This is a genomic window from Methylobacterium sp. C33D, from assembly GCF_053345825.1.
Genome location: NZ_JBKFAV010000043.1, coordinates 1 through 52,810 on the forward strand (window position 1 = coordinate 1; position 52,810 = coordinate 52,810).

Annotated in this window: 58 protein-coding genes and 1 pseudogene; 37 read left to right on the forward strand and 22 right to left on the reverse strand. The window is 69.6% G+C overall.

Features of this window, described 5'->3' with window-relative positions:
* A pseudogene (locus ACLBXO_RS26215) lies at positions 1 to 110 on the forward strand (IS630 family transposase); the annotation flags it as partial.
* Between the two features lie 111 nt (positions 111 to 221).
* Here the strand turns inward: ACLBXO_RS26215 and ACLBXO_RS26220 are convergent.
* The 3 genes from ACLBXO_RS26220 to ACLBXO_RS26230 are packed head-to-tail and all read right to left on the reverse strand — an operon-like array spanning position 222 to position 3,353.
* Entirely contained in the window at positions 222 to 1,148 is a 927-nt protein-coding gene (locus tag ACLBXO_RS26220; protein ID WP_447687227.1) for an NAD-dependent epimerase/dehydratase family protein, read from the reverse strand.
* On the reverse strand, positions 1,135 to 2,112 hold the full coding sequence (locus ACLBXO_RS26225; RefSeq protein ID WP_447687228.1) for an NAD-dependent epimerase/dehydratase family protein: 978 nt from the start codon (positions 2,110 to 2,112) through the stop codon (positions 1,135 to 1,137). The genes ACLBXO_RS26220 and ACLBXO_RS26225 overlap by 14 nt, the downstream gene beginning before the upstream one ends.
* A gap of 2 nt (positions 2,113 to 2,114) precedes the next feature.
* The gene (locus tag ACLBXO_RS26230; protein ID WP_447687229.1) at positions 2,115 to 3,353 is read right to left on the reverse strand and encodes a class I SAM-dependent methyltransferase; all 1,239 of its coding nucleotides are present in this window, start codon (positions 3,351 to 3,353) and stop codon (positions 2,115 to 2,117) included.
* A 277-nt stretch (positions 3,354 to 3,630) separates the two neighbouring features.
* On the opposite strand from ACLBXO_RS26230, the gene ACLBXO_RS26235 reads away from it, so the two are divergent.
* Positions 3,631 to 4,131 carry an NUDIX hydrolase gene (locus ACLBXO_RS26235; RefSeq protein WP_447687230.1) on the forward strand — a complete coding sequence of 167 codons (501 nt, stop codon included), beginning with the start codon at positions 3,631 to 3,633 and terminating at the stop codon, positions 4,129 to 4,131.
* A gap of 98 nt (positions 4,132 to 4,229) precedes the next feature.
* Positions 4,230 to 4,379 carry a hypothetical protein gene (locus tag ACLBXO_RS26240; protein WP_447687231.1) on the forward strand — a complete coding sequence of 50 codons (150 nt, stop codon included), beginning with the start codon at positions 4,230 to 4,232 and terminating at the stop codon, positions 4,377 to 4,379.
* A gap of 54 nt (positions 4,380 to 4,433) precedes the next feature.
* On the opposite strand, the gene ACLBXO_RS26245 is transcribed toward ACLBXO_RS26240, so the two are convergent.
* The 5 genes from ACLBXO_RS26245 to ACLBXO_RS26265 form a co-directional block, all read right to left on the reverse strand.
* Positions 4,434 to 5,672, reverse strand: coding sequence for an HAD-IIIA family hydrolase (locus ACLBXO_RS26245; RefSeq protein WP_447687232.1), 1,239 nt, complete (start codon positions 5,670 to 5,672; stop codon positions 4,434 to 4,436).
* A gap of 10 nt (positions 5,673 to 5,682) precedes the next feature.
* Positions 5,683 to 6,270, reverse strand: a complete 588-nt coding sequence (locus ACLBXO_RS26250; RefSeq protein ID WP_331314225.1) for a D-sedoheptulose 7-phosphate isomerase — start codon at positions 6,268 to 6,270, stop codon at positions 5,683 to 5,685.
* A gap of 79 nt (positions 6,271 to 6,349) precedes the next feature.
* The gene (locus tag ACLBXO_RS26255; protein ID WP_331314227.1) at positions 6,350 to 7,282 is read right to left on the reverse strand and encodes an NAD-dependent epimerase/dehydratase family protein; all 933 of its coding nucleotides are present in this window, start codon (positions 7,280 to 7,282) and stop codon (positions 6,350 to 6,352) included.
* A 67-nt stretch (positions 7,283 to 7,349) separates the two neighbouring features.
* A complete protein-coding gene (locus ACLBXO_RS26260; protein WP_447687233.1) occupies positions 7,350 to 8,351 on the reverse strand; it encodes a GHMP family kinase ATP-binding protein in 1,002 nt (333 codons plus the stop codon).
* A 233-nt stretch (positions 8,352 to 8,584) separates the two neighbouring features.
* Entirely contained in the window at positions 8,585 to 9,037 is a 453-nt protein-coding gene (locus ACLBXO_RS26265; protein ID WP_447687234.1) for a DUF4214 domain-containing protein, read from the reverse strand.
* A gap of 213 nt (positions 9,038 to 9,250) precedes the next feature.
* Between ACLBXO_RS26265 and ACLBXO_RS26270 the strand changes: the two genes are divergently transcribed.
* From ACLBXO_RS26270 to ACLBXO_RS26285, 4 genes are all read left to right on the forward strand, one after another.
* Positions 9,251 to 10,666, forward strand: a complete 1,416-nt coding sequence (locus ACLBXO_RS26270) for a phosphomannomutase (RefSeq protein WP_440762701.1) — start codon at positions 9,251 to 9,253, stop codon at positions 10,664 to 10,666.
* Positions 10,667 to 10,804: 138 nt separating this feature from the next.
* The gene (locus tag ACLBXO_RS26275) at positions 10,805 to 11,167 is read left to right on the forward strand and encodes a hypothetical protein (protein ID WP_447687235.1); all 363 of its coding nucleotides are present in this window, start codon (positions 10,805 to 10,807) and stop codon (positions 11,165 to 11,167) included.
* A gap of 18 nt (positions 11,168 to 11,185) precedes the next feature.
* On the forward strand, positions 11,186 to 11,938 hold the full coding sequence (locus tag ACLBXO_RS26280) for an FkbM family methyltransferase (RefSeq protein WP_447687236.1): 753 nt from the start codon (positions 11,186 to 11,188) through the stop codon (positions 11,936 to 11,938).
* 10 nt (positions 11,939 to 11,948) lie between these two features.
* Complete coding sequence (locus tag ACLBXO_RS26285) at positions 11,949 to 12,278, forward strand: hypothetical protein (RefSeq protein ID WP_447687237.1); 330 nt, start codon at positions 11,949 to 11,951, stop codon at positions 12,276 to 12,278.
* 749 nt (positions 12,279 to 13,027) lie between these two features.
* Here the strand turns inward: ACLBXO_RS26285 and ACLBXO_RS26290 are convergent.
* From ACLBXO_RS26290 to ACLBXO_RS26300, 3 genes are all read right to left on the reverse strand, one after another.
* Positions 13,028 to 14,152 (reverse strand): hypothetical protein, encoded by a 1,125-nt coding sequence (locus tag ACLBXO_RS26290; protein WP_447687238.1) that lies wholly within the window; start codon positions 14,150 to 14,152, stop codon positions 13,028 to 13,030.
* 1,081 nt (positions 14,153 to 15,233) lie between these two features.
* Positions 15,234 to 16,958 carry an AAA family ATPase gene (locus ACLBXO_RS26295; protein WP_447687239.1) on the reverse strand — a complete coding sequence of 575 codons (1,725 nt, stop codon included), beginning with the start codon at positions 16,956 to 16,958 and terminating at the stop codon, positions 15,234 to 15,236.
* Positions 16,959 to 17,526: 568 nt separating this feature from the next.
* Complete coding sequence (locus ACLBXO_RS26300; protein ID WP_070998937.1) at positions 17,527 to 18,417, reverse strand: hypothetical protein; 891 nt, start codon at positions 18,415 to 18,417, stop codon at positions 17,527 to 17,529.
* Positions 18,418 to 19,177: 760 nt separating this feature from the next.
* Here ACLBXO_RS26300 and ACLBXO_RS26305 point away from each other — a divergent pair.
* Positions 19,178 to 20,356: a type II toxin-antitoxin system HipA family toxin gene (locus tag ACLBXO_RS26305; protein WP_447687240.1), complete on the forward strand. Its 1,179-nt coding sequence runs from the start codon at positions 19,178 to 19,180 to the stop codon at positions 20,354 to 20,356.
* Positions 20,357 to 20,808: 452 nt separating this feature from the next.
* Here ACLBXO_RS26305 and ACLBXO_RS26310 read toward each other — a convergent pair whose 3' ends face one another.
* Complete coding sequence (locus ACLBXO_RS26310; protein ID WP_029360403.1) at positions 20,809 to 21,099, reverse strand: hypothetical protein; 291 nt, start codon at positions 21,097 to 21,099, stop codon at positions 20,809 to 20,811.
* 207 nt (positions 21,100 to 21,306) lie between these two features.
* Between ACLBXO_RS26310 and ACLBXO_RS26315 the strand changes: the two genes are divergently transcribed.
* Positions 21,307 to 21,582, forward strand: coding sequence for a hypothetical protein (locus ACLBXO_RS26315; protein WP_058607239.1), 276 nt, complete (start codon positions 21,307 to 21,309; stop codon positions 21,580 to 21,582).
* Positions 21,583 to 21,601: 19 nt separating this feature from the next.
* Here ACLBXO_RS26315 and ACLBXO_RS26320 read toward each other — a convergent pair whose 3' ends face one another.
* The 4 genes from ACLBXO_RS26320 to ACLBXO_RS26335 all read right to left on the reverse strand — a co-directional run bounded on the left by ACLBXO_RS26320 (position 21,602) and on the right by ACLBXO_RS26335 (position 26,757).
* Entirely contained in the window at positions 21,602 to 21,829 is a 228-nt protein-coding gene (locus tag ACLBXO_RS26320; protein ID WP_029360406.1) for a hypothetical protein, read from the reverse strand.
* A 116-nt stretch (positions 21,830 to 21,945) separates the two neighbouring features.
* Complete coding sequence (locus ACLBXO_RS26325; RefSeq protein WP_447687241.1) at positions 21,946 to 25,119, reverse strand: efflux RND transporter permease subunit; 3,174 nt, start codon at positions 25,117 to 25,119, stop codon at positions 21,946 to 21,948.
* Positions 25,120 to 25,127: 8 nt separating this feature from the next.
* A complete protein-coding gene (locus ACLBXO_RS26330) occupies positions 25,128 to 26,483 on the reverse strand; it encodes an efflux RND transporter periplasmic adaptor subunit (protein WP_447687242.1) in 1,356 nt (451 codons plus the stop codon).
* Positions 26,484 to 26,559: 76 nt separating this feature from the next.
* Positions 26,560 to 26,757, reverse strand: a complete 198-nt coding sequence (locus ACLBXO_RS26335; RefSeq protein WP_447687243.1) for a polyhydroxyalkanoate synthesis regulator DNA-binding domain-containing protein — start codon at positions 26,755 to 26,757, stop codon at positions 26,560 to 26,562.
* A gap of 289 nt (positions 26,758 to 27,046) precedes the next feature.
* Between ACLBXO_RS26335 and ACLBXO_RS26340 the strand changes: the two genes are divergently transcribed.
* From ACLBXO_RS26340 to ACLBXO_RS26355, 4 genes are all read left to right on the forward strand, one after another.
* Entirely contained in the window at positions 27,047 to 27,724 is a 678-nt protein-coding gene (locus ACLBXO_RS26340; RefSeq protein ID WP_029360411.1) for a response regulator transcription factor, read from the forward strand.
* Entirely contained in the window at positions 27,717 to 29,123 is a 1,407-nt protein-coding gene (locus ACLBXO_RS26345; protein ID WP_447687244.1) for a sensor histidine kinase, read from the forward strand. The genes ACLBXO_RS26340 and ACLBXO_RS26345 overlap by 8 nt, the downstream gene beginning before the upstream one ends.
* 127 nt (positions 29,124 to 29,250) lie before the next feature.
* Positions 29,251 to 30,783 carry a GGDEF domain-containing protein gene (locus ACLBXO_RS26350; RefSeq protein ID WP_331314251.1) on the forward strand — a complete coding sequence of 511 codons (1,533 nt, stop codon included), beginning with the start codon at positions 29,251 to 29,253 and terminating at the stop codon, positions 30,781 to 30,783.
* 206 nt (positions 30,784 to 30,989) lie between these two features.
* Positions 30,990 to 31,238: a PilZ domain-containing protein gene (locus ACLBXO_RS26355; protein ID WP_447687245.1), complete on the forward strand. Its 249-nt coding sequence runs from the start codon at positions 30,990 to 30,992 to the stop codon at positions 31,236 to 31,238.
* Between the two features lie 114 nt (positions 31,239 to 31,352).
* On the opposite strand, the gene ACLBXO_RS26360 is transcribed toward ACLBXO_RS26355, so the two are convergent.
* A complete protein-coding gene (locus ACLBXO_RS26360) occupies positions 31,353 to 32,081 on the reverse strand; it encodes a GntR family transcriptional regulator (protein ID WP_447687246.1) in 729 nt (242 codons plus the stop codon).
* Positions 32,082 to 32,257: 176 nt separating this feature from the next.
* On the opposite strand from ACLBXO_RS26360, the gene ACLBXO_RS26365 reads away from it, so the two are divergent.
* The 9 genes from ACLBXO_RS26365 (at position 32,258) to ACLBXO_RS26405 (ending at position 40,038) form a co-directional block, all read left to right on the forward strand.
* Positions 32,258 to 33,019, forward strand: a complete 762-nt coding sequence (locus ACLBXO_RS26365; RefSeq protein WP_447687247.1) for a maleate cis-trans isomerase family protein — start codon at positions 32,258 to 32,260, stop codon at positions 33,017 to 33,019.
* Entirely contained in the window at positions 33,016 to 34,110 is a 1,095-nt protein-coding gene (locus ACLBXO_RS26370; protein WP_447687248.1) for an ABC transporter ATP-binding protein, read from the forward strand. Before ACLBXO_RS26365 ends, ACLBXO_RS26370 begins: the two co-directional genes overlap by 4 nt.
* 37 nt (positions 34,111 to 34,147) lie before the next feature.
* On the forward strand, positions 34,148 to 35,191 hold the full coding sequence (locus ACLBXO_RS26375) for an ABC transporter substrate-binding protein (RefSeq protein WP_331314261.1): 1,044 nt from the start codon (positions 34,148 to 34,150) through the stop codon (positions 35,189 to 35,191).
* Positions 35,188 to 36,093, forward strand: a complete 906-nt coding sequence (locus ACLBXO_RS26380; RefSeq protein ID WP_419539331.1) for an ABC transporter permease — start codon at positions 35,188 to 35,190, stop codon at positions 36,091 to 36,093. Before ACLBXO_RS26375 ends, ACLBXO_RS26380 begins: the two co-directional genes overlap by 4 nt.
* Positions 36,094 to 36,111: 18 nt before the next feature.
* Entirely contained in the window at positions 36,112 to 36,930 is an 819-nt protein-coding gene (locus tag ACLBXO_RS26385; RefSeq protein WP_447687249.1) for an ABC transporter permease, read from the forward strand.
* 18 nt (positions 36,931 to 36,948) lie between these two features.
* A complete protein-coding gene (locus ACLBXO_RS26390) occupies positions 36,949 to 37,701 on the forward strand; it encodes an aspartate/glutamate racemase family protein (RefSeq protein WP_447687250.1) in 753 nt (250 codons plus the stop codon).
* Entirely contained in the window at positions 37,698 to 39,131 is a 1,434-nt protein-coding gene (locus ACLBXO_RS26395) for an amidase (RefSeq protein WP_447687251.1), read from the forward strand. Before ACLBXO_RS26390 ends, ACLBXO_RS26395 begins: the two co-directional genes overlap by 4 nt.
* Positions 39,128 to 39,460 carry a hydroxyisourate hydrolase gene (locus tag ACLBXO_RS26400; RefSeq protein ID WP_331314265.1) on the forward strand — a complete coding sequence of 111 codons (333 nt, stop codon included), beginning with the start codon at positions 39,128 to 39,130 and terminating at the stop codon, positions 39,458 to 39,460. Before ACLBXO_RS26395 ends, ACLBXO_RS26400 begins: the two co-directional genes overlap by 4 nt.
* A 131-nt stretch (positions 39,461 to 39,591) precedes the next feature.
* A complete protein-coding gene (locus ACLBXO_RS26405) occupies positions 39,592 to 40,038 on the forward strand; it encodes a hypothetical protein (RefSeq protein ID WP_447687252.1) in 447 nt (148 codons plus the stop codon).
* Here ACLBXO_RS26405 and ACLBXO_RS26410 read toward each other — a convergent pair.
* Positions 40,023 to 40,355 (reverse strand): hypothetical protein, encoded by a 333-nt coding sequence (locus ACLBXO_RS26410; protein ID WP_447687253.1) that lies wholly within the window; start codon positions 40,353 to 40,355, stop codon positions 40,023 to 40,025. The genes ACLBXO_RS26405 and ACLBXO_RS26410 overlap by 16 nt on opposite strands.
* Positions 40,356 to 40,418: 63 nt before the next feature.
* Between ACLBXO_RS26410 and ACLBXO_RS26415 the strand changes: the two genes are divergently transcribed.
* The 8 genes from ACLBXO_RS26415 (at position 40,419) to ACLBXO_RS26450 (ending at position 47,081) form a co-directional block, all read left to right on the forward strand.
* Positions 40,419 to 40,760, forward strand: a complete 342-nt coding sequence (locus ACLBXO_RS26415) for a hypothetical protein (RefSeq protein ID WP_447687254.1) — start codon at positions 40,419 to 40,421, stop codon at positions 40,758 to 40,760.
* A gap of 211 nt (positions 40,761 to 40,971) precedes the next feature.
* Positions 40,972 to 41,940 carry a glycosyltransferase family 2 protein gene (locus ACLBXO_RS26420; RefSeq protein WP_447687255.1) on the forward strand — a complete coding sequence of 323 codons (969 nt, stop codon included), beginning with the start codon at positions 40,972 to 40,974 and terminating at the stop codon, positions 41,938 to 41,940.
* A gap of 36 nt (positions 41,941 to 41,976) precedes the next feature.
* A complete protein-coding gene (rfbG, locus tag ACLBXO_RS26425; protein ID WP_447687256.1) occupies positions 41,977 to 43,065 on the forward strand; it encodes a CDP-glucose 4,6-dehydratase in 1,089 nt (362 codons plus the stop codon).
* Positions 43,066 to 43,135: 70 nt separating this feature from the next.
* Positions 43,136 to 43,906 (forward strand): glucose-1-phosphate cytidylyltransferase, encoded by a 771-nt coding sequence (gene rfbF, locus ACLBXO_RS26430; RefSeq protein ID WP_331314275.1) that lies wholly within the window; start codon positions 43,136 to 43,138, stop codon positions 43,904 to 43,906.
* Positions 43,891 to 44,799 (forward strand): NAD-dependent epimerase/dehydratase family protein, encoded by a 909-nt coding sequence (locus ACLBXO_RS26435; RefSeq protein ID WP_447687257.1) that lies wholly within the window; start codon positions 43,891 to 43,893, stop codon positions 44,797 to 44,799. Before rfbF ends, ACLBXO_RS26435 begins: the two co-directional genes overlap by 16 nt.
* Positions 44,799 to 45,338 (forward strand): dTDP-4-dehydrorhamnose 3,5-epimerase family protein, encoded by a 540-nt coding sequence (locus ACLBXO_RS26440; protein WP_447687258.1) that lies wholly within the window; start codon positions 44,799 to 44,801, stop codon positions 45,336 to 45,338. The genes ACLBXO_RS26435 and ACLBXO_RS26440 overlap by 1 nt, the downstream gene beginning before the upstream one ends.
* Before the next feature lie 158 nt (positions 45,339 to 45,496).
* A complete protein-coding gene (gene rfbH, locus ACLBXO_RS26445; RefSeq protein WP_447687259.1) occupies positions 45,497 to 46,816 on the forward strand; it encodes a lipopolysaccharide biosynthesis protein RfbH in 1,320 nt (439 codons plus the stop codon).
* Between the two features lie 88 nt (positions 46,817 to 46,904).
* Positions 46,905 to 47,081, forward strand: coding sequence for a hypothetical protein (locus tag ACLBXO_RS26450; protein ID WP_331314281.1), 177 nt, complete (start codon positions 46,905 to 46,907; stop codon positions 47,079 to 47,081).
* A gap of 24 nt (positions 47,082 to 47,105) precedes the next feature.
* Here ACLBXO_RS26450 and ACLBXO_RS26455 read toward each other — a convergent pair whose 3' ends face one another.
* Together ACLBXO_RS26455 and ACLBXO_RS26460 are read right to left on the reverse strand one after the other, a co-directional pair.
* Positions 47,106 to 47,381 (reverse strand): hypothetical protein, encoded by a 276-nt coding sequence (locus tag ACLBXO_RS26455; protein ID WP_331314282.1) that lies wholly within the window; start codon positions 47,379 to 47,381, stop codon positions 47,106 to 47,108.
* Positions 47,382 to 47,454: 73 nt separating this feature from the next.
* Positions 47,455 to 47,748: a hypothetical protein gene (locus ACLBXO_RS26460; protein ID WP_447687260.1), complete on the reverse strand. Its 294-nt coding sequence runs from the start codon at positions 47,746 to 47,748 to the stop codon at positions 47,455 to 47,457.
* A 495-nt stretch (positions 47,749 to 48,243) separates the two neighbouring features.
* On the opposite strand from ACLBXO_RS26460, the gene ACLBXO_RS26465 reads away from it, so the two are divergent.
* Positions 48,244 to 48,498: a hypothetical protein gene (locus ACLBXO_RS26465; protein WP_331314284.1), complete on the forward strand. Its 255-nt coding sequence runs from the start codon at positions 48,244 to 48,246 to the stop codon at positions 48,496 to 48,498.
* 32 nt (positions 48,499 to 48,530) lie between these two features.
* Complete coding sequence (locus tag ACLBXO_RS26470; protein ID WP_331314285.1) at positions 48,531 to 48,791, forward strand: hypothetical protein; 261 nt, start codon at positions 48,531 to 48,533, stop codon at positions 48,789 to 48,791.
* On the opposite strand, the gene ACLBXO_RS26475 is transcribed toward ACLBXO_RS26470, so the two are convergent.
* Both ACLBXO_RS26475 and ACLBXO_RS26480 read right to left on the reverse strand, forming a co-directional pair.
* Positions 48,788 to 48,964: a hypothetical protein gene (locus ACLBXO_RS26475; protein WP_331314287.1), complete on the reverse strand. Its 177-nt coding sequence runs from the start codon at positions 48,962 to 48,964 to the stop codon at positions 48,788 to 48,790. The two genes, ACLBXO_RS26470 and ACLBXO_RS26475, sit on opposite strands and share 4 nt — an antisense overlap.
* Before the next feature lie 467 nt (positions 48,965 to 49,431).
* On the reverse strand, positions 49,432 to 49,746 hold the full coding sequence (locus tag ACLBXO_RS26480; protein ID WP_447687261.1) for a hypothetical protein: 315 nt from the start codon (positions 49,744 to 49,746) through the stop codon (positions 49,432 to 49,434).
* A gap of 502 nt (positions 49,747 to 50,248) precedes the next feature.
* On the opposite strand from ACLBXO_RS26480, the gene ACLBXO_RS26485 reads away from it, so the two are divergent.
* The 5 genes from ACLBXO_RS26485 to ACLBXO_RS26505 all read left to right on the forward strand — a co-directional run bounded on the left by ACLBXO_RS26485 (position 50,249) and on the right by ACLBXO_RS26505 (position 52,265).
* Entirely contained in the window at positions 50,249 to 50,479 is a 231-nt protein-coding gene (locus ACLBXO_RS26485; protein ID WP_020094727.1) for a hypothetical protein, read from the forward strand.
* Positions 50,480 to 50,569: 90 nt separating this feature from the next.
* Entirely contained in the window at positions 50,570 to 50,881 is a 312-nt protein-coding gene (locus ACLBXO_RS26490) for a hypothetical protein (RefSeq protein ID WP_447687262.1), read from the forward strand.
* A 96-nt stretch (positions 50,882 to 50,977) separates the two neighbouring features.
* Positions 50,978 to 51,298: a polyhydroxyalkanoic acid system family protein gene (locus ACLBXO_RS26495; protein ID WP_331314292.1), complete on the forward strand. Its 321-nt coding sequence runs from the start codon at positions 50,978 to 50,980 to the stop codon at positions 51,296 to 51,298.
* A gap of 129 nt (positions 51,299 to 51,427) precedes the next feature.
* The gene (locus ACLBXO_RS26500) at positions 51,428 to 51,637 is read left to right on the forward strand and encodes a hypothetical protein (protein ID WP_331314293.1); all 210 of its coding nucleotides are present in this window, start codon (positions 51,428 to 51,430) and stop codon (positions 51,635 to 51,637) included.
* Positions 51,638 to 52,070: 433 nt separating this feature from the next.
* Entirely contained in the window at positions 52,071 to 52,265 is a 195-nt protein-coding gene (locus ACLBXO_RS26505) for a hypothetical protein (protein ID WP_447687263.1), read from the forward strand.
* The last annotated feature ends 545 nt before the right edge of the window (positions 52,266 to 52,810 follow it).

Below are 52,810 nucleotides of genomic sequence, written 5' to 3' on the forward strand. Positions count from 1 at the left end.
CGGCGCGAACTATCCCAGACCTCTGGGATGCCATACGGCGCAGCCTAACCCGCTTCGCGCCAGCTGAATGTCGAGCCTACCTTGCCGCTGCAGGATACAACGCAACCTGATCGGATGCCGCTCTAGGCGTGCTGACGACCTTCGTCGCGCTCGGCGCGGCCACTCCAAAGAAGGCCACACGAGCGGGTGTCGCGCGGGACGCCCGGGCCGGACGCGGCTTGCTACCGGTCGGCGTACTCCGCCGCGGCGAGCCTGCGCAGGCCCGCCTCGAGATCGATGCGCGGCCGCCAGCCGGTCCGGTCGAGGAACCGCGACGAGTCGAGCATCTTGTAGGCCGCACCCTGGAACGAGCCCGGCGGGCTCACGAGCGGCACGGACCAGTCGAGGGCCGCCAGGGCCGCCCGCGCCACCGCCTCGACGGTGACGGGCGTGTTGGCGGCGCAGTTGAGGATCTCGTTGTCGAACGCCCGGTCGGCCGCCAGGATCGCGTCGATCTGGTCGTCGACGTACAGCACCTCGCGGACGGTCTGCGGGTTGCCCCAGACCTCGAAGGCCTGCGCGCCCGCCGCCTTCTCCCGCACGGCCCGGTCGAGCAGGGCGCCGACGAAGTGGCTGCGGTCGGAGGCTTTGTTGTCGTGCGGTCCGTACAGGGTCGCCAGCACGCAGTGCAGGAAGGTCAGGCCGTACTGGTGCGCGTAGGCCGCCGAGCCCGTCGCCAGGACCTGCTTGGCGAGCCCGTAGCCGATCACGGACGGGTGCGTCGGTCCCTGGCCGAACCGCGCCTCGGGGAGCGGCTCCGCCGATTCCGGATAGGTGCAGGACGAGCCCGTGGAGACGAGCCTGGCCTGCGGCTGGAACAGGCGCCAGGCCTCGAGGACGTTCAGGTGGACCCGGGCGTTGATCGCCAGGAGCTCGCCCTGGATGTCGTACTGCACCGCGCCGGTGCGCTGGCGGGTCACCACGTGGAAGATCCGGCCGGCCGGCGGCGCCGCGCGCAGCGCCCGCTCGACATTCGCCCAGTCGGAGAGGTCGCCCGCCGCGCGGCCAATCCCGACGACCTCGCGGCCCTCGGCCCGGAGCCGCGGGACGAGGTTGCGCCCGAGGAAGCCGTCCGCCCCGATGACGATGTCGCGCTCAGGCGCCGGCATGGTGAGCCCCGTCGCGATAGGCCTCGCGATACCACGCGATCGTCGGCCGCAGCCCGTCCGCGAGTCCCGTAAAGCTCGACAGCCCGAAGCGCTCGCGCAGCCGCCGGTTGGTCGAGCGGCGGGCGAGCACGCCGTGGGTCGCCGTGTCGGGGGCGTGGACCGGCCGGTCCTCCCCGGCCACCTCCAGGATGGTGCGGGCGAGGTCGAGCAGGGTCGTGGTCTCGCCGCGGCAAAGGTTGAGCGCGTCGCTCGTCTCCCGCATCTCCAGGGAGCGGGCGAACACGTCGACGACGTCGCCGACGTAGATGAAGTCGCGCTCGACCAGCGGGTTGCCCTTGATCTCGAAGCGCTCTCCCGGTGCCAGCGCGCGCATCACGAAGGCCGGCAGGACGTGCGCCTTGCGCGGATCCGTCGAGTCGTGGGGACCGTAGGGGTTGCTCAGGCGGAAGCTGAGCGTGTGGATCCCGTAGCGCTCGGCGTGGAGGTCGGCGATCACCTCGGACCAGCGCTTCGACCACGCGTAGAAGGCCTCGTTCCGGTTGGGCGGGGCGTTGAGGTCGACGGCACGCGCGTCGTCGAGGGGATCGAGGGCCGCCGGGTAGACCGCGACGCTCGAGGCCGCGCGCACCTCGCGGATGCCCTTCGTCAGGCAGAACCGGTAGAGGCGGTTGGCGATCTCGGCGTTGCCGGTCAGCAGGTCGCTCTGCGCCGTCTCGAACTTGTCGGCGTCGTAGCGCTGCGCGGCGACGTTGACGACGATCGCGTCGGCGGGGACCGACAGTGCCTCCAGGGCGTCGAAGCGCGCGGCCTCGGTCGCCCCCGGCACCGACTGGCCGGAGGGGCTGACCGCGATCAGCCGCGGCACGCGGCCGGCGAGATGCGCGACGAGGTTGCGGCCGACGAAGCCGGACGCACCGACGACGACGACGGTGTCGGGCAACGCGGACAAAGGGAGGGCGGCCACGCTCAGACCGCCTTCGGCAGGTCGGCGGCGGTGATCACCTTGAGTTCCGGCACCGGGACGATGAAGGCGCCGCCGTTCTCGAGGTAGCGGCGCTCGCGCGCCAGGAACTCGTCGATGAAGTTCCAGGCGAGCACAAGGTAGGCGTCGGGCGCGGGCACGCTGCCCTCCTCGACGATCGGGATGCGGGCGCCGGGGATCAGGCGGCCGAACTTCAGCGGGTTCTTCTCGGCCGCGTACTGGACCAGCCGCGGGCCGATGCCGAAAGCGTTGAGCAGCGTCGCGCCCTTGGCCGGGGCGCCGTAGGCGTGGACCGTCTTCCCCTCGGCGTGCATGCGCTCCAGCAGATCGAGCAGCGCCGCCTGCAGGCGGCGGACGTTCTCGGCGAAGCCGACATAGGTCTCGAACTTGCCGTAGCCGCGGGCCTCCTCGTCCGCGCGCATGCGCTTGACCGCGTCGCTGACCGGGTGGGCGCCGGGGAAGCCGACATGCGCCTCGAGGGAGCCGCCATGGACCGGCACGACGCTGACGTCGAAGACTTCGAGGCCGTGGCGCGCGAACAGCTGCTCCAGGGAGCGGAGCGTGTAGTAGCACAGGTGCTCGTGGTAGATCTGATCGAAGGCGGTGTTCTCGATCATGCCGCCCAGGTAGATCGCCTGCACGACGAAGACGCCGTCCGGCTTGAGCAGCGTGACGATGCCCTTCACGACGCTGTGCAGTTCCTCCAGGTGGAAGAAGACGCCGGCGGCGGTGATCAGGCTCGCCGGTCCGTCCTGCGCGCGGACGATCTCGGCGGTCTCCGCGTTGAAGAAGCGGTTCAGCGTCGGCACGCCGGCGGCGCGGGCGAGTTCCACGACGTTGGAGGCGGGCTCGACGCCGCAGCGGCGCAGGCCGAAGGGCTCGTACTGCCGCAGCCACGTGCCGTCGTTGCTGCCGATGTCGACCACGAGGTCCTGCGGCCCGAGGCCGTACCGCTCCACGAGACGGGCCGCCGTCTGGCGGAAATGCTCCACCAGCGTCTTCGTCGTGCCCGAGACGTAGGGATAGTCGCTGAACATGCTCTCCTTCGGGATCGTGTGATCGATCTGGACGAGCGTGCAGTCGCGGCAGAAGCCGGCGCGCAGGGGAAAATGCGGCTCGCGGCGGTCCGCGAGTTCCGGCGGGATCAGGCGGTTGCAGTGCGGCTGATCGGTCAGGTCGAGAAACAGCTCGACATCGCGTCCATCGCAGACGCGGCATGCCATGGCGAGTTTCGTTCCCGTCATCCTACGACCTGTGACATCCGCGGCGCGAGGCTCTACGACCCCGAGAGGCTTATCGGCTGGGCGAGGGCAGCGCAACGCGCGGTCGCAGCTCGTTCGAAGTCAGAGCCGAAAGACGAGACAGTTTTGCCATCGCGCATATCCTTCAGCGGCGAAGATCCACAATGACCGCGGCGGATATCCGCAAGCACAAGCACCGGGTCCGCAGAGAGCAATGATCTCGACACCGAGTTGGACAGTCCGCAAATCCCACCACGTCATGAAGGATCGCTGGCTCGGTCTCCGTTCCGACGCGTGCGTGACGCCGTCGGGGCACATCATCGATCCCTATTACGTGCTCGAGACGCCGGACATCGCCCTCGTGCTGGGCATCGACGCGGCCGATCACGTCATCCTCGTACGCCAGTACCGTCACGCCTATGGCGGCCCGAGCCTGGAGCTTCCGGGCGGGGCCATCGACCCCGCCGACCCCGATATCCTCGCGGCTGCCGAGCGCGAGATGCGTGAGGAGACCGGCTACATCTTCGCCGATGCCGAGCGCGTGGTCACCCTGAACGCGGATCCGGCCCGCTACGCCAACCGCATGCATCTCGTCCGCGCGCGCGTGACAGCGGCCGGGCCGGCGCAGCCGGATCCCGGCGAGGACATCGCCGTGGTGCGCGTATCGCGGGCCGAGGCCTTACAGCTCGCCCAGTCGGGCGCCATCGTCGGAGCCGTGCACGCCGCCATGCTCCTGATCGGCCTGTCCGGCACAGGATGATGGCCGTCACCGGATTGTGGATCGAGCGATCGAACCGCTGACAAGACCCGCGCGTTCCGCCAATACGATTAATCATCGGTTAAAGAGCGGATCCAAGCGTGCCCGATTACGACATCCAGATCGTCGCTCCGCGAGATCGGAAAGCCTCGGACGCGGAGCGCGAGACTCCGCCCAAGCGCAAGCTCGACTGGGATCGCGCCATGCGCGAGGCCGCGGAAGCGGAACTCTCGATCCAGTCGCACGACTGAGCGTGCCGGACGGCGAGCGCGCCCGGCGAGGGCCCACACTTCCCGGGGCCCTTCCTACCCCGTCAGCGCGACCTCTCGCAGGAAGGCGAGCAGGTCGTCCGACCTGAAGTGATGCACGGCGAGCCCCGCCGCACGGCCGGCGGCGAGATCCGTTTCCTGATCGCCGACCAGGAAGCTGCGCGCGCGGTCGATGTCCCAATGGGCCATCAGGTCGAGGATCATGCCGGGCTCGGGCTTTCGCCATCCGTGGACCGCCCTGTAGGCCTCGACCGTCCCGTCCGGATGATAGGGGCAGTAGCGGAGATCATCGATATGCGCGCCGGCCTCGCGCAGGTCGTCCCGCATCCAGGCGGTCAGACGGGCGACATCGGCCTCGGTGTAGAAGCCGCGGGCGACCCCCGCCTGGTTCGTGACGACGAACACGAAGTAGCCGGCATCATTCAGCGCGCGGACGGCGTCGCGCGCGCGCGCCATCCACTGGAACCGGTCCACGGAGCCGACATACCCGTGGTCGTGATTGAGAACGCCGTCGCGATCGAGGAAGGCGGCCGGTCTTCTCCGACGGGCCGGAATCTCTTCCTGGGCCCGGGCGTAGCTCTCGGGCACGCCGATATCGAGGAAGTAGCCGTCATGGGCCTCGCCGACCACGCGGCCCTCGGCGACCAGCGCGGGCAGGACGTCCCGTTCCAGTGAGCAGGCCGGCGGCAGGCCGGTGAGTGCATCGCGGCGCACCAGGTAGACGCCGGCGTTGACGAGACCGGGTCCCGGCTCAGGCGGCCGCTCGAGGAAGGCTGTGATCCGGACGCCGTCGAGGAGCGCGACGCCGTAACGCGCGGCGTCCGGCACCCGACGGAGCGACAGGACCATCGCCGCATCGGGGTGACGCGCCGCCATGGCGGGCAGGGACAGCAGGTTCACGTCGAACCACGAGTCGCCGTTCAGCAGGAGAAAGGTCTCGTCGGCCTCGGGAAGGGCGTGCACGACGGCGCCCCCGGTCCCGGCCTGCTCCGGCTCGACCGAGACCCGCAGCGTCATGCCGAAGCGTCGCGCGACCGGGTTGTCGGCGGCGTAGGCGCGGATCTTCTCGCTGTGGAACGAGGCCAGGAGCACGATCTCGGTGAAGCCGTGGCGGCCGAGTTCGAACAGCAGCACGTCCAGGAACGGCTCACCCGATACCGGTAGCAGCGGCTTGGGCATCGCCGAGGTCAGCGCGCCGAGGCGCGTGCCGAAGCCGCCGCACAGGATCATGGCTTGCCGGACGGGGCCTCCACCCTTCCGTTCTGGCTCGGTCACAGGCCGTCCCTCACGCTGCCGTCCCGCGCGGGAACAGGCTTTCCTCGACGAGGCCGCACACGATGTGCGCGGCGGTGATGTGGATCTGCTGGATCAGCGGCGTGGCGTCCGTCGGCGCGTGCAGGCAGACATCCGCCCGCTCGGGCATCGCCCCGCCCGTGGCGCCCGTGAAGGCGACGACCCGCAGACCCAGGCCGCGGGCCGCGTCCATCGCCTTCAGCACGCTCGGCGACCGCCCCGACGTGGAGAGCGCGAGCAGGACATCGCCCGGCCGCCCGAGGGCCAGAACCTGCCGCTCGAACACGTGCTCGTAGCCGTAATCGTTGCCGATCGCGGTGATCACCGAGGTGTCGGTGGTCAGCGCCACGGCCGCGGCCGGCGGCCGGTCGTAGTTGAGCCGCGAGACGAACTCGCCCGCGATGTGCTGCGCGTCGGCGGCGCTGCCGCCGTTGCCGATCGTCAGGAGCTTGCCGCCGCCGCGCAGGGACGCGGTCACGAGATCGGCGGTCTCGGCGAGGGTCGCGTGGAAGCGGGAATCGTCGAGGGCGGCCTGGAAGGTGTCACGGGTCCGCGTGAGAAAATCGACGATCGCGCTCATGATCACCTCGGTCCGTTCCCGCGCCGGCCGCCGTGTCGGGCCGACCGGCGGCGCGTTCGCTGCAGGCCGCCCATCCCGATCAGACGTTGGCGAACCGCGAGTTGCGGATCATCCGGAAGCCCTTGATCAGTTCCTTGATGCCCCGGTCGAGGTCGAAATCGGGGAACCAGCCGGTCGCCTCCAGCTTCTCGTTGGACACGATGTAGTCGCGCTTGTCCGGGTCCTCGCCGATCGGGGCCTCGACGTAGACGAAGTTGGGAACGTGCGCCTTGATGCGCGCGCAGAGCTCCAGCTTCGACAGGTTGGCGCTCGACAGGCCGAGATTGTACGCCTCGCCGCGCATCCGGTCGTAATTGTCCATCGCGTGGATGAACCCTTTGGCGACGTCGCGGATGTGGATGTAGTTGCGCTTGAAGTGTCCCTCGAAGACCAGGAGCGCCCGGTCGGTCACGGCCCGGTGGGTGAAGTCGTTGACGAGGAGGTCGAGCCGCATGCGCGGCGCCATGCCGAACACCGTCGCGAGCCGCAGGCTGACGCCGCGCCCGCTGTCGAGCACGGCCTTCTCGGCCTCCACCTTGGTGGTGCCGTAGAGCGAGATCGGCCGCAGGGGCGAGTCCTCGGTGCAGAACTTGCCGGCCTCGCCGACGCCGTAGCCCGAGTTGGTCGTCGGGTAGACGATCCTCTGGTCGCCGCCCGCGCGCTGCGCCAGCGCCACCACGGCGTCGCGGTTGAGCGTCGTGGCGCCGATCGCGTCCTCCTTGCACAGGGGCGCGCCGACCAGGGCGGCGAGGGGGATCAGCACGTCGTGCTTCGGGATCAGCTCGTCCAGGATGCGCGTGTCGCGCGCGTCACCCTTGATCGGCTCGAACGTGTCGTACTGGCAGGCCGAGAACAGGTCCGGGGCGCCGGACTTGAACGTGTCGAGCACCGTCACGTGATGCCCGCGCTCCAGAAGCATCGGCACCAGGATGGTCCCGATGTAACCCGCGCCGCCGGTGATCAGAATTCGCATCGTTGCCTCTCGTCGCGATGGGTCCGCGGCCCGGCTGCGGCCGGGCTGGGGCCTGTGAGGATGCCGCTCAGCGCGTCTGGCGATAGATCAGGGTGGACCCGTCGACGTCGATGCCGATCGGAACGACGGACAGCGGCGCGACCCGCTCGATCAGGGCCGGAAGCCGATCTGGATCGATCAGAACGAGGAAGAAGCCGCCCCCGCCCGCGCCGCACAACTTCGCCCCGTACGCCCCCGTCGCGATGATCGCTTCGAACAGATCGTCGAGCACCGCGTTCGAGACCTCACGCGACAGGGTTCGCTTGATGCGCCACGAGGCGGAGAGCATCTCGCCGAGCTGCGCGAGCCAGCCGCTCGTCCCCGCTTCGAGCAGAGAGACGCATTCCTCGACGAGGCGGTAGAGTTCGGACAATTCCTTGTCGATTGCGCGCGCGCGCGTCACGGCGATCTGCGCGGCGACCGTCGTCGTCGCGCGCCGCGCGATGCCCGTATGAACCAGCACCATCGACGCGTTGAGTTGCTGAATGGCGGCAGAACTCATCTGAACGGGCGAGATCCGTATGGCAGAGCCGCTGAAATCGAACCGGTTGATCCCGCCGAAGGCGGCGTGGAGCTGGTCCTGCACGCCGACGTTCTCGCGCAGGATCTCGCGCTCGACGTGTATCGCCTTCTTGGCGAGCTCGATCTTCGTAGGTTTCTGATTTTGAATCGCGTATATCGTTCTCAGAAATCCCACGGTGAACGCTGAGGACGAACCAAGACCGCTACCTGCCGCAGGCAAATCGGAGATGATGCTCATATCGAGCCGTCGATTGACGTCGAAATATTTGAGCACCTCTCGCACCACCGGATGCTCGATCTCGTCGATGTGACCGCAATGCTCGACGCGGGAGTAGCTCAATCTATAATTATAATCCTGACACCCTATCAAATCCAGCGCGGCTATGATGATGTACTTGTCAATAGCGGCGCCGACGACCGCTCCAGGCGCCCGCTCAAAATATTCCGGGTAATCTGTGCCGCCGCCGAACAGGCTTATTCGAAGCGGCGTCCGAGTCACGGTCAGCATGAAGGTATTCCGCCGCTCCTATCCGCCCAGGCAGATCTCAGACGCACAGCCCCCACGCGAAAGGCGACAGCGCGCGATCTATCGATCCATATCTCGACTCTATCAACACATTCTTGTGCGCGGGAGACATATTTTAGCGCTCTATCGAATACGGCCTCGCGACGCCTCATATTGTCACAAGTACTTCGATCGCATGTATCGGCTCGCACACAACAAATTTGTGCGAGTCTGAATTAATTCAGTGACGCACGGAATTCCTCTGAACTGATGACGGTCCCTAGAAGTTGCCTCCGGGAGATCTTTCCCGCATTCAGCTGGGCAGACCAATGCCGCAGCGCATCGTCCTCCGCGTCCCGTCCCAGAACGATACGGTACAGATCCATTACGAACGGCATGGTGTGCTTCCCCGACTGCTGCTGATCGAAGGCACCGGATTGGATGTACTCGACAAGCAGCAGCGAACGGCTTCGCCCGCGCGGCGAACTTGTGATCACGTCGCAGATCGCGCGACTCAATTGAGGGGGCCACTCGTCGAGGTTCTGGCGCAGAAAGGAGGCCACGTTCCCGATCGCCTCGATCTCATCGACCGCCACGAGGTGCCCCAGTCGCCGCGTTTCGGCGACACGCTCCGACAAGGCAATCGTCAAACTGACCACGTTCGTGAGATCGAGACCCTGCGAATGCATCCTGACCACAGCCGAAACTTGGAGGTGAGCTCGTAGGACTCAATGCTGGGATCATGGTTAAGAGAGGGTAAACGGTATTGCGCAGAGGCGCGTGCGGCGCTTTCGTGAAGGATCCCGTGCGCGAGCCCGGCTCCCGTCGCGGGACGTTGTGATGGACGGCGTTTCGCGGCATCAGTGATCGATCCCAACTCAATCGACACTGACGGAACCGCCGTGAGCAGCCTGAGATTCGGTACGAGTGGCTTGAGGGGTCTGGTGACGGACCTCGTCGGAGGGCCGGCCTACGCCTATGCTACCGCGTTCTTCCGCTCCATGTCGGGCGAAGCCCCCCGGGCAGTCGTGATCGGGCGGGACCTGCGCGACAGTAGCCCGAGCATCGCCGCGACGGTGGCGGATGCCGCTGCGGCAACGGGCTTCACGGCGATCGAATGCGGCGCCCTCCCGACACCGGCCCTCGCCCTCGAGGCGATGCGGCGCGGCGCCTGGGCAGTCATGATCACGGGCAGCCACATCCCGGAGGATCGCAACGGACTCAAGTTCTACCGGCCCGACGGAGAGATCACGAAGGCGGACGAGGCCGCAATCCTGGCCGCCCTGGACCGCGGCGCGCACGCCGGCGTGTCGGCGGAACGGACCCCCGCCACACCCGAACCCCGCGCCCTGGCCCGCTACCAGCACCGCTACATCGACGCATTCCCGTCCGAGATGCTGGCTGGCCTGCGCATCGCGGTCTACCAGCAGAGTTCCGTCGCCCGAGATCTCCTGGCCGATCTGCTCACCGGCTTCGGCGCACAGGTCACGACGATCGGCCGGTCCGAGACTTTCGTGCCCATCGACACCGAGGCGCATCGGCCCGAGGATATCGCGTTCATCCGTGACGCGATGGCATCGGGCGATTTCGACGCGCTCGTGACCACCGATGGCGACGCCGACCGGCCTCTCGTCGCCGATGAGGCGGGCCGGATCGTGCGTGGCGACGTGCTCGGCCTGATTACGGCACGCTTCCTCGGGGCCGACGCGGTCGTGGTGCCCGTGACGGCCGGTTCGGCACTGGAGCGTTCCGGCGGCTTCAAGCAGGTCCTGCGCACGAGAGTGGGCTCGCCCTACGTCATCGCCGGCATGGAACAGGCGCGGCGCTCCGGTGCGGCCATCGTGGCGGGCTTCGAGGCGAATGGCGGCTTCCTGCTCGGCTCGGACATCGCACGCGACGGCCGGACCCTCCCGGCCCTGCCGACGCGCGATGCCATGCTGCCGATCCTGGCGACACTGGCCGCGACGCGCGCGGCCGGCACCTCGCTGGCCGACCTCGTGACCTCCCTCGATGCGGGGGAGATGGCGAGCGACCGGCTCCCCAACACGCCGTCCGAACGGAGCAGCGCCTTCCTGGGCCGCTTGCGCGAGGAGGCCTTCCGGGTGTCGTTCCTCCGACCAATCGGGGCGCCGGAATCCATCGACGAGCAGGATGGCATCCGGATCGAGCTGGACGGCGGGCGGACGATCCACTTCCGGGCTTCGGGCAACGCTCCGGAACTGCGCTGCTACGCGGAGGCCAAGTCGGCACGGGAGGCCCAGGACCTCGTCCGGTGGGGCCTCGCGGCAGCCGCCACCGCCATGGCCGAAGCGATCTAGAGAACAGGGATTGCCGCGCCATCTCAATAACCGGTCCACCTCGGTGGCTGTGATCACGGAAGGCCGCTTCCCCTTGACGCCGAGGTGTCACCAATTGCGTTCCGAACCCGTCCCCTCCCGGGCCTGTTGAGCTACCGAATGCCGAAGAATCTCGCTCACGACATTGACACGAAGTTCATTCGTCAGATCCAGCAGCAACAGATCGAACTGTCGCTGCTGCGGGCCGAACGCGACAGCGCCGTGCGCGACCGCGATCTGGCCCAGGCGCGGTCCGAAGGCCATACGAAGCTCATCGACGCCTTGTTGGAGAGCCTTCGTCCCTACGGGTTCAGCCGTAAAGAGTTCCTGTCCGCTATTCGTAAGGTGGCCCAGACCATCCCCGATCACGGCGTTGATTCGGTTCAGCACACGGTCCTGTTCGACGGCTCAAATCGGATCCTACAGACGCGGCACGGCGCCTCGATCCGCCCGTTCCAGACCCGCCCCATCGATCCCAAGTAACAGGTTGAGCAGAGAGCCATGGATGTCGAGCTCCTGACGGTGTTCAATGCACTGGTCAATCTCAGGGATAATCTGGAAGCGCCGCCGCATATCGTAAGCTCGGAGCTCGATTTCCTGTCATTCGCGGCGAAGAGAGCGCCCCTTTCCAACGCGCAGCTTCTACAGGATCTTTGGGCGCTGTACGAATTGAATGAGAAGCGGAACGGATATTTCGTCGAATTTGGTGCCTGCGATGGTATAAGCCTGAGCAACACGCTTCTTCTCGAGAAGGCCTATGGCTGGCAGGGCGCTCTCGCCGAGCCTGCCCGCGCTTGGCATGCGGCATTGCATGCTAACCGAAACTGCTACATCACTGACAAGTGCGTTCACAAGACCAATGGCGTCGAAGTCTTGTTCAATGAGGTTGATATCGGCGAGCTGTCCGGGATGGATGAATTTGCAGCACGCGATTTTCATTCCCAATTTCGTCAAGAGGGTCGACAATACTCAGTCCAAACAATCTCGCTGGACCGTTTTCTCTCGGAGGCGCGGGCTCCGAAGCACATCGACTACATGAGCATCGATGTGGAGGGCGGAGAGTTCGACGTCCTGGAGAGCTTCGATTTTACAAGCTACGACATCGCGCTAATAAGCGTCGAACACAACTTCTCCGACAGCCGCGACAAGATATATGGCCTTCTGACGAGGCTCGGCTATCGCCGACGATTCCGGCAACTCTCTCTGTTCGATGATTGGTACGTCCGACCTGATCTGGTCGCAGCATCGACCTAACGGAGCCGGCATGTCAGCACAGACCGCGATCGAGATCCTCGACTCGATGTTCGACCTCTTTAAGCAGATGGGTAGCGGGATCGCACTCGACTTGCACTGGCTCGAGATCGCCCAGCGCCTTCACCGTGTACGCGCCGAAGCGACTTGGTCGGGCGATTTGGATTTTGTCGCCACCAAGCTAAAGGCTCAAGCTGCCTATTATGCGACGGCCTACAGGCAGCCCGACGGGTCCGAGCATATGCGGCGACTCAACGCCGGGAGGCTTGAGGAGGTTGTCAAATGCTACTCGATCCTACGCGCACATCTTGAGCAACAAATTCCGTTAGCTCAGCATGCCTGAAACGTGCGATTTAAATCGAAAATTGAGATCGGTCGTAAGTCGATCAAAACCGGCGAAATTAGGATGACAAAATACGTTTAGCGCGAGCCGGCATAGCAATATAAATGTGCGCCCAATTTAACGAACGTCTATCAATATAAAATAATCTGGCGCAGGTGATTTTGGCAAATCGATCGTTAATTGTAAGTATTCCAAATTTTTTCGGCCTATCAATAAAAATTGCATGGCTATCTTTGGTGCGCGGGCAGAACCAAGTCAATATTAAATGGCCCATAATATTGACATCAGCTCGGTGGCTGGGAACGCTGCCTGCCTAGCGGACTATTCGGCGGAGTAGGCAGGCTTGCGCATGAGCTCGCGGTAGAGCAGTTGAAAACTTAGCCCTCTCCGTCACCAAATGCAGCGCCGCGAGGTTGCAGACCGACGCGGAGCGATCTTTGGTCGATGGTCCGACCTGAACTGTGTACATCACCTGCGCAAATCTCAGCACGCGCGAGGAAAATGCAATCGAACCCGAATAGTGCAGCGTCGCTAATCGACCATAGTGTATCTTCCATCGCCCAGTCCATAGCTCACCCGAGCGAGTTCTTAAGCTTCAGCCTAAACCCGAGGCTGCAAGCTTTGCATTCTCTTACAGCCAGCACGATCTGGCCGAGACCATCCGGGTTCTCTCCCACCGCTACAGCCGCGGATCTGGCGTGGTCAGACTTTTTATCGAAGCGCATTCCACATAGATTCTGAAATCAAACTCAGAAGTGGCTCGGGGAAGGATGCCTAGCGTGGTCGCCATTTCTGGCCTCTCTTGATCGATCCGCCTCAGCTTGGATGTATCCAAGGACCGTAATCAGTCCAGCGGGCAGGCCCGGAGTGATTGCCTCCCACAACGCGGATCTTTCGGCGGCATCAAGGTTCATGTCGGGAATGAGAAGAAGCTCACCGCTCTCCGCACAATGCTCAACGGCGACGATCCTACCATCGGTCAGCGCATCGATCCCGATCGCGATAGCGTTGAGGGCGTCATCAACCTTAGCTCGGGCCTCCGCCATGATCCTTTCTCTTTCGGCTGCCATCCCAGCAACGAACCGAGTGATCTTCTCCTCCGCAATTTCCAGCCGTCGCTCGCGGGCATCCAGAACTGCCCGCTCTTCGGTGAGATCCTGCGCCGCTATGGCCTTGGCCTCGTCGCGAGCCGCATCTACCAGCCGGCCGTAACGCTCTGGATCGAGGTGCCTGGCGGGCTGATCGACCTTGCGCGTGCCGCGACGAAGCGTGCGATCCAGAGTCTTGGCGGCGTGAGCTGCCCATGAAGTTTGAAGCGCGCCGAACGCGGTTGGTTCCTTAGGGTGTAGAGCACGGTGCGCTTCGAGTGCGGCCGTCACCGACACGATGGTGACATCATTTTTGAACCGATTTAGCTTTGCGGTACGGGTTGGCGCGGCCACGATGTCCACGACCCCGCCGCCCTTCTCATCGAGATCCTGCCGCCAGGCCACGATGCAGGGCCTCCCCCCGCCAAGTGCTCGCTGGACCCAATCCACAGCTTGTTGAGCCAACTGAACGTTCCGCGTATTTTGGGGATCGTGCAATTCGCCGACTTCAGTGATCCAGCCGGGGCTGACGCTCACGAGGACGTGGAGGCCGATCGGCGCGCGTCCGTATAGTCGGGCACCGTTTGCTTTAAGGAAGCCTTCGAGCGCCTTTGAGAGATCCAGCGGGTTCTCCGCATAGTCCGATCCCGAGCGGTTGAGCGGCGTTCGAGCCGGGTCCACACGCGCCTTGCTGCTGGGATCAAGCCGCAGGCCGTGCGACGCGATGCGGGCTAGCTCGCTGCGGTTTCTGATACGTTCGACACGGACACACGTGAAATGTGTCATGGTTCGCGCCCCCTGGCCTGTTCGTTTCTCTAGCTTGGCCAGGTGCGACGAAAATCGCGATGGTCCCTGATGAGTCGTAACCTCAAGGGTGGGCGTCGGACCTCGTTCATGAGCACCTCATGCTTGGAGGGGTCGCTCCTGGGCAACATCTCTCGTCCGATGCGAAGCGGAAAAATTTTATCCCAATCCCGAGCGGGTTCAGGGATAGGTTCAGGACCCACTAGGGGACCTAGTGAGCGCCATGGCCGAGGTCACGCCGATCTAAATTTTTCGCTTCCGATTTTCATCGCCGTCAGCGCCTATCCTCCCGGCATACCGCGAGGTCCCAACCATGGCTGCCGGAACCTTCAATTTGAAGCGCTCTTTCGTTGCGAAGGCAGCGGCGTTGCAGGAGGCTTCCCGGATTCTGAGTCCACGCGGAGAGGGCGCCCGAGCTTCGATCACCATCCTTGGCGACACCATTGGATATGCCGCTGATCTCGACGCGCGGGTCCATGAGGCTCGGACTGTGACCACGAATGGCGTCGTCAAGCGATTGCCGGCCCACATGAAGGTCGCAACTGTCGATATCGGCCCGGCGCTCGACGCCAGCACGGGCGGCGAACTATCGCCATCCACGATTCGCGCCTCGATCCTGGCACAACACGGGGAAACCGCCCGTGCGGCGATCCTCCACCGTGATGGGCCAGAACCTATCGTCGTAGTCATGCTCGAACCTGAGGATCAACAGTTCCGTGCACGCCGAGCATTCGATCCCTTGTGGCGTGAGACTTCCGTAAAGGTCGGTGTTTCCGGCAGCGCAGTTTCGCAGGCTGGCGACGTCGGGGAGAACGTGTCTCGAGGGAGGATCCGAGAGGGCTCAAACGAATCTGAAGAAGAAATATCGATATCAGTTACCATCGTTAATGATGAAGAAAATTCACCAGAAACATCTGAGAGTTGCAACTTCGATTATTGCGCAAGTAATTCGCAACCTATTCAGCACGGCAGAATGCACAATCATTGCGGAGTCGCGGCTCATGTGGGTGACAGAATAGCACCGGAGAGCGATATACCCTCTCCGGCAATCGATCATGTTAATCTACTGCCGCACAGCGAGAGTTTCGCGCGCATTGACAACAGCCTCGACCAAGCGAATCAGTCGCCTGACCGAGCCGCCTCGCCAGGATCGTCGAAGCAACGCGATCTCCTCGCCGTCGAGCGGCGCAATGAAGGCGGGAGCGAGCTCGTGATCGGCCGCGATTCCTGCCAGGACCGGTTCGAGCAGAGCATCGAGATCTGCGTGGCTCGGGGCCGGCATTTCCAACACGCGCAGGCGATCAAGCAGAGGGGCGGGCAAGTTGCCGATCTCATTACCAGTGGCCAGCCACGAGACGCGGCTGATATCAGTCTCCGTCTGGAAACAAGGGTCTTGGTAGGTTCGGGCGGTCTCAGGTTCGAGCATCGAAAGCAGGGCATCCCAAAGCCTACCGTGATCCGAACGGGTCGCGGATTTCTCCAATTCATCAATCTGCATCAGCGGGTTGGCACTACCGGTCCGAGCTACCGCCATGATCGGATGCGCCGGTTCCGAGGTCGCCCAACGGCGGTCGAGGCCACCCAGCGATGCGCCGGCGTCGCGCGTCGCATCGACGCGCCACAACCCCAGCCCGAGATGGAAGGCAATCCTGGCGATGAGGCGGGTCTTGCCGGCTCCCGGCGGGCCGATCAGCAGGGTCGGCCGGAACGTGGTGTACTCACGTCCGATCAGGTCGGCCAGAAGCCTGTCGATCGTAACCTGAGCGTAAGGAAATTCGAAGACGAGCCGCGTGCGCACGGCTGCGAGATCCGGCACGGCGACCAGCGGGAGCGCCTTGCCGATGACGTGCTCGTAGCCGCGGGCGATGGAGCGGCCGCGGTCGCTCCCGGTTTCCTGGATTGCCGGAACGACGAGGACGTGGCCTTTGGGCACTTCCGCGGGTGGGGCATCGGCATCCGGCAGCTTTGGCGTGCTGTCGACGGTTGCCGCCTTCTCGCGCCGGCGCGCCTCGCTTTTTTCGACGAGTTGAGCCTCGATCTTCTTCCATCTGCGCCGCTCCCGCGTCGCTGCGCTGTCTGCGACGGGTCGTGTCAAGACCTCCCCAACGGGCACGAGCGCGTGGACGAGTGCCACGTCGCTGGCGAAGGCATCATTGGCGCCACAGGCCAAGGTGGCAGCAGCAGCGATGGCGCTGCTCGTCTTCTCGGAGAACGTCAGAAGCGCGTCCGTGAGCGCGTCGTGCCAAGCTGCCTGCAGGGCGACAGCGAGATCGGTCGCACCGGTGCTGTCCGACTCGGCGCCCTGTTCGGCGACGCGTCCGATACAGAGGCGCGTCTGCGTCTCGGCCAAGGCCGCGAGCCCTTTACGGAGGTCGAGAACAGCTTCGCGTTCCAGCCAGAGGGGCGGGGCCAAGCGCGCCGCAGCTCTACGATCATCGCCGGCGCAAGAAAGCAGCGTCACGACATCGGCCAACGCCCGCGCCACCGGCCGATCGTGCTCCACACCCCACACGTCGAGGAACCGGATCAGAGCGGATCTTCGGGCTATCCAGCGACGGTCGCGCCACAAGTCCCCCTCGGAAGAGGCCGCCGCGATCCAGGCGGAGACCAGCGCCTCGGCATCCGGGGCAAGGGTGGTGATCTCGAAAGCGAGCTCGGAGCAAGCAGAAGCCACGCGCAGATCCTGAGCGAGGCACGGGCGCAGGCGGCGTGGAAGCATCGGCTCGAGCAGGCGACGTGCCGCCTCGGGGTCGATCTGCAGGGCAGGCGGGGTCGAAGAGAACGCCATCAGCTTCTTCCCTTTCAGCGGGCGACGCCGACGCGGTCGGCACCGCGGCGCGGAACGGAGCACCAAGCGTGGGCAAGGCAGAGCACCTCGAGATCAGCCCGGCGTCGAGCTCGCCGCCCGAGCACGTGCACGAGCAGATCGATGCAGGAGCCGTCACCCCGCGCTGCGCACAGACAGATCGCCGACATCGCCGGATCGAGGCGCCCAGGAGAGGCGACGGCCTCAGCGAGGATGCTGAGGGCGACATGGGTCGCAGCCGCCGGATCGCCCCGGCGAGCAGCGGACCAGTGGGGGGACGGTAGGGGCTGCGCGGCATTCAGGGCAGCGGACAGGCGACGCTGCGCCGCCATATCGAGGGCCTCAGGGGCCAGGACGCGCCACCAGGACAGGGGCAGCGAGAGGTTGGCTGCGTCAGTTGTGCCGGAGAGGCTGGGAGCAGGGTCACGGGCGAGTGTCATTGAGGCAGACCTGGAGAGCACGCCGGCGCGCAGGCGCACGGTGCGGGATCGATGGCGAGCGGGATGGACGCATCAGGTCGCGGCCGCGACCCGATGCCAACGTGTTGCGATCAGGGCGCGAGCGGCCCGGGCGAGTGCGGGTATTTGGCGTTCTCAGGAACGGCGAGGCTCGCCAACGCCATCGTCAGCAGGTCGGGTACGGCCGCGCGCAATCGAGCTTGAAGCGCCGCCGTCACAGTGTCGAGCGCTGCCAAGACCGGGGTCGCGAACAGCTGATCTATAGCCGGTCCGCTCACCGTAAGGTCATCGCCGTACCCGGCCCGTCCATAGACATCGATCAGCACTGCGCGGATCTGCGCGACCTCATAGCCGAGTGAGGTCAGAAACGAGCGGCCTTGGACCTGCGCGCACCGCAGCACCCACTCGACTTGGTGTATTTTCCTAGCCTCATTTTTTCCGGAGCCTCTCTTGACCTCGGCGATGATGGCTCGGCTCTCTTTCCGGTCGACGACGATCAGGTCGAGAAATACCGACTGCGCGACGGCGCCCGCGAGTTCGATCGAGGTCTGGTTGAGCTGGGCGACGCTGCTGGCGCGGACGAGTTCCTGGGTCGGAACGGTGATGGGCATAGCGACATTGCGCAGCACGATGTAGCGCCCGCTTCGCTCCAGGACGTCAGTGATGGCCGCCTCGATGAGGCCCCCGTGCCTCTTGACCATGGAGGCCAGCACGGAGCCGAGTTGCGACAAGCCTGGTCCGAGCAGGGGATCGGGCACAAAGGTCGCCCGGAACGCGCCGTCGAGCGCTGCTTCGACCGCGGCCATCAGTTCGGGTGCGCAGATCTGCGGGATCGCGAACTGGACATGGCCGCAGCCGAGGGCCGCGGCGCTCCCGAGCGGCACGGTGATCCGGCTGGGCGTCGCGGACTCAGGCTGCCTACGCGCGGCCAACCGCTGTCGGCCGCCGCGCTTAACGGCGGGGTGGGGGACGACGATGGTCATGGATGGTTTCCGTCCAGGCGACGCCAACCCGCGCGCCCTTAACCGAATGGCAGGGCGACGAACGGATTCGTTTTTCGCAGCCTCAGGCCTGCGGTGACGAGGGCGTCAGGATTGCGGGATAGCGAGGGGATGCTGAGGCACGGCGTATCGCGTGCCAGCGCGCCTTCAGGCGATCAGGCGGGTTGCCGGGACGGGGGCTTGGGGCTGCCCGGAATTCATGCATCGGGCCAGTTTCGTCGGCGCGATAACGCCGGTAGGGAAGGTCTCAGCCATGGTCGGTATCCTTGTCTGATACGGATTGTGGTCAGGCCGGCGCTCGGTGCTGCTAACACCGGTGCCGGCCGCTCCCTGCTAAAGAGCGGCGCGGCGTGTGCGGGTGGTCTGCCAGGGACAAACTTGACGTGGATCGGCGCCTTTGAGAAGGCCGCAGATGCGGCAATATGGTCTTGAGGAAGTCCTTCCTGTCGCGATCGTTAACGGAAGCCTGGCGGCCTTTTCCTTGTTGCGGGTGAGCGCTTCACATCGCATGATCGCCTGACGGCCGGGTGGCCGGTTGTGGCTAGCAGATGCTTGCACACTGCGCTGATCTTACCGATCCGCACAGATCAACGTGGCGACATTTGCCTGTGTGATCACATCAGAGACACAGCGGATGCCATGCTGGATCGCCGCGGGATAATCGTGAGCGGGTATGTGGCGAACCTCTAAGTACAACCGCCTTGAGGAAATGCACGTATTCCGGTCAAGGCCAAGCGGCTATGTGCCCATCGGCCTCTTGGTCTTCGAAGGTGGTTCCTCACGGCGGCTCGGTCGTTTTGCCTATAGCTCCGACTATCTAACTTCAGAAGGACGCAAGCCGATTGACCCCATTGGCCTGCCGCTAAGAAATAAGTGGCTGCCTGCGACCGTGGGAGAGGTCCATCTCGCCTTTCACGATGCAGGCCCTGACGGTTGGGGCAAGGGAATCCTGACCCACGCATATCCGGAACTGGAACTCGGCATGCCGGAGTTTCTGGCTTTGGGCGGCCCGTCGCGTACGGGCGATCTGGCCTTCGGCTCAACGCCGGAGGCTCCTGAAAGGTGGACACCCAGAACGGACGCGGCGCCTGGGTTAGCTCAAAGCGAGGGCGTTCTCGAAGAAATGCTCATCGCAGCAGAAAAATATGAGGGAGGCGAAGCGTCAGCGGATCAACTCGCTAAGCTACTCATGCATAGCTCAGACATTGGAGGAGCTCGACCGAAGGCCCGCATTCGGATTTCAGACAAGGAATGGATCGCAAAATTCTCCACATGGGACGATAGGTTCGACAATCCCAGGGCTGAAGCGGTTTGTCTGGATTTTGCTGAGGCCGCAGGACTTCGAGTCCCAGAGCGCGAACTGCATGTCGTCAACGGTCGGTCGGTTCTCTTGATATCGCGGTTCGACCGGTCCTCGGATGGGGCTCGGTTGTCTTACCTCAGCGCCGGCACTCTGCTGAGTGAACCCGCCTATGGATATACTACAAGCAAAACCTACCTGGACATCGCATCTGCCGCGCGCCGGATCGGTGTTCAGGATCCGGAACGTGAGATGTTCCGCAGGCTCCTGGTTAACGCCTATCTGCGGAACACCGATGATCATTTACGCAACCACGCCTTAATCAACGATGGGACCGGTTGGCGACTCTCACCGGTATTCGATGTTGTACCGCATCCTTCGGGCACCAAACATGTCTGCGCCCCAGCTCCCGGTATGAGTCGAGAGTGCAACCCGAGCATCGCATTCGCGAGCTATCCCAAATTTGGCCTCTCCGCTGCCGAAGCCACATCGATTCTCGTTGAAATTCATGAAGCAACCTCACGCATCCCGGATTTTTTAGACGCCAGAGGGGTATCTCGACGGGACCAGGAAATGATCTCGGCATGCTTCGGCTTGCTGCCCAGCCCCATCACGTCCTAGCGAATCTCCGCATCAGCGAATCAGCGCCACCTCTTTAAAACTGATCCCATTCGACAGAACGCCATCAACCTAGAGGGGAAAAATATTCTGGCCAAATGAATGGGCCGCAAATTTTAGATGCCAATCTACATATCTATCAAAAATTAAAAATCCCAACAATCAGATCGATTTTGATTACGGCCGAATCTGCCTGGCTAGAGAAATATCGTATTTTCGAGCCACAACTCCATAATTAGGCTTTCCCGCGATTATAAATTTCAGCTGATTTGACCTAGAAATGACAAATTTGACAGAACCTCAAGCAAACATGCAAATTTTCTAAATCAAATCTTTGACTTATGGCATACCATTATTTGATTACTGTGCGATCCTTGATCTCAGTTAGACCGCGAATAATAGACTACGCACGGCGTTAAATCTGCCGGTAGCGCCGGCGTCCGCAATCTTTCAAATCAGGCGGCCCGCGTGCCGGCCACGTCCCGCCCGTGCGCCTGATCCATGATCTCGCCGATCCGCTCGCCCACGGCGACGGCGATCTCCACCGAGGCCGCCCCTTCCGAACCCTGCCGGCAGATCCGGGTCAGGACGTCGGTCACGCGCTGCTCCATGACGCCGAGGATCGCCGCGGCCGCCTGGGGCTGGGCGCCGCGCAGGACCGCCGCGAGGTCGCAATAGGCGTCGTGAAGGAGCTGGAGCGTCAGCCGCTCGACAGCCTGCTCATCCTCCGCCGACAAGGCCCGCATCACGCCCCTCTCCAACGTCCAACGCTCGACGCCAGAGCCAGCCTTGCCCCGATGCGTTAACAAGGCGTGAAGAACGCCGGCAGCCCGCAGGGATCGACTAACTCATCCGCGGGTCGCGAAGATGCCCCCTCGCTCGCGAGCGGAATGGAACTTGGCGGGGACCCAGTGGGTCAACGCGGCAGGATCCCTCAGCGCGAGAGCTTTTCCATGCGCCGCCTCATCGCCACGCTCACCGCCGCGAGCCTCGGTCTCGCCGCGACCGCCGCGACGCCCGCCCTGGCCCAGGTGCAGCAGAACAACCCCAACGCCGCCAACCGATCCATGGAGACGGGCGGCCAGATGCGCGCCCTGCGCCAGGAGCAGACGAGCCAGAGCAACACGCTGCGGATGGACATCCAGCGGAACCAGGCGGCGACGCCCGCCCCGAATACCGGGCCGAACACCGTCGGCCCGACCGGGGGCACCGGCGTCATCGGCCGCTGAGCGGGCAGGCCGCGCCGGCCTACACGTCCGGCAGGGGCCGCCCCTTCACGACCACCCGCGGCCAGCGCTCCAGGCCGATCGGCATAAGCACGGCGATCTGCGGCGGCACCGCGGTGCCGCCGAGCAGGCTCTCGAGGGAGATCCGGCAGGCCTCCTCGAGCTCGCCGCGCGTGCGCGCGCCGGAGGTCTTGATGTCGGCGATCAGGAGCGCCGCGATCTCGTGGGCAAAGGCGTCGCCGTCCAACATGCCGGACTCCCGCTCCGTGTCGGACCAGCATAGGCCCCCGCGGATCGTCCGGGCATCAGCACAGAATTGCGTATCCACATACCGATTGCGGATACGTTGTCGCGCTCCGATCGCGGTCACGGGTCGGCCACCGCGCGTCGGCGCGCCCCGGAGCCGCCGGGCCGTCGCCCGGCGGGGGGCGTGGGCCGGGCGAAGGGCAGGCGCAGGCCGGCGACCGCGGGGTAGATTGCCGGCAGCACCACCAGGGTGAGCAGGGTCGCCGAGATCAGGCCGCCGATCACCACGGTGGCGAGCGGCCGCTGCACCTCCGCGCCCGCGCTGGTCGAGAGCGCCATCGGCAGGAAGCCCAGGGCCGCCACCAGCGCCGTCATCATCACCGGGCGCAGCCGCATCTCGGCCGCCCGCGTCGCCGCCTCCCGGGGTCCGAGGCCGGACGCCTCCAGGTCCCGGATGTAGCTCGTCAGCACGACGCCGTTCAGGATCGCGATGCCGAAGGTCGCGATGAAGCCGATCGCCGCCGAGATCGAGAACGGCATGTCGCGGAGCGTCAGGGCCAGGATGCCGCCGGTGGCCGCCACCGGCACGTTGAGGAAGATCAGCCCGGCGAGGCGGATGTCGCCGAACATCACCACCAGCAGCACGAGGATCGCCGCGAGCGCGGCGGGCACCACCACGGTCAGCCGGGCGGTCGCCTCCTGGAGGTTCTGGAACTGCCCGCTCCAGACCAGCGAGTAGCGCGGCGGCAGCTTGACCTGCTGGTCGACGGCGGCCCTGGCCGCGTCGACGAAGCTCTGGACGTCGCGGCCGCGGACATTCGCCTGCACGGAGATCCGCCGCTGCAGACGCTCGCGGCTGATCTGCGCCGGGCCGGAGGCCACGTCCACGCTGGCGACCATCGACAGCGGCACCATCATGCGGCTGCCCGATTCCCGGCCCGGATCGCCGGTGCCGGACCGGCCGACCGGCAGGGCGCGGATCCGCTCGATGTCGCTGCGGTCGGCCGGGTCGAGCCGCACCACGATCTCGGTGATCGAGTTGTCGTCGCCGTAGACGACGCCGCTGGTCCGCCCGCCGATGCTCTCGACCATGTCGAGCACGTCCGAGACGTTGATGCCGTAGCGGGCCGCCTTGGCGCGGTCGACCTGGATCGTGAGCGCCGGCATGCCGGCCTGCGCCTCGGCCTTCACGTCCGCCGCCCCGTCGACCCCGGAGACCGTGCGCACGATGGCGTCGGCCGTGTCCTTGAGGGTCTTCAGGTCGTCGCCGTAGAGGCTGATCGCCACGTCGCCGCGCACGCCCTCCAGCAGGTCGTCCATGCGCATCTGGATCGGCTGGGAGAAGCTGTAGGCCACTCCCGGCACCTCCTCCTTGAGGCGCTTGTCGAAGGCCGCCACGAGGCCCTCCTGCGTTTCGGCGGTCTTCCAGGTGGCCGGATCGGTGAGGGTGATGAAGCTGTCGGTCGATTCGACGCCCATCGGGTCGGTCGGGATCTCGGCGCTGCCGGTGAGGGAGACGACGCGCTTCACCTCCGGGAACGACTTCAGCACCCGCTCGATGCGGGTCACCGTGGCGAGGGAGGCGGAGAGATCGATGCCGGGCAGCTTCTCGGAGGTGATCACGATCGAGCCCTCCGAGAGCTTCGGCAGGAACTCGCCGCCGAGCCGGGTCGCCAGCACGCAGGAGCCCGCGAACAGGGCGAGCGTCGCCAGCACCGTCACGAGGGCGTGCCGCTCGGCGGCCATGAGCATCGGCGTGTAGGCGGCCCGCATCCAGTGGACGAGGCGCGTCTCGCGCTCGCCGACGCCGCGGCCGGCGAGGAAGATCGCGGCGAGCGCCGGCATCAGCGTCATGGTGACGATGAGCGAGCCGGAGAGCGCGAGGATCACGGTCAGCGCCATCGGCACGAACATCTTGCCGGCCACGCCCTCCAGCGCGAGGATCGGCACGTAGACCAGGATGATGATCGCCACCGCGAACATCACGGGCTTGGCCACCTCGGCGGCCGCGTCGCGGATCAGATCCTGGGGCGGCCGGTCCGGATGCTCGCCGCGGGCGCGCAGGACGTTCTCGACCATCACCACCGCGCCGTCGACGATCAGGCCGAAATCGATGGCGCCCAGGCTCATCAGGTTGCCCGAGAGGCCGAGCAGCCGCATCCCCGCGAAGGCCATCAGCATCGCGAGCGGGATCGCGGCGGCCACGATCAGCCCGGCGCGGAGGTTGCCCAGCAGCAGCAGCAGGACGACGATGACGAGCACCGCGCCTTCGAGGAGGTTGTGCTCCACGGTGTGGATCGTGCGGTCCACGAGCGCGCTGCGGTCGTAGTAGGGCACGATCTCCATGCCCGGCGGCAATTGCGGGCGCAGGTCGTCGATCGTCTTCTTGACCTGCCCGACCACCGCGCTGGCATTCTCCCCGAGCTGCATCATCGCGATGCCCACGACCGTCTCGCCCTGCGCGTCGTGCGTCACGGCCCCGAGCCGGACCTTCGGCGCCTCGACCACTTGGCCCAGCGTCCCGAGCGTCACCGGCACGCCGCCGGGTCCCGTGGCGACCACGATGTTGGCGATGTCCTCCGGCCCCTTGGCGAGGCCGAGGCCGCGGATCGTCTCCTGCTGGTCGTTGTGCTCGATATAGGCGCCCCCGCGGGCGGCGTTGTTGTCGGTCAGCGCCGTGAAGACCTGGGCGAGGCCGACGCCGTAGCGGCGCAGCGCGTCGGCCGAGACCCGGACCTCGTAGGTCGGCATCTGGCCGCCGTAGATGTTCACGTCGGCGATGCCGGGGGTCAGCTTCAGCTTCGGCGCGATCGTCCATTGCAGGGTGCGGCGGAGCTGCATCGGCGTGTAGGCGGGCCCGCGCAGCTCGAACTGGTAGATCTCGCCGAGGCCGGTCGCCATCGGGCCCATCTGCGGGTCGCCGACGCCCGCCGGCATCATGCCCTTGGCCGTCGGCAGGCGCTGGAAGACCTGACTGCGCGCCTCGGTGATCGACATCCCGTCCGCGAAGGTGACGTAGACCGCCGAGACCCCGGCCCGCGACGTCGAGCGGATCCCGGTCAGGCTCGGCGCCCCCGCCATGGCGTTCTCCACCGGGAAGGTGACGAGCCGCTCGACCTCCAGAGCGCCGAGCCCCGGCGACAGGGTCAGGATCATCACCTGCTTGGGCGAGATGTCCGGCACCGCGTCGATCGACAGGCCCTCGAGGTTGGCCACGCCCCCCGCCGCCGCGGCGAGCGCGATCATCAGCACGAGGAACCGGCGGCGGACCAGGAGGGCGAACCACGACCGCATCGGGGGCCTCAATCCGTCGAGCCGAGCAGGCTGCGCAGCAGGATCGCCTTGAGCCCGAAGCTGCCCTGCGTCGCCACGCTCTCCCCGGCCGCGACGCCGCTCTGCACCTCGACCCAGTCGGAGCGCTGGATCCCGAGTTTCAGGGCGCGCCGCTCGAACCGGTCCTCGGCCGCGCGCACGAAGGCGATCGGCCCCTGCTCGGTCTGCTGGATGGCGGCGGCCGGGACCGTGACCCCGTCGCGGCCGAGATCTGCCGCGATCGTCACGGACACGAACATGTTGGCGCGCAGCAGATCGCCCGGGTTGTCGAGCTCGATCCGGGCGGGCGCCGTGTTGGTGGCCGGATCCAGGGCGGCGTTCACCGAGCGGACCCGGCCCTCGAAGGGAGCGCGACCCGGAACCGGGCTCTCCACGGAGGCGGTGTCGCCGGCCTTCACCCGCCCGAGATCGGGCCCGTAGAGATTGGCCAGGACGAGGATGCGGGTCGGGTCGGCGACCGTGAAGGCGTCGCGGGTGGTGTCGACGACCTCGCCCAGGGTCACGCCGACGCTGGTCACGACGCCCTGTATCGGGGTCACGACGGCGCTGGTACCCGGGGCCGCCCCCTCGGTCGGGGCGAGGCGCTGGTACTGCGCCCGGTACATCTCGGCGTTGGCCTGGGCCGATTTCACCGCCGCCTGCGCCTTGGCGAGATCGACCTGCCGCCGCTCCACCTCGGCCTGCGCGACGCCGCCGAACTTGAGCTGCTCCAGCCCGCGCTTGAGCTGCAGCGCGGCCACCGCCTCGGAGGCCTGCGCCTCGCCCAGCGAGGCCTGCGCGGCGAGATAGCCGTTGCGCGCGTCCAGGATGCCGGCGGCGTCGAGGGTCGCGAGGGTCTCGCCCGCCTGGACCCGGTCGCCGGGCTGGACCGCGAGGCTCAGAACCCGCCCCTGCGTGCGCGGCTTCAGATGGGTCACCCGCCGCTCGTCGAAGGCGACGGTGCCGGGGACGCGCACCGGCAGCACGATCCGGCGGGTCTCGGCCGTCCCGAAGGCGAGGCCGATCCGCTTCTGCCCCGCCGCGTCCAGGGTGACACGGTCGGGGTCCGGCGGCGCGGTGTCGGCCGCGCCGGTCACGGGCTGCGCCGCGGGCGCCAGCCCGAGCCGCTCGCGGAGCGCGTCCCGGTAGACCCAGCCCGCCGCCGCGAGGAGGACGAGGACGAGGGCCAGCCAGACCCGCGCGCCGCCGCGGCGGCCGGCGTCGCGGGCCGCCGCGGTGCCGGCCGCGTCCGGCTCCCGCACGGAGAACGCGCCCGCGTCGGCGCGCCCGGCGTCGCGGCGGCCGACGTCACGGTCGCCGGCATCCGTCTCGGTGGTCAGCGCCATGGGTACGCCCACCGGGACTGCCGGCCACAGGCGGCTCCCCCGGCCCGCCGCGCGCGCGCGCTCATACCGCGCGCGCTCACGCGTCGAGGTCCGGCCGAAGCACGTCCTCGGTCACGAAGCGGCCGGTCTCGACCTCGCGGACCACGACCTCGTAGCCCGCGCCGCGCATCTCCTTGAGCCGGTCGAGGGTGACGTAGGTCCCGGTCTCGACATCGTAGAGGCGGCTTTCGGCGTAGCGGTTGATCAGGCGCCGGGGGCGCCGCTTCCTAGGCATGCGCCGCCATCCGCGCGAGGGACGTGCGGCCGCGAGGCGGGCAGGGGCGGCGGGACCGGGTCGGCATCGGGGGTATCCGGCAGGCGCGCCGTCCGGCGGCCGAGCGGGGCGCCGGTACGGGATAGAGTCATTCCAATAAAGGGGGCCAAGCCGATGCGGTGCCATTAAATTCGGGTTCATGGTGGCCCGCCCGGGGCGATTTGCGCGGCGAAGTCCGGCACAAAGGAAGGGCGTCGGTGACCCGCGTCGGGGGATCGGGGCGAAGCATGCACCGAAGCGGGGGCCGCGCGTGGCGAAGCTGCTGCTGATCGAGGACGATTCGGAGACGGCCGGGGACGTGCGCGACGACCTGCGCGGGCGCGGCCACGACGTCGTCTGGGCCGCGACCGGACCGGACGGGGCCCGGGCGGCCCGGGACGGCGGCTGGGGCGCGATCATCCTCGACCGGATGCTGCCCGGGCAGGACGGCCTGAGCGTGCTCCAGGATCTGCGCCGGGACGGGGACCGGACCCCGGCCCTGGTCCTGAGCGCGCTGGGCGACGTCGACGAGCGGATCCGCGGCCTGCGGGCCGGCGGCGACGACTACCTCGCCAAGCCCTTCGCGCTCGGCGAGCTCGCGGCGCGCATCGAGGCGCTGCTGCGGCGCCCGGTCGACAGCCGCGAGACGGTCCTGCACGTGGGCAGCCTCGCGATCGACCTGATCGCCGGCACGGGCCGGCGCGGCGCCCGCGACCTGGAGCTGCTGCCGCGCGAACTCAAGCTCCTCGAATATCTGATGCGCCGCCCCGGCCAGATCGTGACCCGGGCGATGCTGTTCGAGGAGGTCTGGAACTACCGGTTCACGCCCAAGTCCAACCTGATCGACGTCCATGTCGGGCGCCTGCGCCGGAAGCTGGAGGCGGCCGGCGAGCCGCCCCTGATCCACAGCGTGCGCGGCACCGGGTTCACCCTCTCGCCCGATGCTTGACCTGCCCCGCCCGGCCGACCTGCTGCGCTCCACCGCGCTCCGCTGGGCGCTCGGCATCGCCCTGTGGTCGGCCCTGCTCGCCCTGGCGATGTTCGCCTTCGTCTACTGGCAGACGGCCGACTACCTGCGCGAGGAGCTCGCCGAGACGCTCCGGCTGGAGGTGCGGGCGGCCGCGGCCGACCCCGCCGCCGCGGGGAACCGGGTCGACACGTGGATCGCCATGGACGTCCACGCCACCCATTACGGCGGCCTGTTCGCCCCGGACGGGGCGCGCCGGGCCGGCAATCTCGGGGCGATCCCGGACCGCTTGGCGCGCGACGGCGACGCGTACCGGGTGAGCGCGACGGTCGACCTCGCCGGGCGGCGGCTCCAGGACGAGATCTGGGCGGCCGCGCTCGGGCTCCCGGACGGCAGCACCGTGGTGATCGCGCACGACACCGACGAGATCGACCGGGTGCGGGCCACGACCCTGCGCGCCCTGGGCCTCGGGCTCGTGCCGACGCTGGCGCTCTCGATGCTGGGCGGCCTGCTGCTCACGAGCCGCGCCCGCCGCCGCCTCGCCGCCACGGAGTCCGCCGTGGCCGAGGTGATGCGCGGCGATCTCGGCAAGCGCCTGCCGGTCGGGCCGCGCGACGACGAGTTCGACCGGCTGACCCGGACCGTGAACCGGATGCTGGACGAGATCGAGCACCTCATGGGCGAGGTCCGCAGCGTCGGCGACGCGGTCGCTCACGACCTGCGCACGCCGCTCACCCGCCTGCGCGCCCGGCTCGAGCGCACCCGGTCCCAGGCCCGAACCGTCGCGGAGTTCCACGAGGCCATCGACCAGGGGCTCGTGTGGATCGACCAGACCCTCGCCATGGTCACCGCCGTCCTGCGGATCGGCGAGATGGAGGATGGCCGGCGGCGGGGGGCGTTCACCCGGTTCGATATCGGCGAGGTGGCGACCGTCGCGGTCGAGTTCCACGCGCCGCTCGCCGAGGAGAAGGATATCGACCTCGCGCTCGCGGTGCCCCCCGAGCCGCACCGGATCCACGGCGACCGCGACCTGTGCTTCGAGGCGTTCTCGAACCTCCTCGACAACGCCCTGAAGTTCACGCCGCCCGGGGGCCGCGTCGCCGTCGCGGTGCGGCGCGCCGCGGCGGCCGTCGTCGTGACCGTCGCCGATACCGGACCGGGGCTGCCGCCAGGGGAGCGCAGCCAGGTGTTCCGCCGCTTCTACCGCGCGGAGGCGGCGCGCGGGACCGCCGGCCACGGCCTGGGCCTGAGCCTCGTGGCGGCGATCGCCGACCTCCACGGCGCCCCCGTGACCATCGCGGAGGCGGCGGGCGGAGGCTGCCTCGTGACGCTGCGCTTCCCGCCGGCCGGCGCCGACCCGGAGGACCGCGCGGCGCGGTGAGCGCGGCGCGAATCGCCTCGATCCACCGCGATTCACGACCGCGCGCGCCGGCCGGAACGCCGCGAAAGCCGCGGTTAAGGCTCGGCGTGCCAGAGCGCGGCAACGAAGCGCCGTCCGCGGGGGGCCGATGAACGTCTGGCGACGCGTCGCCCCGTGGCTGCGCTCGGCCCGCACCTGGATCGGCCTCGGCATCCTGGCCCCGCTGGGCATGGTCGTGACGTCCGGCCTGATGCTGGCGGACCTGCGCCGCGACGCCTGGGCCAGCGCGGAGCAGACCTCCTGGAACCTCCTGCAGGTTCTCGAACGCGACATCGCGCGCAACATCGAGATGTACGACCTCTCGATCCGCGCGGCCGTCGACAATCTGAAGGTGCCGGGCCTGACGGAGGCAGACCCGCGCCTGCGCCAGCTCGTCCTGTTCGACCGCGCCGCGACCGCCCGCGACATGGGCGTGATGCTGATCCTCGACGCGCGGGGCGACGTCGTCGGCGACATCGCGGCCGTGCCGCCGCGCCCGGGCAATTACGCGGATCGCGAGTACTTCCAGGCCCACCGGGCGAGCACCGGGCTCGGCCTCCATGTCGGGCGCCCGATCGTGTCGCGGCTCACCGGCGAACGGATGCTGCCGTTCAGCCGCCGCATCGACGGACCCGACGGCAGCTTCGGCGGCGCGGTCCTGGGCACCGTGAAGCTGTCCTACTTCGCGCACCTGTTCAGCGAGATCGACCTCGGGCCGGGCGGGGCCATCAACCTGTACCTGACCGACGGCACCCGCATCATGCGCTACCCCTACGTGGAGGCCGATCTCGGGGCGAATATCGGGCAGACCGCGATCTTCAAGCGGTTCCTGCGCGAGGGGCGGGGCAGCTTCGTCAGCACCTCCGTGCGCGACGGCGTGGAGCGGAACTACACGTTCACGCGGATCGGGACCCTGCCGCTGATCCTGAACGTCGCCCTGTCCACCCGGGACGTGGAGGCGGAGTGGGCCGCGAAGGCGACGATCATCGGTGGCATCGTGCTGGCGCTGTGCGGCCTCACGATCGCCCTGTCGCTCCTGTTCGGGCGGGAGTTGCGCCGCCGCGAGGCGCTGCGGGCCGAGATGGCGGCGCTGTCGCGCACCGACACCCTGACAGGCCTGCCGAACCGCCGCTGCTTCGAGGATGCCCTCCGGCGGAACCTGGACGCCGCCCGGCGCGACGGCCATGCCCTGTCGCTGCTCATCGTCGACGCGGACCACTTCAAGCGCTTCAACGACCGCTACGGGCACCCGGTGGGCGACGCGATCCTGCAGGGCCTCGCCCGCTGCCTCGCGGCGAGCGTGCACCGCCCCCAGGATCTCGTCAGCCGCATCGGCGGCGAGGAGTTCACCCTGCTCCTCCCCGAGACGGACGAGGCCGGCGCCCTGCGCGTCGCCGACACGGTCCATGCCGAGGTGGCGAAGCTGACCGTCCCGTCGGCCGGGATCGGGGCCGGCGCCGTGACGGTGAGCATCGGGCTGGCGGCCGTCCGGCCGGGTGCCGACCGGAGCGCGCCGCTGCCGGACCCGTACCGCTTGGCGGACGGCGCCCTGTACGAGGCCAAGAACGGCGGTCGCAACCAGACCCGCAGCGTCGCGCCGCCGCCCCCGCGGGGCGCCCTGCAGCTGGTGCGGATCTCCTGACCGGCGCACCGCCGCGCTTTCGCGGCGCGCTTTGACGGAATCGACACGAACTCCGTGGTCTCCTGGCCGCGACGGCGGGCGGCCCGGAGCGGGGCCGGCGGCGTCGCGTCGGGACGAGGCGGGCGGGGATCGACCATCCGTGCCCCGGGCCGGCGGAGCGCGCGCGGATCCGGAGGGATCCGGCCCGCAACCATAGGGTAACGAGGATGGACGACAGACGCGCCGCGCCCCGCAGACGGACCCTGCTCGAGGGCCATATCGAACTCGCCGGAGGCGGCGTGATCGACTGCACGATCCGCAACATGTCGGACGGGGGCGCCCGCCTGAGGGTCGTGAGCGTGATCGGCGTTCCCGACGCCTTCGTGCTGGCCTACGGGGTCGGCGGCCGGCGGCGGCCGGCACGGGTCACGTGGCGCCAGGAGACGGAGCTCGGGGTCGCGTTCGGCGACGCCTGACGGGCGGCGGCCGAGGCTTCCACGCCCACCCGTGTTGAGGGGCGGATCGGATGGGCGTGGAAGGCCAGCGTCCGGCTGGTGACCGACCGATGCGACGACAGGGTTAACGCTTCGTTACCGCGCCACGGGGTCCGCGCGCCGGGCCTGGAGCGTCTCGGCGATCACGACGCCGGTCCGCAGCACGTGGCGGTGGGCGACGGCCCCGGCCGCGGCGGCGTCCCGCGCGGCGAGGGCCTCGAACAGGTCCCGGTGCTCCCGGGCCGATTCCTCCCAGCGGCTGCCGCTGGAGAGCGCGCGTAGGCGCGCCCACTGGGCCCGGGCCTGGAGCGCCGCGTGGGCCTCCGCCAGTGGGCGGTTCCGGGCGGCCTCGACGATCGTCCGGTGGATCTCCTGGTTCAGGGCGAAATAGGCGTCGAGCACTTGGTCCCGGTGCATCCGGTCGAGCCGCGCCTGCATGGCGCGCAGCGCGTCCATCAGGGCTTCGGAGATCCGCGGCGCCGCGAGTTCCGCGGTCAGCCGCTCGATCCCGGCCAGGGCCTCGAACAGTTCGAGGATCTCCTCCGGCGTCCAGTCCGGGACGCGGGCGCTGCGGTTCTGGTGCAGCTCGACCAGCCCCTCCGCCGCCAGGAGCTTGAGGGCCTCGCGCAGCGGGGTCCGGGAGATCCCGAGCGCCACGGAGAGGTCCGTCTCCACGAGGGACGCGCCCGCCGGCAGCACGCCGCGCACGATCATGTCCTTGAGCCGGGCCGCCGCTTGCTCGTGCAGCCCGGTCCGCGGCACCTGCGCGGCCGGGACGACCGGGGCCTTGCGAGGCCGGCCCCGGCGGCGTGCGACGACGTCCATTGATCCTCCCGCTCCATCGCGCCAGCCTAGCGCGTCCGGCCGCCCGATCGGTGATCCTTTTTCCGGCCTCTTGCGATGTCTTATCATGCATTTGCGCAAATTGCATGCAGCATGCAGAAAATGGCTTGTCGGCCGTCCAGGCCTGTCGGATGCTCGGTGCATCGGGGGTGGATGCGATGGAACGACCGAACCGCACGACGCGTCTGGGCATGCTGACGCCCTCGTCGAACAGCGTCCTCGAGCCGGCCACCGCCCATCTGCTGGGCGGGCTCGCGGGCGTGAGCGCCCATTTCGCCCGCTTCCGCGTGACGGAGATCGGCCTGTCGGCGGCGGCCCTGGACCAGTTCGACCCCGAGCCGATCCTGGCGGCGGCCGAGCTGCTCGCCGACGCCCGCGTCGCCGCGATCCTGTGGAACGGCACCTCCGGCGCTTGGCTCGGCTTCGAGGCCGACGAGCGCCTGAGCGCCGCGATCACCGACCGGACCGGATGCCCGGCCTCCACCGCCGCGCTCGCCTTCCGCGACCTGTTCCGGGCCCGGGGTTTCCGGCGGATCGGCCTCGTCACCCCCTATACCGGCGACGTGCAGCGCCGGATCCAGGCCAACTGGGGCGCGGCCGGTCTCGACTGCGGCGCCGAGCGGCATCTCGGCCTGTCGGAGAACTTCGCCTTCGCCGAGGCCGGCCCGGAGGCCATCGCCGGCATGGCCCGGGCGGTGGCGGCCGAGGGCGTCGACGCGGTGGCGATCGTGTGCACGAACCTCGCGGGCGCCGCGCTGGTCCCGGCCCTGGAGGCCGAACTCGGCGTGCCGGTGGTCGATTCGGTGGCCGTCACCCTGTGGAAGGGCCTGGACCTCGCGGGCTGCCCGGCCGCCCGCAGCGCCGCGCACCTCGCCGCGCACGGCCGCGCCTTCGCGGCGGCCGGGGAGAGCCGCCCGTGAGCGCCGGGACCACCCTGATCCTCCACGGGATCACCCAGCGCTACGGGTCGGCCCTCGCCGTCGACACGGTGACGCTCGACATCAAGGGCGGGGAACTCGTCGCGCTGCTCGGGCCCTCGGGCTGCGGCAAGACCACCCTGCTGCGGGCGGTCGCGGGCTTCCTGAAGCCCACGGAGGGGCGCGTCATCATCGGCGGCCAAGCGGTCGACCACCTGCCGCCGAACCGGCGCACCGTCGGCATCGTGTTCCAGAACTACGCCCTGTTCCCCCACATGAGCGTCGCCGACAACGTCGCCTACGGCCTCGCGGCCCGGGGCGTCGGGCGGGCCGAGCAGAGGGCACGGGTGGCCGAGATGCTGGCGCTCGTGCGACTGGAGCACCTCGCCGGGCGCTACCCGCGGGAGATGTCGGGCGGCCAGCAGCAGCGGGTGGCGCTCGCCCGGGCGCTGGCCGTGCGCCCCTCGATCCTGCTCCTCGACGAGCCCTTCGCGGCCCTCGACAAGAACCTGCGCCTCGACATGCAGATCGAGATCAAGCGCATCCAGCGCAGCGCCGGCACCACCACGCTGATCGTCACGCACGATCAGGAGGAGGCCCTGTCGATGGCCGACCGGGTCGCCGTGCTCAATGCCGGCCGCCTGGAGCAGTTCGCCCCCCCGACCGACGTCTACGACCGCCCCGAGACGCTGTTCGTCAACACCTTCGTGGGCACGGCCAACGTCCTGAACGGGCGGCTCGCGACGGAGCCGGGCGGCGCCCGCGCGGTGGCCCTGGAGGCGGGCGGCCTGCTCCCCGCCGCCACGTCTCTGCCGGACGGGACCCGGGTCGCCGCCTGCCTGCGGCCCGAGCACGTCGCCTTCGCGGAGGACGGGGCGGAAGGCAGGGCAGGGGACGGGCTCGACGGCGTGGTCGAGGTCGGCCTGCCGCTCGGCGCCACCCTGGTCCACGAGATCCGCCTCGACGGCGGCGCCCGCCTGAAGACCGCCGAGCCGCGCGCGGCGGGCGCCCGGCCGCGGCCGCCCGGCACCCGCGTGCGCCTGCGCCCGACTGCACCCGAGCGGGTCGGCGTCTTCCCCGACCCCCGACACTGAGGCCGAGCCGCCCGAAACCGAGCCTGGAGAACCGACCATGCAACTGCACCGCCGCAGCCTCCTCGCCGGCGCCCTGACCCTCGGCGCCGCGCAGGCCTTCCCGGGCCTGTCCCGCGCGCAGGCGCGCAAGCTCGTCTTCGCGACCTTCACGGGCAGCTGGGAGGAGGCGCACCGGGCCGTGCTGGTGCCGGCCTTCCGCAAGAGCTCGGGCGGCGACGTCATCCTCGACCCGATGCTGTCGGTCGACCAGATCGCCAAGGTCCAGGCGGCCCGCGCCAACCCGCCGATCGACGTGATGCTGCACGATCCGGGGCCGGCCCTCACGGCCATCGCCCAGGACCTCGTCGAGCCCTACCCGGTGGCCCAGTCGGCCCATTACGGCGACCTGATCGCGGACGCGCAGGAGCCGATGGGCCCGGCGCCGTTCTTCCAGATCGTCGGCCTGACCTACAACCCCGAGAAGGTGAAGACGCCGCCGACCTCCTGGGCCGACCTGTGGAAGCCCGAGTACCGGGGCCGGGTCGGCATCACCAACCTGAATTCCACGCTCGGCACCGGCTTCCTCGTCGAGATCGCCCGGATGCACGGCGGCTCGGAGACCGACGTCGAGCCGGGGTTCAAGGCGCTGGAGGCGCTCAAGCCGAACCTCGCCGCCGTCGCCGCCAACCCGGGCGCCCTGGCGGCCCTTTACCAGCAGGAGCAGGTCGACATCGGGCCGGGCAACTTCAATGCGATCCAGATCCTGAAGGCCCGGGGGGTGCCGGTGGAGTTCGCCGCACCGAAGGAAGGCATCATCGCCTTCAAGACGACGATCCACATCGTCAAGAACACGCCGGTGAAGGAGCTGGCCTTCAAGCTGATCGAGGCCGCGCTGTCGCCGGAGGTGCAGGCCAAGCTGATGCAGAGCCCCTACCTGATCGTGCCGACCAACCGGAAGGTCGCGATCGAGGGCGAGGTCGCCAAGGTCCTGGCGAGGGACGCGGACGAGCTGAAGCGCAAGTCGGTGTTCCAGGACTGGACCGCGATCAACCGCGGCCGGCCGGCCTGGATCGAGCGCTTCAACCGCGAGATCCGGGTGTGAGCGCCGGCCCGGCCATTGCGGCGGGCCCGGTCGCGGCGCCCCTGCGCCCGGGCCGCGCCTGGACGGCGGCCTACGACATCCGCCTCGCGCTGCCGCTCGGGGCGTTCTTCCTCGTCTTCTTCCTGGCGCCGCTGGCGCTGCTGCTGCTCGTGAGCTTCTACGCCGATCCGGCCATGACCCGGTTCGGCCTCGACCAGTACGCCCGGTTCCTGCTCGACCCGTTCTCGCTGCGGGTGCTCGGCGCGACCCTGTGGCTCGGCCTCGAGGTCACGGCGCTGACCCTCCTGCTCGGCCTGCCGCTGGCGCTGCTCCTGACCTGGGCGCCCGGCCGGCTGCGCGGCCTGCTGACCCTGATCGTGCTGCTGCCGCTGCTCACGAGCGTGGTGGTGCGGACCTTCGCGTGGATCGTGATCCTGGGGCGCCAGGGCATCGTCAACGCCGCGCTCCTCGGCCTCGGCCTCACCGACACGCCCCTGAAGCTTCTCTACACCGAGGGCGGCCTCGTCCTGGCGCTGGCGCAGGTGCAGCTGCCGCTGATGGTCCTGCCGCTGGTCACCGCCCTGTCGCGGATCGACCCGAACCTCGCCGACGCCTCGGCGGCGCTCGGGGCGGGGGCGTGGCGCACCTTCCTCCGGGTGACCCTGCCGCTCTGCCTGCCCGGCATCGTGGCGGGCTGCCTGCTGACCTTCGCGGCGGCGATCACCGCCTTCATCACCCAGTCGCTGATCGGCGGCGGGCAGATGCTGTTCATGCCCATGTACCTGTACCAGCAGGCCTCCTCGCTCAACAATTGGCCGTTCGCGGCGGCGATCGCGATCGTCTTCCTCGTGGCGGTCCTCGCCTGCGTCGCGCTCCTCAACCTCGCGGGCCGCCTGTCGGGCGGCCGCGCGCGCGCTGCCTGAGGCCACCGGGAGGTCACCATGCGGACGAGCCTGCGGCGCGATCTCGACTGGTTCAGCTTCCACGGCGCGGTGCTGCTGCTGGCCGGGCTCTGCCTCGTCCTGCTGGCGGCGCCGACCGTGATCGTCGTGGCGGTGTCGTTCACCAGCGGCTTCTCCCTGCGCTTCCCGCCGCCGGGCTACTCCCTGCGCTGGTACGCGGCGCTCGCGGAGGCCGAGCAGCTCCGGGCCGCCGCCTGGAACAGCCTCGTGGTGGCGGGCTGGACGACCCTGCTGTCGGTGGGGCTGGGCACCGCGGCGGCGCTCGCCATCGCGCGGTCGCGGCGGCTCTCCGCGCGCCTCCTCGACAGCCTGTTCCTGTCGCCCCTCGTCCTGCCGGCCCTGGCCTTCGGGCTCGCCGCCCTCATGCTGTTCAGCCTCGCCGGCATCCCGGTCTCGCCGCTGACCCTCGTGCTGGGCCACACCGTGGTCTGCGTGCCCTACGTGGTCCGGACCACCGTGGCGGCCCTGTCGCAGATGGACCCGGTGCTCCTCGAGAGCTCGACCTCGCTCGGCGCCTCGCGGCTCTACACGTTCCGCCGGGTGACCCTGCCGCTGATCCGGCCCGGGATCCTGGCCGGGGGCTTCATCGCCTTCATGGCGAGCTTCGACAACGTCCCGGTCTCGCTGTTCCTGCGCGACGCCGCCACCGACATGCTGCCGATCCGCATGTGGCAGGACCTGGAGGGCCGCCTCGACGTCACGGTGGCGGCGGCCTCCAGCCTGCTGATCCTCGTGACCGTGGTGCTCGCCGCCGTGATGGAGCGGGCCGCCGGCCTGTCCCGCCGGCTGGCGAGCTGACGCGCCCGGAGCCCTCGCATGCGCATCCTGCTCCTCAACCCCAACACCTCGGCGGCGATGACCGCGCGCATGGCGCGGGCCGCCGAGGCGGCGCTCGCCCCCGACGCGCGCATCACCGCGCTCACCGCCGCGACGGGCCTGCCCTACATCGCCGGCCGGGCCGAGGCGCAGCTCGCCGGGGCGGCCGTGCTGGAGACGCTCGCCGCCCACCATGCCGGCCACGACGCCGCGGTGATCGCCGCCTACGGCGATCCCGGTCTGGTCGCCGCGCGGGAGCTGTTCGACCTGCCGTTGGTCGGCATGGCCGAGGCCGCGATGCTGACCGCCTGCCAGCTCGGGGCGCGGTTCGCGGTCGTCACCTTCGCGCCCGCCCTTCTGCCCTGGTACGAGGACGCGGTGGCCCTGGCCGGGCTGTCGGCGCGCTGCGCCGGGCTTCACGCGGTGCGCAGGCCGTTCCAGGCCGTGACGGACGTGCAGGACGAGTTGCGGCCCGAGATCCTGGCCCTGGCCGAGCGGGCGGTCGGGGAGGGGGCCGACGTCGTGATCCTGGCCGGCGCGCCGCTCGCCGGCCTCGCCACGACCCTGCGGGACGCGGTGCCGGTGCCGCTCGTCGACCCGCTGGCGGCCGCCCTGGGCCAGGCGCAGGCCCTGGTGCGGCTCGGGACGCGCCCGCCCCGGGCCGGCCGTTTCGCCCGCCCGCCCGCGAAGCCGGCCACCGGCCTCGCCGGGCCGCTCGCCCGCTGGATCGCCCATCGCGAGGAGGAGCCATGACCCGGATCGACGCGGACGGACCGCTCTGGACCCTCTCGGCCGCCGCCCTGGGCCGCCGCTACGCCGCCGGGACGGCGAGCCCGGTCACGGCCGCCCGCGCCTGCCTGGAGCGGGCCGAGGCCGTGAACCCCACGCTCAACGCCCTCGTCGCCGTCGATCCCGAGGGCGCGGAGCGCGCCGCCGCGGCGAGCGCGGCGCGCTGGCGGGCGGGGCGACCGGTCGGGCCCCTCGACGGCGTGCCGCTGACCGTCAAGGACAGCCTGAACGTCGCCGGGTTCGCGACCGGCTGGGGCAGCCGGCTCTACGCGGGGGAGGGGGCGGGGCTGGCCGTCGACCGCGACGAGACGCCGGTGGCGCGCCTGCGCGCGGCCGGGGCGGTGATCCTGGGCAAGACCAACGTCCCGGAGCTGACCGTCCAGGGCTACACCGGCAACCCGGTCCACGGGGTCACCCGGAACCCGTGGGATCCGGCGCTGACGCCGGGGGGCTCCAGCGGCGGCGCCGTCGCGGCGGTGGCGTCCGGGATCGGGCCCCTGGCGGTCGGGACCGACGCGGGCGGCTCGATCCGCCGGCCCGCCTCGCATACCGGCCTCGTCGGCCTGAAGCCGACGGCCGGCCGGGTTCCGCGGACAGGCGGGCTGCCGCCGATCATGCTCGACCTCGAGGTGGTCGGGCCGATGGCGCGCACCGTCGAGGACCTCGCGGCGGCGATGCGGGTCCTCGGGGCGGCCGACCCCGGTTCCGTCGCGCCGCACGGCTTCGGCCCGTTCGGGAGCGCCGTCATGCCGGAGCGCCCGCTGCGGATCCTGCACGTCCCGGCCTTCGGGACGGCCCCGGTCGATCCGGAGATCGCCGACAGCGTCGCCGAGGCGGCCGGGCGCCTCGCCGGCCTCGGCCACCGGGTCGAGACCGGCCGCTTCGACGCGGCGACGGCCATCACGGAGGCGTGGCCGGTCCTCGGCCAGGCGGGCATCGCGTGGCTGATGCGCGCGCATCCCGGCCGGCTCGGCGATCTGGGCCCCGACATCCGCGCCCTGGCGGAGGCCGGGGCGACCCTCTCGGCGGCCGACCTGTTCGACGTGCAGCGGATGGCCCTGGCGCTGCGCCGGGACCTCGCCGCCCTGTTCGCCGACCACGACCTGCTGATGACTCCCGCGGCGGCCGCGCTGCCCTGGCCGGCCGAGGACACCCATCCGCCGCGCATCGCCGGGGTGCCGGTGGGCTCCCGCGGCTCGGCGACCTTCACGGGCTTCGTCAACGCCGCGGGCTGCCCGGGAATCTCGATCCCCTGCCGCCCCTCGGGCGCCGGGCTTCCCATCGGGTTCCAGCTCGTGGCGCCCTGGGGCCGCGACGAGACCCTGGTGGCGATGGCGGCGGCCTACGAGGCGGCCCATCCCTGGCGGATGGTCTGGGAGGGCCGGGCCCCGTGACCGGCCTGTCGCTCCACGCCGTCGACGCCGCCACGGGCCGACCGGCCGAGGGGATGCGCGTGCGCATCCTGCGGGCCGGGGCGAAACGGCGGGTGATCGCCGAAGGTCGCCTCAGGGCGGACGGGACCCTCGACCATCCGGTCGTGCGGACGCGGCTCGCCGCCGGCCTCTACGAGGTCGTGTTCGACATCGGCGACTACGTCGGGGCCGCGGGGGAGGGGTTCCTGGAAGAGGCCGCGATCCGGTTCCGGCTCGACGACCCAGACCGCCACTGCCACCTGCCGCTGAAATTCACCGCCTTCGGCGTCGCGCTGTTCCGCGGCGTCTGAGCCGCCGGCCGCGTCGCTCCCGGACCCGGCCCGCGACAGCGCGGCCCGGCCGCCGCCCTCCCCGGCGAGGTGACCGGGGCCTCCGGAGAGCCTAGACTCGCCCCGATCGCGGCGCGCGCAGGAGGAAGCCGATGCGGGTTCAGGCGATGACGATCCCGGCCACGGCCGGGCGGGCGACGCGCGGCGCCCCTCCGGCGCGCCTGCTGCTCGCCGCGCTGACGATCCTCGCGCTCCCGCTGGCCTTCGTGGCGGCCGCGCGGGTCCCCGCGGCGCCCGTCGATCCCGACCTCGTGCGGGTGATCCGGTTCATGGCGCTGCTGAAGGGTGGCTTCGCCCTGGCGGCGCTGGCCGGCTGCTTCTGGCGCCTCGGCCGGCCCGCCGGATGGCGCAGCGTCGTCTACGTGGCCGGACCGCCGCTCATGGCGCTCGGCGCGGCCGGCCTGTGGTCCCTGCGCGATCCCGGCTTGGCGGCGCTCGGTCTCCATCTCGGCCTGTTCGCGGTCCTCGCGGCGGCGCTGACCGACCGCGAGGCCCTGCCCGACCGGCTCCGCGCCGGGCGCCGTCAGATCGTCTCGTAGGCGAACAGGACCGAGATCAGCGTCAGGCCGATCAGCCCGATGACGAAGCAGATGTCGGCGCAGCGCTCCAGGCTGACCGAGAGGTCGCCGGCGTCGCCCAGGCGGATCGACAGGTAGGACGCGATCGCGCTGACCAGGAACAGGATCGCCGTCAGGGCGGCGGCCTCGTCGACGTGGCTCGGCCCGATCCAGCCCTCGGCGATCTTCACGAGGCCGATCAGCGTGGTGCAGACGCCCACCATCGTGCCGGCATTGGGGAGGATGTGGCGCGACAGGCTATCCTCGCCGGACCCGGTGGCCTTCCGCCTTTCGGCCATGCGCTCCTCGTACAGCTCCGCGCCGGCCGATGGTCCCCTATACCGCGCCCGTGGAGGTTCGTCATGAAGCGCCCGCTCACCACCAACTTCTCCGCGCCGCCGCCGGAGCAAGCTCACCCGCCCGAGCCGGCGCCCGCGGCGGCGTCGTGGCGCGACGTCGCCCCGTTGGCGGCCGCACTGATCGCCACCCTGGAGGCGATCGAGGCCGGGCCGAAGGCCGGTCCGGCGATGCGGGCGCACCGCTCCGCCATGCGCCGCCAGGGCGAGGCGGCCGCGGCGCTCGGCGGGTCCGAGGCGCTCGAGGCCGTCCTCCATCAGGTCGCGGACGCCGACGCGGCCCGGGCCGAGCAGCGCCTCGCGCTCGTCCGTGAGGCCTGGGCAGGGCTGCCTGGGGGAGGGGCGTGAGGGTTCGTTCCCCGAGAGAGCGCGGCGCCGGCCGATCGGGGATCGCGCGCCGGGTCAGCGGATTCCGTGCGCCCTGATCGACACAGGTCTTCGATTCTGGCAGGTCTGACCCGCGTCACGCCGTTCCCGGTCTGGTCCGCTCAAACCGTGCGGCGCGCAGCCGGGCCGTCCGGCCCCGGCGCCTGCGTCGATCCAGTCAGAGAGCCGTTCGATGTCGCTGCCGCTGGTTTCCCTGATCGTGCCGACCCTGAACCGTGTCGAGCTGCTGGCGCAGACCCTGAGCTCCGTCTCGACGCAGGATTACGGCAACCTCGAGCTGATCATCAGCGACAACGCCAGCACCGATGCCACGGGAAGCTTCCTGGGCCAGCTCCGGAACGATCGGCTCACGGTCCTCACCCGGTCGTTCACGCTGCCCATGGAAGCGAACGTGACCGACGCGGTCCAGCACGCGCGCGGCAAGTACATGCTGCTGCTGAGCGACGACGATCTCATCTCGAACACGTACGTTTCGACGATGGTGGCGGCGTTCGAGGCCGACGACGCGGTTCAGGTCGGGCTGGGGCGCAGGGTCCTGATCGACGGCGCGAGCCAGATCCTGCACCAGGCCGAGCCGCTCGCGGCGAAGGCCCAGGTCGAGGACGCGGAGTCGTGGCTGACGCGGTACTTCGCCAGTCCGACGGCCCACAACCAGATCAACACCGTGTTCTCGACCTTCTACCGGCGCTCCGCGTGGCTGGACGCCGGCGGTCAGCCGACGCTGTCGGGCTCCTACTTCTCCGACACGATCCCGTTCGTCGGCGTTCTCAACCGCGCGTCGAAGGTGTTCTACGCGCCCGAGGCCGTCTTCCTGTATCGGTTGCACCAGAATCAGGAGAGTCATCAGGCGACTTCGGCGGCGAAGCAGGCCTATGCGGGCATGTTCCAGTTCTTCGAGCAGGTGAAGCCGAAGCTCGGCGATCTTGCCCATTCGGACCCGCTCAAGTCCGCACTCATCCGGTATGTCCTGATGATGTTCTTCAACGCGTGCGGCCCGTTCGCCAAGGAGCAGAAGATCAGCGCGCCCGATCTGTACGGGTTCTTCTGGGACGCGCTGAGCCGCCCCTCTCCCTCGGAGGCCGGCGCGGCGGGGACGGGGGATCGGGTCCAGATGCGGCCGGCGGATCCCGCCGTCGCGTGAGCCCCGATCGATGCCCAGCCAGTCCGGACCGTTGAGATGAGCCTCGAGCGCTATCGCGGCACCCGTGTCCTCGTCACGGGTCATACCGGCTTCAAGGGCGCGTGGCTCGTCGCCTGGCTGCTCGACCAGGGCGCCGACGTGATGGGCCTCGCCCTGCCGCCCCCGGCCGACAGGCCGAGCCTGTTCGGCGATCTCGCGCTCGCCGACCGGATGCAATCCGCCTTCGTAGACATCCGCGAGGCCGAGGCCGTGCGCGGAGCCGTCGCGGCGTTCCGTCCGGAGATCGTCTTCCACCTCGCGGCCCAGGCGCTGGTTCGGCGCTCCTACGCCGACCCGCTCGAGACCTTCGCGGTCAACGTCATGGGCACCGCCCACGTGCTGGAGGCGGCGCGCCACACCGACTCGGTCCGCGCGGTCGTCTGCGTGACCTCGGACAAGTGTTACGAGAACCGCGAGTGGGTCTGGGGCTACCGCGAGTCCGACCCGCTGGGCGGCAAGGACCCGTACAGCGCCAGCAAGGCCGCCGCGGAGATCGTGGCCGGCAGCTACCGGCAGGCCCTGATGCCGGGATCGCGCCTGCGCCTCGCCACCGCCCGGGGCGGCAACGTGATCGGAGGCGGCGACTGGTCCGAGGATCGGCTCGTGCCCGATCTCGTCCGCGCCATCCGGAGCCGCGCGCCGCTCGTGCTGCGGAACCCGGACGCGGTCAGGCCCTGGCAGCACGTGCTCGAACTTCTGCACGGCTACATGCTGCTCGGCGCGCGGCTCCTGGCCGCCGACGACGCGGCGGTCGGCGCCTGGAATTTCGGCCCGGCCCGCGCCAGCGAGGTCGCGGTGCGGCGGCTGATCGAGGAGGCGCTGGCCGCCTGGGGCGGCGACCCCATCCCGGTCCGCATCGAGCCCTCGGCCCTGCGCGAGGCCGGGATCCTCAAGCTCGACGCGGCCAAGGCGGAGGCGGCGCTGGGCTGGCGCCCCCGGCTCGGCTTCGCCCGCACGGTGCGCCTGACGATGGAGTGGTATCGCGACTACAGCGCGCGTCCCGCCGACGCCCGGGCGCTCGTCGAGGCCCAGATCGCGGAGTATGGCCGGCTCGCCGCCGGCCGAGCAGACGAGGACAGCGCCTGACCATGCACGCACGTCGCCCCACCCTCCGCTCACGCCCCGCGGGCCGGGGAGATGGCCGGGGAAACGGCCGGTGAAGGCCGTGATCCTGGCGGGCGGCCTCGGCACGCGCCTGTCCGAGGAGACCGCCACGCGGCCCAAGCCGATGGTCGAGATCGGCGGCCGGCCGATCCTGTGGCACATCATGAAGGGCTACAGCCGCCACGGCATCAACGACTTCGTGATCTGCCTCGGATACAAGGGGTACATCATCAAGGAATACTTCGCGAACTACTTCCTCCACATGAGCGATGTGACGATGCACATCGCCGAGAACCGGATGGAGATTCACCGGAAGACCGCCGAGCCCTGGACCGTGACGCTGGTCGATACGGGCGACCAGAGCATGACGGGGGGCCGCCTGAGGCGCGTCCGGCATCACCTGGAGGGTGAGGAGATGTTCGCGCTCACCTACGGCGACGGCGTCAGCGACGTCGATATCACCGCGCAGATCGCCTTCCACCGCGCTCACGGCAAGCGCGCCACCGTCACGGCGGTGCGGCCCGACAAGCGCTTCGGCTATCTCGCCCTCGACGGCGATCGGGTCACGGCCTTCGAGGAGAAGCCCGACAACGAGGGCGGCTGGATCAACGGCGGCTTCTTCCTCCTCGCGCCGTCGGTGATCGACACGGTCGCGGGCGACGAGACGGTCTGGGAGCGCGAGCCCCTGGAGCGCCTGGCCCGGGAGGGCGACCTGCAGGCCTTCATCCACGACGGCTTCTGGCAGGCGATGGACACGCTCCGGGACAAGACGAACCTCGAGACACTCTGGGCGTCGGGACGGGCCCCGTGGAAGACGTGGTAGTGCCGCCGCCCTTCGGCCGCCTGCTCATCACCGGCGCGACCGGCTTCGTCGGCGGACGGCTGACCCGGGGCTTCGCCGAGGCCGGCATCGCCGTCGGCGCCCTGGTGCGGGCGGACTCCGACACCGCGGCCCTCGACCCGCGCGCGACGATCCTGCGCCACGACGGCGCGACGGACACGCTGCACGCCGCGATGCGCGCCTTCGCGCCTGAGGCGGTGATCCACGCCGCCACCCACTTCGTCGGCGTGCACGGGCCGGACCATGTGGCGCCGCTGATCCAGGCCAACCTTCTGTTCGGCACGCAGCTCCTCGACGCGATGGCGCGATGCGGGGTCCGGCACATGGTCAATTTCGGCACGATCTGGCAGCATTTCGCGGGTGATCGCTACGATCCGGCGACCCTGTACGCGGCGACCAAGCAGGCCTTCGAGGATATCGCGGCCTACTACGCCGAGGCGGAAGGCTTCACGATCCTGACCTTGAAGCTGCCAGACACCTACGGACCGGCGGATCGCCGCGGCAAGCTCGTCTCGGCCCTGCTCCAGGCCCAGCGGGAGGGGCGACGGCTCGACCTGTCCCCGGGCGAGCAGACTCTCAACCTGCTCCACGTCGACGACGTGCTGTCGGGGAGCCGCGCCGCGCTGGACAGGATCCGCGCGGCGCCCGGGCGCACGCGGGAATCCTTCGCGCTGCGCGGGCCCGAGACGCTGTCGCTGCGCGCGCTCGTGGCGCGGATCGAGCGACTCGGCGCGCGGCCCGTTCCGGTGGCCTGGGGGGCGCGGCCCTACCGGGCCCGGGAGGTGATGCGGCCCTGGATGGGGCCGCTCCTGCCCGGCTGGTCCGCCGCCGTCGGCCTGGATCGCGGCCTCACCGAACTCATGGCGGCGCAGTGATGTTCGAGATTCGGACCAGCGACCTTCCGGGGGTGCTCCTCCTCCGCGCGCCCGGCAGCCGCGATGCCCGCGGCAGCTTCCACAAGCTGATGCACGCGCCGAGCCTCGCCGCGGCGGGGCTCCGGACCGATTTCGCCGAGGTCTACTGCTCCACCTCGGCGGGGGGCGTGATCCGCGGCATGCATTTCCAGGTGCCGCCCCACCAGCACGCGAAGCTCGTCTGGTGCCTGTCCGGCACGGTGACGGACGTCGTCCTCGACCTGCGCCGGGCCTCGCCCGGCTACGGCCGCGCCGTCGCCCTCGACCTCGACGGGGCGGCGCCCGCCGGCGTCTACATACCGGAAGGCTGCGCCCACGGCTTCGCCGTGCGCTCCAGCGCGGCGACGCTGCTCTACCTGGTCACGTCGGTCCACGCCCCCGCCGCCGATGCCGGCATCCGCTGGGACAGCTTCGGGTTCGACTGGGGCATCGCGCACCCGACCCTGTCGGATCGGGATCGCCTGCATCCCGACCTCGACGCGTTCGCCACGCCGTTCTGAGCCGTGCGGCCGGTCAACGACAGGGGCACCGACAGGCGCTCCGGGAGGACCGCAGACGCGATTGCAGCAGGTCCCGGCGCCGATCGCAGTCTCACGCCCGGCCGATCCCGCGCTATAGCTGCCCGAGACCCGCGACCGGACAACAGTGTTTCGCCCCCATGACCGACGCCCTGCGCACCGAGATCCTGAACCTCGCCCGGGCGCATTTCGAGGCCCGGGGGAAGCCGGCCTTCGTGCCGGGCGAGACCTACATCCCGCCCTCCGGCAAGGTCATGGACGCGGAGGATTGCGCCCACCTCATCGACGCCTCCCTCGACATGTGGCTGACGGCGGGGCGCTACGCCGACCGGTTCGAGCGGGAACTCGCGGCGGCGTTCGGACGGAAGCAGTCGCGGCTGACCGTCTCGGGCTCGGCCGCCAACCTCCTGGCCTTCGCGGCGCTGACCTCGCCGAAGCACGGCGCGCGCCGCCTGCGGCCGGGCGACGAGGTGATCACCGTCGCGGCGGGCTTCCCGACCACCGTCGCGCCGATCGTGCAGCACGGCTGCGTGCCGGTCTTCGTCGACGTCGACGTCGAGACGCACAACGTCGATGTCGACCTGCTCGCGGCGGCGGTGACGCCGAAGACCCGCGCGGTGATGATCGCGCACTCGCTCGGCAACCCCTTCGACGTGGTCCGGGTGGCCGAGATCTGCCGCCGCCACGGCCTCTGGCTGGTGGAGGATTGCTGCGACGCGTTCGGCGCGACCATCGGCGGGCAGGGGGTCGGGACCTTCGGCGACGTCGCGACCCTGAGCTTCTATCCGGCCCACCACATCACCACCGGCGAGGGCGGCGCGGTGCTGATGGACAAGGGCCCGCTCGCCAAGATCGTCGAGTCGTTCCGGGACTGGGGGCGGGACTGCTACTGCAAGCCCGGCACCGACAACACCTGCGGCAACCGCTTCGGCTGGAAACTCGGTGACCTGCCCCGCGGCTACGATCACAAGTACACGTACTCCCACATCGGCTATAACCTGAAGGTCAGCGACATGCAGGCCGCCCTGGGGGTGAGCCAGCTGACCAAGCTCGAGCATTTCGTGGAACGCCGTCGCGCGAACTTCGCCGGTCTGGAGCGGCGCCTGCGGGAGCGCGGGCTCGACCGGCTCTTCCACCTGCCGCGGGCGACCCCGGGTTCGGAGCCGAGCTGGTTCGGCTACCTCCTGACGGTGCGGGACGGGGCCGCCATCGATCGGAACGCCCTCGTCGCGCGGCTGGAAGAGAGGCGCGTGGGGACCCGGCTGCTGTTCGCCGGCAACCTGACCCGGCAGCCCGCCTTCCGGGACGTGACCTACCGGGTGCACGCCGCGCTGACCCACACCGACAAGATCATGCGCGACAGCTTCTGGATCGGCGTCTGGCCCGGCCTGACGGACCCGATGCTCGACTACATGGCCGACACGCTCGCGGCGGTGACGCGGGAGCTCGGCGCCGGCTGACGGCCTCCTCCGGCCCCTGCGCCGCCGCAGGCTTGAGCGGACCGCGCGCGCGCACCACATCCACGGGTGCGACAGCGCGGGGCCGAGCATGTACGACCTCATCCACACCCTCCGCCTCTGGCTCTGGCGCCGCCAGGAGCGGGCCCTGGCGCGGGCGTGCCGGGTGTCCGGGACCAGCGACGGCGACTGGATCGCCGCCACCGTCGCGGCCTCCGCGACGAGCGCGGGCGCGCCGGTCTCGTATTCGAGCGGCGCCGGCCTGTAGCGGATCCCGTTCCGCCGGGGGCGGTCAGACCTCCGGGGAGGGTTCGGCGGCGGCGGCACCCGGCTCGGGCGCCGGGCCGGTGTCGAGGGTGCCGCTGTGGACCAGGGCGCCGGCCCAGGCTCCCGCGATGATCCGGACCTGCTCGATGGCCTCGGCGCGGGTGAAGGGCCTGTCGCCGCCCCCGGGCCGGCCCTCGTCCCAGTAGACGTAGCCGGTGCGCCGGCCGCCCGCATCCTCGACGCAGGCAGCGTTGTCGAGGACGCAGATCCGGAGCGGGAGCTTGAGGCCGAGTGTGGGCATAGGGCCCATATAGGGCGCCGTTCCAGCGGGAAATCGGCCCGCCGGCCGCGCGGCGGTCCGCCTCAGGCCGGTCTCAGGTGGATCTGGCCGCGTCGAGCGCCTGCTGCAGCTGCGTCACGACCTCGTCGCCCTTGGGCGGCGGCTCGGCCTCCTCGACCCGCCGGGCGACCTCCATGACGAGGTAGGTCACCGACGGCGGCCACGGCACGCCGTTATCCAGGAGCATCCGGGCAGCGCTCACCAGCATCCGGAACTGGTCCGGCGGGATCGTGGTCCCCGCCTCGTGCTGCGCGAGGATGTGGTCGGCGATCGCGGCCGCCAGTCCGGCGACTTCGGCCATCTTGTTGGGCGGATCACCAGCCGTCATGTCGGGTCACGCTCCGTCTGCGAAAGCACGGTGCGGAGCATCCGTCGCCTCTTCGGGGTCTCAGGCCGACACGGTTCCACAAGCAACCCTGGCGAGCAAGCCGTGCGGCCGCGGCACGCCTGCGTCGCCGTGGACGCCGCGGGATTCGGGGCCCTGCGAACGCGGCGCGCACGTCACGGCGGCCGCGAGGTACGCGTCGACCGCGGCGGCGGGAAGCCCGGGGCTGCGCCAGTTCATTCGCTGGAGGCGAGCGGCGTGGGGGCTTCGCCACCGGCCGCACGTCACTCCGAGCTGGGTGCACCTGCGGCTTCGCCGTGCTAGAACGGAAACAGAACAGACCACACGGACGAGCCGGGCACGCTCTGCGAGCGAGGCTTCCCCGCGAGGCCTGTGGACGCCTGTGGATGCGGCGCGAGAACCGACCTCCGCGGCGCTGCCTCGGGTAACCTGTGGGGTCTGTGGAGAACCTGTGACGAACCGGGGTGCGGGACGACGATGACGATGAGGACGGCGTTCGTGGTGCAGCCCTTCGAGGTGCACCGGAAGCGGCTGCGGCCGGCCCGGCAGGAGCCGGCGCAGACCGAGAGCGGGGCGGTGAAGAAGGCCGAGAACATGGCCAGGCGGATGCCGGGCGCGGCGGCGCTGAAGGTGGTGGCCGACGACGAGACCGGCGAGCTGGAGGGCGTCACGATCCTCGGCCAGTGGGGCGAGATCCCCGACGACTTCGCCGAGAGCCTGCAGGGCGCCTAGGCCACAGATCACCAGCGGGGCGGGAGTGCGCCATGTCGGCGGTTCGGCGGGTCGGGAACTTCCTTCAGGTGCAGGACGGCGACGGCTGCCGCCACCTGCTGCGCGTGACCAGTGTCCAGGCGCTGAGCGACACGGACCTGATGCGCAACGAGACCTTCATCACCGCGGCGGGCCGGACCATCCGGGTGACGCAGCCGCTCGACGAGATCGTGGACTTGGTGGCGCCGGGCGAACGGGCAGCGCAGGGGTCGGGGTCGGCTTCGGGGGCGCAGGATGAGCCGTGGCCGTTCTAGCCGCGGGAGATCATCCCGCGCGCCATCTCCAGCAGCAAGCGGCGGTCCGACAGGGTGAGCGCGCACCAGACGCGCAGTAATTCCCCCGTCATCTCGATCGTGGCGAACGCCTCGGATTCATCGAGAAAGGCGTCTTGCGGTGCTCCGAGTGCGTGCGCGATCTGCCGGAGCATCGATCTCTTGTCGTTCGGCCTGTTGTTTCCGCTCTCGAAGCCAGGATCCGCCAACGCAATCTCCGCCAGACGCACGGCAGCGTCGCGCCAAATCTAGATGATCTCTATAGCGCAATAATTCGATTTCTGCATCAACGAGTTCGAATTATATTTTACCGGTATAAAGCTACCAGCGATTCGAAATCGCGCAATGATCTCAGATTGACTGCCGAACCTGACAGAGAAGTGCCGATCAAAATTGGATGGTCCGCAACAGACTTGCCCGGCATCTGAGCTGAGCGCGGCGCTAGACCATCGCTCCAAGGCCACGAGCGATCCAGCGCCTTTGGTTCAACGCCGCGGTATTCACGGATCCGCACGGGCCGTCGCCCGCCGCGCCGCATCCGGCTGCCGGCGGAGGGACGGCCCACCGGTCCCGCCGCGATCGCGCACGGACCGGGGCAGATCTTCGGGACGGGGGCCGGCGGTCAGCTGCCGCCGCCGGCCTCGCCCCCCTTGCCGACCTGGGGAACGCCGCGCTCCGGCTGGCCGGCATTCCCGCCCGCCGCCGAATCCGTCGTGAGGGTCGCTGCCCCCGTCCCGGCGGGTGCGACGACGGCGGTGCTGCCCGGACCGCTGTTCTGGCTGCCGCCGGGAACGACGACGGTTCCGGGCGGCGTGCCCGGCGTCACCGCCTGGGGCGGCCCGGGCTGCCGGATCGGCGCGGGACCGGTGCCGGTCTGCGCCGATCCGGGCGACGCCGCGACCAGCGCGAAGATGGCGAAGAGGGCATGACGCATCATGTGCTCCTTGGCATCCCGGGGCCCTGACTGCGCCTCGCGCACGGGCCCCCGTGCCCGAACGCGGGAGGGCGGGCCGGGTTTCCGACGCCGTTCGCCGGCGTGCCCGGCTCCGCGTCCGGCTTCGTCCGGCGCGCAGGGCCTCGCGCGCGGCCGGAGCGCCGATGTCCGGACCGGCGCACGAAAAGGCCCCGCGCGGCGCTGCCGGCGGGGCTGAAGGCGGGTCTGCCTCGGGAGGATGCAGGGGCGTACGCTTAGCCGGCGTTGCGCCGCGGCTGCACTGGCGACACGACATGCCGGCCCCGCGGAAACGGCCGGTCGCGGCGGCGTTACGCTTGCATGTCGGGACAGTATCGCCCCGTGCGGCGGCCGGCCCGGACCGCGGCGCCGCGCTAACCCTCTGGCCATCCTTGGATAACCATAGCGACCGCCGGCTTGTGGACGCCGCCGCCGCGTCATCGACAGCGTCGCGCCGCTGTGGTGCTGATCGGCGGCGAGGAATCCCATGAAACACATCATCGTTCTGGCGATTGCGGCCACGGCCCTGACGGCCTGCAACGCGGCGAACCGGCCCGGCCGCGGCGAGCTCTTCATGAGCGAGGCCGACGTCGCGGCGAAGGACGACGCGATCTGCCGGGGCTACGGCGCCGAGCCGGGAACGCCGGAATACGTGCAGTGTCGGGGAACCCAGGACCAGCGGCGCGACGCGGCCCAGGCACCGCGCCGCAGCGGCTGAGCGCGTAGGCGGCCGCGCGACGACGGTACCTCGGGGACCAACGCCCCGCTCGCGCGTTGTCCGCGCGGACCGCCCATCCTGGAGCGCGTGATGCTCGCCCGATCCGCCCTGATGCTCATCCTCCTGACGTCGGGAGCGCAGGCCGCCGCCTTCGACGATCTGAAGGGCTACCTGGCATCCTGCCTGCGGTTCGAGATGGGCGGCGCCCAGGCCGAACGCGGCGGCCCGCTGTCGGCGAAGGTCCGCCGCGCCCTGGACCGGTGCTCCGACGACGTCGCGCGCCTCGAGCGGGCGGACGGGCGCCGGCTGCGCGGCGATGGCGGGATCAGCCCGTCGACCAAGGAGGTCGTCCGGAGCGTCGTGGGCGGTGGGGCCGGCGGCGTCCGTACCGTCCGCTACTGAGCGCGCACGGTCTGCGCGGCGGGGCGATCGGGCGGCGATCACCGACCGTTAACCTTCCGGCCGCACCTCACGGGTCCCGCCCGCGAGGAGATTCCAGTGCCGAAGCGCCTGACGATCACCGTCCCGCACGATCTCGGGACCGCCGAGGTGCGCCGCCGCATCGACCTGCACATGGACTGGGCGCTCCGCCGCCTGGAGGCGGAGAAGATCCGCGTCGAGGCCGAGGACTGGCTCGGCGATCGCCGCGCCTTCTCGGGCAGCGGTTACGGGCAGACGGCGCGCGTCGCGATCCAGGTGGCGGACGGCACGCTGGAGGTCGAGGCGCTGGTGCCCTGGATGGCCAGACTGTTCGCGCCCGTCATCGAGTCGGTCGGGCGCCACTACGTCGGGCGCCTCCTGTCCGACGAGGCCGCTTGACGCACGGCGCGGCCCACGGCCGCCCGCGCGGGATCCGGACGGCGACCGGTCCGTGGGCGTCCGGGGGCGGTTGTGGCCGGGTCGCGCCGGGGCTAAACGCGCCGGCTCGGTGGCGGCGCAGAGGCCCGTATGAGCGATGACGTGGCGGCCCTGCTCCTCGCGCTCGCGACCGAGAACGCCGAGCTCCGCCAGCAGCTCGCCACCGCGCAGGACATGCTGATGGAGACCGCCATCGATGCCGGCCACCTCCACGCCCGCATCGAGGCGATCCAGGCCGAGCGCGACGCGTGGCAGGCCGAGGCCGAGCGGCTGGCGCGACGCCCTCCGCGCACCGTGTGATCGGTCGCGCCACATTGTGCGCGGGCGCGTCGTGCGGGCGGCCGAACCCGAGATCGCGGCGTGGCCGGGGAGGGCGCGCTCAACCCCCGGTCGCGCATCGGAGCGCGCCTCGACGAGCCCCCCCGCCGGGCGGGCTCACGGCTTCCCGGGCTGCGGGCGGGGCTCGCGCACGCCGGCCGTCTGGCCGCTGAGGGGATTGAGGATCAGCATGGCGGCCGTCTGCGGCGGGTTTACCGCTGGAACGCCGGCCGCGGGCGTCGGGATCACGCCGCGGCGTGCCGTGGCGCGCGGGCAGCGACGGGGCCGCCGGACCGGAGCGTGCCGGAAACCCCGCCCCGGCGCGGCTCGCCGCGGTCGACACGGTCGACATGTCGCCTACCTCAAGGCGTGGCGCCCTGGCGGCCGCCAGGGGCAGAACACCTGGAGGATCGATATGGCCATCGATAGATCCGGTGAGCGTGCCGCGCTCGATGCCGAGGTTGAGGACACCCAGGGCACCATCGCGAAGCTTCGCGAGGCGGCCGACGGAACGCCGCCCGGACACAGCGCACGCGTGGCGCTGAGGAAGGCCGAGGAGAAGCTGGCCGAGCTGGTCAAGCACATCACCCGGCGCGACCACACGGGGTAGCGCGGCCCCGGGCGCGGGGACCGTCGAGCAGGTCCCCGCGCGTCGGCGCCGGCCGGTCCCCGATCCGGCGGGACCGCCGCGGCGGCACCGAACCCTTCACCGTGCGGGTGGCTGGCGACGAGGCGCGCGAGGCTGTCGGCGCGCTGCCCCCTGGCCGCCCTGCCCGGCGCCACCGGGAGCCGAGCGGCCACCCGGAGGTCCGGACATCCCAGAGCACACCGGCAGAACTTCATCAGTATTTAACCAGTCAGATCGAAGTTAATCGCCCGTTTACTATGTTTTTTGGGACGCAGCGAGGCTGTGTGTCCGTAAAACTACAGCTATTCCGCTCAGGGCTTGGTAGTCTTATCACCAGATCGAAACCCGGATCGCCCTGATGACCAAGCTTCTCGCCTCCCTGACCGCCTTCACTGCGCTCACCGCCGCGGCGTCCGCCGCGGACCTGCCGCGCCGCGCCGCGCCGCCGCCGGTGTTCACGCCGGTGCCGGTGTTCACCTGGACCGGCTTCTACATCGGTGTGAACGCCGGCTACGGCTTCGACGCCA

Excerpts from the sequence above, each read along its gene's own strand:
- ACLBXO_RS26265 (WP_447687234.1), bottom strand. The coding sequence starts at position 9,037 with ATGCATTCGCAGGGTCTCGATCTCACGAACGTGGTCAGTTTGACGATT.
- ACLBXO_RS26460 (WP_447687260.1), bottom strand. The coding sequence starts at position 47,748 with ATGACGGCTGGTGATCCGCCCAACAAGATGGCCGAAGTCGCCGGACTG.
- ACLBXO_RS26420 (WP_447687255.1), top strand. The coding sequence starts at position 40,972 with ATGTCGCTGCCGCTGGTTTCCCTGATCGTGCCGACCCTGAACCGTGTC.
- ACLBXO_RS26485 (WP_020094727.1), top strand. The coding sequence starts at position 50,249 with ATGAAACACATCATCGTTCTGGCGATTGCGGCCACGGCCCTGACGGCC.
- ACLBXO_RS26410 (WP_447687253.1), bottom strand. The coding sequence starts at position 40,355 with ATGGCCGAAAGGCGGAAGGCCACCGGGTCCGGCGAGGATAGCCTGTCG.
- ACLBXO_RS26385 (WP_447687249.1), top strand. The coding sequence starts at position 36,112 with ATGCGGACGAGCCTGCGGCGCGATCTCGACTGGTTCAGCTTCCACGGC.
- ACLBXO_RS26275 (WP_447687235.1), top strand. The coding sequence starts at position 10,805 with ATGCCGAAGAATCTCGCTCACGACATTGACACGAAGTTCATTCGTCAG.
- ACLBXO_RS26330 (WP_447687242.1), bottom strand. The coding sequence starts at position 26,483 with ATGGCGCTGACCACCGAGACGGATGCCGGCGACCGTGACGTCGGCCGC.
- ACLBXO_RS26280 (WP_447687236.1), top strand. The coding sequence starts at position 11,186 with ATGGATGTCGAGCTCCTGACGGTGTTCAATGCACTGGTCAATCTCAGG.
- ACLBXO_RS26375 (WP_331314261.1), top strand. The coding sequence starts at position 34,148 with ATGCAACTGCACCGCCGCAGCCTCCTCGCCGGCGCCCTGACCCTCGGC.
- ACLBXO_RS26405 (WP_447687252.1), top strand. The coding sequence starts at position 39,592 with ATGCGGGTTCAGGCGATGACGATCCCGGCCACGGCCGGGCGGGCGACG.
- ACLBXO_RS26315 (WP_058607239.1), top strand. The coding sequence starts at position 21,307 with ATGCGCCGCCTCATCGCCACGCTCACCGCCGCGAGCCTCGGTCTCGCC.
- ACLBXO_RS26490 (WP_447687262.1), top strand. The coding sequence starts at position 50,570 with ATGCTCGCCCGATCCGCCCTGATGCTCATCCTCCTGACGTCGGGAGCG.
- ACLBXO_RS26470 (WP_331314285.1), top strand. The coding sequence starts at position 48,531 with ATGTCGGCGGTTCGGCGGGTCGGGAACTTCCTTCAGGTGCAGGACGGC.
- ACLBXO_RS26465 (WP_331314284.1), top strand. The coding sequence starts at position 48,244 with ATGACGATGAGGACGGCGTTCGTGGTGCAGCCCTTCGAGGTGCACCGG.
- ACLBXO_RS26440 (WP_447687258.1), top strand. The coding sequence starts at position 44,799 with ATGTTCGAGATTCGGACCAGCGACCTTCCGGGGGTGCTCCTCCTCCGC.
- ACLBXO_RS26260 (WP_447687233.1), bottom strand. The coding sequence starts at position 8,351 with ATGCTGACCGTGACTCGGACGCCGCTTCGAATAAGCCTGTTCGGCGGC.
- ACLBXO_RS26335 (WP_447687243.1), bottom strand. The coding sequence starts at position 26,757 with ATGCCTAGGAAGCGGCGCCCCCGGCGCCTGATCAACCGCTACGCCGAA.
- ACLBXO_RS26350 (WP_331314251.1), top strand. The coding sequence starts at position 29,251 with ATGAACGTCTGGCGACGCGTCGCCCCGTGGCTGCGCTCGGCCCGCACC.
- ACLBXO_RS26505 (WP_447687263.1), top strand. The coding sequence starts at position 52,071 with ATGGCCATCGATAGATCCGGTGAGCGTGCCGCGCTCGATGCCGAGGTT.
- ACLBXO_RS26415 (WP_447687254.1), top strand. The coding sequence starts at position 40,419 with ATGAAGCGCCCGCTCACCACCAACTTCTCCGCGCCGCCGCCGGAGCAA.
- ACLBXO_RS26450 (WP_331314281.1), top strand. The coding sequence starts at position 46,905 with ATGTACGACCTCATCCACACCCTCCGCCTCTGGCTCTGGCGCCGCCAG.
- ACLBXO_RS26390 (WP_447687250.1), top strand. The coding sequence starts at position 36,949 with ATGCGCATCCTGCTCCTCAACCCCAACACCTCGGCGGCGATGACCGCG.
- ACLBXO_RS26475 (WP_331314287.1), bottom strand. The coding sequence starts at position 48,964 with ATGCTCCGGCAGATCGCGCACGCACTCGGAGCACCGCAAGACGCCTTT.
- ACLBXO_RS26325 (WP_447687241.1), bottom strand. The coding sequence starts at position 25,119 with ATGCGGTCGTGGTTCGCCCTCCTGGTCCGCCGCCGGTTCCTCGTGCTG.
- ACLBXO_RS26480 (WP_447687261.1), bottom strand. The coding sequence starts at position 49,746 with ATGATGCGTCATGCCCTCTTCGCCATCTTCGCGCTGGTCGCGGCGTCG.
- ACLBXO_RS26285 (WP_447687237.1), top strand. The coding sequence starts at position 11,949 with ATGTCAGCACAGACCGCGATCGAGATCCTCGACTCGATGTTCGACCTC.
- ACLBXO_RS26250 (WP_331314225.1), bottom strand. The coding sequence starts at position 6,270 with ATGAGCGCGATCGTCGATTTTCTCACGCGGACCCGTGACACCTTCCAG.
- ACLBXO_RS26365 (WP_447687247.1), top strand. The coding sequence starts at position 32,258 with ATGGAACGACCGAACCGCACGACGCGTCTGGGCATGCTGACGCCCTCG.
- ACLBXO_RS26220 (WP_447687227.1), bottom strand. The coding sequence starts at position 1,148 with ATGCCGGCGCCTGAGCGCGACATCGTCATCGGGGCGGACGGCTTCCTC.
- ACLBXO_RS26345 (WP_447687244.1), top strand. The coding sequence starts at position 27,717 with ATGCTTGACCTGCCCCGCCCGGCCGACCTGCTGCGCTCCACCGCGCTC.
- ACLBXO_RS26310 (WP_029360403.1), bottom strand. The coding sequence starts at position 21,099 with ATGCGGGCCTTGTCGGCGGAGGATGAGCAGGCTGTCGAGCGGCTGACG.
- ACLBXO_RS26455 (WP_331314282.1), bottom strand. The coding sequence starts at position 47,381 with ATGCCCACACTCGGCCTCAAGCTCCCGCTCCGGATCTGCGTCCTCGAC.
- ACLBXO_RS26300 (WP_070998937.1), bottom strand. The coding sequence starts at position 18,417 with ATGACCATCGTCGTCCCCCACCCCGCCGTTAAGCGCGGCGGCCGACAG.
- ACLBXO_RS26500 (WP_331314293.1), top strand. The coding sequence starts at position 51,428 with ATGAGCGATGACGTGGCGGCCCTGCTCCTCGCGCTCGCGACCGAGAAC.
- rfbG (WP_447687256.1), top strand. The coding sequence starts at position 41,977 with ATGAGCCTCGAGCGCTATCGCGGCACCCGTGTCCTCGTCACGGGTCAT.
- ACLBXO_RS26320 (WP_029360406.1), bottom strand. The coding sequence starts at position 21,829 with ATGTTGGACGGCGACGCCTTTGCCCACGAGATCGCGGCGCTCCTGATC.
- ACLBXO_RS26290 (WP_447687238.1), bottom strand. The coding sequence starts at position 14,152 with ATGACACATTTCACGTGTGTCCGTGTCGAACGTATCAGAAACCGCAGC.
- rfbH (WP_447687259.1), top strand. The coding sequence starts at position 45,497 with ATGACCGACGCCCTGCGCACCGAGATCCTGAACCTCGCCCGGGCGCAT.
- ACLBXO_RS26230 (WP_447687229.1), bottom strand. The coding sequence starts at position 3,353 with ATGGCATGCCGCGTCTGCGATGGACGCGATGTCGAGCTGTTTCTCGAC.
- ACLBXO_RS26360 (WP_447687246.1), bottom strand. The coding sequence starts at position 32,081 with ATGGACGTCGTCGCACGCCGCCGGGGCCGGCCTCGCAAGGCCCCGGTC.
- ACLBXO_RS26235 (WP_447687230.1), top strand. The coding sequence starts at position 3,631 with ATGAAGGATCGCTGGCTCGGTCTCCGTTCCGACGCGTGCGTGACGCCG.
- ACLBXO_RS26395 (WP_447687251.1), top strand. The coding sequence starts at position 37,698 with ATGACCCGGATCGACGCGGACGGACCGCTCTGGACCCTCTCGGCCGCC.
- ACLBXO_RS26295 (WP_447687239.1), bottom strand. The coding sequence starts at position 16,958 with ATGGCGTTCTCTTCGACCCCGCCTGCCCTGCAGATCGACCCCGAGGCG.
- ACLBXO_RS26255 (WP_331314227.1), bottom strand. The coding sequence starts at position 7,282 with ATGCGAATTCTGATCACCGGCGGCGCGGGTTACATCGGGACCATCCTG.
- ACLBXO_RS26355 (WP_447687245.1), top strand. The coding sequence starts at position 30,990 with ATGGACGACAGACGCGCCGCGCCCCGCAGACGGACCCTGCTCGAGGGC.